Raw genomic sequence first — 42,582 nt, forward strand, 5'->3', positions numbered from 1 at the left:
CGGCTGCTGCCTGGCGACGGCGCTGGTGCCGGGGGTGCGCACCGTGCGCTGAGGCGTTGTCAGTGGCGGGTCCTACCGTGGTCGGCATGGTGGGGATCACGGGCCCGGCGAAGGCCATGGGCGAGGCGGTGGGGCGGGCGACGGCCGAAGGGCCGGGCGCGCTGCGGGCGTTGCTGGACGGACTGGAGGGGGCGGAGCTGCGGGAGGCCGCGCTCGCCCTGCACCTGCGCGCCTGCCGCGGGAAGGGCGGGCAGACGGTGGCGGCCGCGCTCGCCGGGCTGGCCCGCCGGGACCTCGGCTGGTCGGCCGACGAGGCGGACCTCCTGCTGTCCCGGATCCTGGGCGGCGAGGCGGGCGTGGCCCCGCACGAACTCCGCGCGGACTTCACCGCCCTGGTGCCGCTCGCGGTGGCGGCCTGCGAGCAGGCGGGGGACTTCTCGCGGTCCCACGTCCGGACCCTGCGCCGGATCGCCGAGGGCCTGCGCGGCTTCTCCCAGGACGGGTTCAGCCTGCTGCGCGACCGGCTGGACGCCCTGCTCGCGCGCGAGACGCGGGTGGACCCCGGCCTGCTGCCCCGTCACGTCCTGGACGGCTTCGACGAGTACGGCCCGAGGATGCGGGCCGCGCACGCGGAGCCGCTCGCGGGGCCCGGGGTCGCCGCGTTCCTGGCGCACTGCGCGCTGCTCGACAAGCCGCGCGCCACCCGGGTCTGGCGCAGGCGCGCGGCGGAGCTGCTGGCCGGTGCCGAGCGGGGCGCGGAGGTGGTGCGGCTGCTCCTGGAGGGGGTCACCGACCAGGCCGCGCACCGGGTGAACGACCCGGACCCGGTCGGGATGGGGATCCCGACGCTGGCGAGCGCCGCCAACACCTCGCTGGTCCGGGGCCTGTCGTGGGCCGCGCTGGAGGTCCGGGAGGAGTGGGTGGTGCCGCTCCTCGGGGCGGTGGCGCTGCACGCGGGGACGGGGCTCGGCGGGTCCGGGGGGATGTGCCGGAGCCAGCCGATCGCCACGGCGGCCGTCGCCGCGCTCGGCGAGTGCCCGGCCGACCGCGCCGAGGCGGCCGTGGCGGAGCTGGCGCGGCTGCCGAAGCGGGTGGTCAACCGGACGGTGGTCAAGGGGATCGCGCGCGCCACGGAGGCGGTCGCCGCGCGGGCCGGGATGACCGCGTCGATGCTGCGGGAGCGGGCCGTGCCGGCGCTCAAGCTCGACGGGCGCGGGGTCCGCGAGGCGGCGCTGGGGGCGTACGCGGCGGAGCTGGCGGTGCGGGAGCCGGGCACGGCGCTGCTCTCCTTCAGGGGCCCGGAGGGGAGGCTCCTGAAGACCGCGCCGAAGGAGGTGCGGGAGGCGTGCGCCGAGGAGCTGAAGGAGCTCCGGGCGGGGCTGCGGAAGCTGTCGGCGCTGCTCGCGGAGGAGCGGGGCCGGCTCGAAGGGCACCTCGCGGCGGGCACGACCTGGCCGGCGGAGGACTGGCAGCGGTACTACGCGGACCATCCGGTGACGGGGGCCGTGGCCCGGGCGCTGGTGTGGGAGGCCGGGGACGGCTCCGGGGGCTGGACGGCGGGGCTGCCGGAGCGGTCCGGCGGCGGCTGGGCGCTGGCGGGGGCGGACGGCACCGCGCGGCCGGTCGGGGCGGGCGACCGGCTGCGGCTGTGGCACCCGCTGCGGGCCGGGGACGAGGAGGTCGCCGAGTGGCGGGCGGCGCTGCTCGACCGGGAGGAGCGGCAGCCGTTCAAGCAGGTGTTCCGGGAGGTGTACCCGCTGACGCCGGCCGAGCGGGAGACCGCCTCGTACTCGAACCGCTTCGCGGGGCACGTGCTGCGGTACGGGCAGGCGCGGGCGCTGATGACGGGCCGGGGCTGGGCGGGGAACCACCTGGGGCACTTCTCCGACGGGTACTCCTCCGAGATGGTGAAGGAGCTGCCCGCACCGGGCGAGCTGCCGGCGGCGGAGGGGACGCGGTGGCGGGCCCGGTTCTTCGTGGACCTGGCCGACGAGGGGGGCGCCTCCGGTGACGGGGCCGCCGTGCTCTGCGCGACCGACCAGGTGCGGTTCGAGCGGCGGGCGGCCGCGGCGGGGCCGCGCGGGCCGTGGGAGCAGGCGCCGCTGGAGGAGGTTCCGGCGCTGGTGCTGTCGGAGGCGCTGCGGGACGTGGACCTGTTCGTGGGGGTGGCGTCGGTCGGGGCCGACCCGGACTGGCGGGACCGGGGCGAGGACCGGGCCTACGGCGACTACTGGATGCGCTGGGGCTTCGGCGAGCTGGGCGAGGGGGCGCGGGTGCGGCGGGAGACGCTGGCCCGGCTGCTGCCGCGGACCCGGATCGCGGACCGGGTGGAGCTGACGGACCGGTTCCTGCGGGTGCGGGGGGAGCTGGGCGCGTACCGGATCCACCTGGGCTCGGGGAACGTGCTGAGGGAGCCCTCGGACGCGTACCTGTGCGTGGTGGTGGACCGGAGCCGGGAGGCCGGGCGGGCGGCGGGGAAGGTCTTCCTGCCGTTCGAGGAGGACGGCGGGATGCTGTCGGTGATCCTGTCGAAGGCGTTCCTGCTGGCCGCCGACGACCGGATCACCGACCCGACGATCACCGCCCAGCTGCGGCGGGGGCGCTGAGCCCGGACAGGAAGCCCGTCAGCAGGTCCAGGGTCTCCTCGGGGCGCTCCAGGGCCGGCAGGTGACCGGCCCAGTCGAGCTCGACGCGGCGGGCGGCCGGGAGGAGGGCGGCGGTCTTCTCGCCGATGGCGCGGAAGTCGGGGACGTCGTGGGCGCCGGTGACGACGAGGGCGGGCACGCCGATCGTCCTCAGGTCGTCCTCGGTGACGCCGGTGGGGAGGGGGCCGTGCTCCTCGGGGGCGGCGAGCTGGAGCTCGAAGGCGCGGCGCTGCATGGCGTGGACGAGGGCGCGGGCCCCGGCGCCGGCGTCGGGGCCGAGCCACAGGCCGACGTTGAGGGCGGTGGCGGCCTCGACGTCACCGGCTTCGAGGAGGGCGTCCTCCTGCCCGAAGAAGGCGCGCAGTTCGGGTCCGGCCCGGTGCTCGACGGGGGCGGCGGCGCACAGCAGGGCGAGCGCGGCCGTCCGGCCGGGGTGGCGGACGGCGAACTCCAGGGCGACCTCGCCGCCGAAGGAGGAGCCGACGAGCACGACCCGCTCGACGCCGAGCCGGTCGAGGAGGTCCCGGACGTCGTCGGCGTGGACGTGCGGGGCGTCGACGGGAGTCTCGCCGAAGCCGCGGAGGTCGCAGCGGACGACGTGGTGGCCCGCCTCGGCGAGGCCCTGGAACTGCCCGTCCCACATCCGGCGGTCGCAGACCCCGGAGTGCAGCAGGACGACGGTCAGCGGGCCGGTTCCGGCGGTGTCATGGGAGAGCGTCACCCGCGTGACTCTAGACGCCCCCGACAGGGCGGGCCACACCTTTCCCCGCGGACTTGAACGCGTTCAAGAGGAGGTCTACAGTCATGCCCGCCAGCATTTGAACGCGTTCAAGGGAGCGTGGGGCATGGACCTCACTGTCGTCGCGTACATCGCCTACCTGCTGATCAGCGTGGCCCTCACCATCTGGGTCGCCCGCACCCTCAGCCGCAACGGCAGGATCTTCCTCGCCGACGTGCTGCACGGGAACGAGAAGCTCGCGGACGCCGTCAACCACCTCCTGGTGGTCGGCTTCTACCTCGTCAACTTCGGTTTCGTCGCCCTCTACCTGCGCCAGGACGAGACCGTCCTCGACGCCCGGGAGCTCTTCGAGGCCCTCTCCGTCAAGCTCGGCGTCGTCCTGCTCGTCCTCGGCGTGATGCACCTCGGCAACGTCTACGTCCTCAACAAGATCCGCCGCCGCGGCGCCATGGAGCGCGAACAGGTCCCGCCCGTCGCCCCGCAGGGCTGGACCACCGCCCCCAAGGACGGCCCGTGGGCCCCGCCCGCGCCGCAGGTCTGACCCGGCCATGACGACCCCCGCCGCCACCGCCGCCGCCCCGGCCGCCGGCACGCCCGAGGCCGCCCGCCGGGGCACCCCCGTCGGACGCCTGACCGTGCTGTACGACGCCGACTGCCCGCTCTGCGTGCACCTGCGGCACTGGCTGCTGCGCCAGCGGCAGCTGGTCCCGCTCGACCTCGTCCCGGCCGGCTCGCAGCGGGCCCGGCAGCTCTTCCCGGACCTCGACCACGCCGCCACCCTGCGGGAGATCACCGTGGTCGGGGACCGGGGCCAGGTCTACCGGGCCTCCGCCGCCTGGATCGTCTGCCTCTGGGCGCTGGCCGAGCACCGGCCCAGGGCCCACTGGCTCGCCACCCCCGCCGGACAGCCCTTCGCCCGCGCCGCCGTCCTCGCCGCCGCGAAGTGGCGCGAGGCGCTGAGGAGTTCCCCCGCCGGGGACGGGACCTGCGCGGACGGGCACTGCGGGGTGCCCGGTCCGCCCGACTAGGCTCGGCCCCGTGAAGGACGCGAAGAAGGAAGAGAAGAAGGCCCCGGGCGCCCCGAAGACGCCGGACGCTCCGAAGGCCGCGGACGCCCCGAAGGCCCCGAAGAGCGAGCAGACCCGGACGCTCATCCTGGAGACCGCGCTGCGGCTCTTCCGGGAGCGGGGCTACGACAGGACCACGATGCGGGCGATCGCCCAGGAGGCCGGGGTCTCGGTCGGGAACGCCTACTACTACTTCGCGTCCAAGGAGCACCTGGTCCAGGGCTTCTACGACCGGATCGCCGAGGAGCACCAGGCGGCGGTCGAGCCGGTCCTGACCGGCGGCGAGAAGGAGCTGGTCGCCCGGATCCGGGGCGTCCTGCTCGCCTGGCTCGACATCGCGGAGCCGTACCACGAGTTCGCCGCCCAGTTCTTCAAGAACGCCGCCGACCCCGACAGCCCGCTCTCGCCCTTCTCGCCCGAGTCGGAGGGACCGCGCGAGGCGGCCATCGAGGTCCACCGGCGGGTGATCTCCGGCGCCTCCGTGAAGGTCGACCCCGAGCTCTCCGAGGCGCTGCCGCAGCTGCTGTGGCTCCAGCAGATGGGGCTCGTGCTGTTCTGGGTGTACGACCGCTCGGAGGGCGCCGCCAACAGCCGGCGCCTGGTGGAGCGGCTCGCGCCGGTGACCGCGCGGGCCATCTCGCTCTCCCGCTTCCGGATCCTGCGCCCGCTGGTCAAGGAGACCCACGAGCTCCTCGCCGACTTCATGCCGACGGCGGCCGGAATGGCGGCCTCGGGACGGCCCCGCAGGACCGCCCCGTCGAAGGGCTCACCGGGGCCCTCGGCGAACTAGATCCAGGTGAGTTCCCACAGCCGCCAGATGCCGGTGCCGTCGGAGAGGTTCTGCGAGCCGCCGACGGCCTCGGTGGCGAGGACGTAGTCCTTCTTCTGCCAGATCGGGATCAGCGGGACGTCCTCGGCGACCTCGTCCTGGATCGCCTTGAAGTCACGGGTGGTCCGGGAGCGGTCGCTGTACTGCTGGGTGTCGGCGATCAGCTTGTCGACGGTCTTGCTGGAGTAGCCGTTGTCGAGGGTGTTGCCGGTGCCGACGAGCGGGGCGGTGAAGCTGTCCGAGTCGGGGAAGTCGGGGAGCCAGCCGACGGTGTAGGCGTCGTACGCGCCGCTGGTGTAGCCCTTCTGGAAGGCCTGCCAGTCGGCCTCCACCACCTTCACCTTGAAGAGGCCGGTCTCCTCCAGCTGCTTCTTGATCTCGGCGGTCTCGGCCCTGTACGTGGCGTCCTGGCGGTAGCCGAAGGTGAACTCGACCGGCGTCCGCACGCCGGCGTCCTTCAGCAGCTTCTCCGCCTTCTTCGCGTCGGGCTCCGGGTAGCGGTCGTAGAAGGCCGTGCCGTGGCCGACGAAGCCCTGCGGGATCAGCGAGTACAGCGGCTCGACCGTGCCCTTGTAGGCGCCGGTGGTGATGGCCGGCCGGTCGAGGACGGCCGCGACCGCCCGGCGCACCGCCTTCTCCCCCATCGGCGAATCGGGCCGGGTGTTGAAGTTGATGTTGCGGATCTCGGCGCTCTCCGCCTCGGTGAGCCGGGTGCCGTCGTCGGTTTCGAGGTTCTCCACGAAGGCCGGCGGGAGCTGCCGGTGCGTCACCTGGACCGCGCCGGACTTCCAGGCGTTCGCCAGGTCCTCGGACTGCTTGAAGTACTTCACGAGGACCGGGCGGCCGGTGTTCGGCAGCGCGCCCCGGTACTTCGGGTTGGGCTCCAGGAGGGCGCTCTCGCCGGGCTTGTACTCCTTGAGGAGGTACGGGCCGGTGCCGTCGACGGTGTTGTCCTGGCGGAGGGCGTCGGCCGGGTAGCGCTCGCGGTCGACGATCGAGCCGGCGCCGGTGGCCAGCTTCAGCGGGAAGGTGGCGTCCCGGCCGCTGAGGTTGAAGGTGACGGTGCGGCCGTTCGCCGACACGTCCTTCAGGGTGGGGAAGAGCGGGGCGGGACCGACGTCCGCCTTGATCTTCAGCATGCGGTCGAAGGAGTACTTGACGTCCTCGGCCGTCACCTTGCGCCCGCTGGAGAAGGCGAGGTCGTCGCGGAGCGTGCACTGGTACGCGGTGAGCCGGGAGTTCACGAACTTGCAGCTCTCGGCGGCGTCCGGGGTCGGGGAGGTGAAGCCCGGCTTGAAGGTCAGCAGCGACTGGAAGACGTTGCTGTAGATGGCCCAGGAGCCGGCGTCGTAGGCGCCGGCCGGGTCGAGCGAGGTGATCTCGTCGGTGGTGCCGACGGGGATCGGGTCGGAACGGACCTCGTCGGAGGGCAGGAGTTGCCAGCCCCCCACCCCCGCGGCCACCAGTACTCCACAAGTGATGAGGATCCGGAGTCGGACCGTCGACCGCATTGCCGTGCTTCCTTTTTGTCGTGCAAGTACCCCAAGAGCGACGGCCCCCGAAATCGCCGCGACGGCGTCAGCCAACCACACGGCTTTCACATGGGGAAGAGGAAATCTTCACACGGCGTGCATATGTCCGGGAAATGCGAATTTAAGTCGATGAGCAGCACGTATCGACCTCGGCGCAGCGAGTGACAGTCCCCGATTAGGCCTGTTTCGAGGCGAGTTGGACGAGGGTGATGTCAGAGGGCGCGCCGACCCGGACCGGGGGTCCCCAGGCGCCCGCGCCCCGGGAGACGTACAGCTGGGTGTCGCCGTACCGCTCCAGTCCGGCGACGGTCGGGTTGGCGAGGTCGGCGAGGAGGTTGCCGGGCCAGAGCTGGCCGCCGTGGGTGTGGCCGGAGAGCTGGAGGTCGACGCCGTGGGCGACGGCGTCGTCGATGACGACCGGCTGGTGGGCGAGGAGGACGGCGGCGCGGGACCGGTCGCGGTCGCCGAGCGCGCGGCCGAAGTCGGGCCCCTGCCCCTCCCTCTCCCCGGCCACGTCGTCCACGCCGGCGAGGTCGAAGCCGGCGGCGATCTCCAGGCGCTCGTTGCGCAGCGGGCGCATCCCGAGCTCGCGGACGTGGTCGACCCAGGCGTCGGCGCCGGAGAAGTACTCGTGGTTGCCGGTGACGAAGAAGGAGCCGTGCCGGGCGCGCAGCCCCGCGAGGGGTTCGGCGGCGGGCCCGAGGTCCTCCACGCTGCCGTCGACGAGGTCGCCGACGACGGCGATCAGGTCGGGCTGGGTGGCGTTGATCGCGTCGACGATCCGCTGCGAGTGGGCGCGGCCGAGGATCGGCCCCAGGTGGATGTCGGAGACGACGGCGATCCGGTAACCGTGGGCGGCCCGGGGCAGCTTGGCGAGCGGCACGGTGATCCGCTTCACCTTCGGCCCGCGCAGCACGCCGTACGCCCCGTTCGCGACCGTCCCCACCGCGACGGCCGCCGCGGCCCCGCCGACGACCCGCGAGACGAACAGCCGCCGCGAGACCCCGGCGGCGTCCGCCTTCGCCCCGGACGCGGCCCCGGCCCCCGCCCCGGCCTCCGGCGCGGGCTCCGGCGCGGGCGCGGGCTCCGGCTCCGGCATCCGCTCCGGTACGGGAACGGGCGCGGGCGCCGGTACGGCCACCGGCGCGGCGACGGGAGCGGCGGCCGCCCGCCGCGTGAGCCACCGCAGCAGCAGCGGCCGCACGGCCTCGCCCACGGCGAGCGCGAGCACCACGTACAGCAGCAGCGCCAGCCACAGGAACCCCGGCCAGGCCACCGCCTGCTGGAGCGCGAACGGCACCCCGGCCCGCCCGGAGGCCAGCGCGGCGACCGAGAGCAGCGGCAGCACGATCACCGCGACCGTGCCGAGGCGCCGCCCCGGGCCGCCGGGCGCGGTGACGTCCCGGACCAGGCGGCGCCACACGTACCAGTGGACCGCGCCCAACAGCGCGAGCACCACGACCAGGAAGGGCAGGAAGGCCATCACGCCCGGAACCTCTCTCGTATCGGCAGGAGGAACGACGGGAGGCACGCGCAGAGCCCCGGCCGCCGGACCAGGAGGAACGGGACGGATACTGGCAGAGTCGACCCGCTTACCCTTGTGGAAGGGCATCCGTGAAACTCAACCGACCCACGTCCTGGTTCCTGCTCGCGTTCGGCGTCTGGTCCTGGGTGATCTGGATCACCTTCGCCCGCAACCTCTTCAAGGACGCGAGCGGACTCGCCTTCGACGACGCCGGCGACCCGACGGCCTACCTGTGGGTCCACCTCGCCCTGGCGATCACCTCCTTCCTGCTGGGGACGGCGGTCGGCGTGATCGGCCTGAAGGGCGTCCGGGCCGGCACGGCCAAGTAGAGGCCCCCGCGCACGCGGGGGTGACGGCCGGGCAGGCCCGCGTCCGGGTGGAGGAGTGGGGGTGAAACGCCCCGCGGGGTTCGGCTCGGCGGTACGGGGATGTACGTTCTCGATCGTGTCTGCTTCGAACAGGACCGCTGGTGCGGTCGCCGCCGCACTGTTGCTTCCGCTCGCGATCGCCGCCGGGCCCGCTCACGCGGACGAACCGGTCAAGCCGGGGGCCACCACGAAGGCGCCTGCGAAGAAGAAGGACGAGCAGCCGAAGCCGCCGCCGAACATGTCGTCGGTGGGCGGGGTGCTGCTGGGGCAGCCGGGGACCCAGGTGAAGCTGGGGGCCGGGGCGCCGGTGCTGCCGAAGGACCTGTCGGCGCGGTCGTGGATCGTGGCGGACGCGGAGAGCGGCGCGGTGCTGGCCTCGCACAACGCGCACTGGCGGCTCGCGCCCGCCTCGACGCTGAAGATGCTCTTCGCGGACACCCTGCTGCCGAAGTTCCCGGACAAGACGCGGACCCACCTGGTGACCGCGGGGGACCTCGCCGGGGTCGGCGTGGGCTCCAGCCTCGTGGGGATAAAGGAGAAGCAGAGCTACACGGTCCGGGACCTGTGGCTGGGGGTCTTCCTGCGGTCGGGGAACGACGCCGTGCACGTCCTGACCCGGATGAACCAGGGCCTCAACAAGACCGTGACCGAGATGAACGCGCGCGCGGTCGAGCTCCAGGCGCTCGACACGCACGTCAAGTCGCCGGACGGCTACGACGCCCCGGGGCAGGTCTCGTCGGCGTACGACCTGACGCTGATCGCCCGCAGCGGCATGCAGAAGCCGGACTTCCGGGAGTACGCGGCCACCCCGCGCGCGGCCTTCCCCGGCGAGGCGAAGCCCGGCAAGAAGCGCGAGACCTTCGAGATCCAGAACACCAACCGGCTGCTGACCGGCGACTTCGGCATCGCCCCGTACCAGGGCATCGCCGGGGTGAAGAACGGCAACACCACGCACGCGGGCGCCACCTTCACCGGGGTCGCCGAGCGCAACGGGCGGGTGCTGCTCGTCACCGTGATGAACCCCTCGTCGAAGGAGCAGCACGCGGTCTACAAGGAGGCCGCGCGGCTGCTCGACTGGGGGTTCGCGGCGTCCGGGAAGGTGACGCCGGTGGGCGAGCTGGTGCCGCCGAAGAGCGCGCGGCCGGTGGCGCGGCCGTCGGGCGGTACGGAGACGGGCGCGGCGGCGCCGGGCAAGAAGCCGGAGACGGGCAGGCCGGCGGTCGCGGCCGCCGCCGAGAGGAGTTCGGGCGGGATCGGGATCGCGCTCGCCGTCGCGGGCGGGGTGATGGTGCTGCTGGCGGGGGCGGTCTTCCTCGTCAACCGCCGCTGGCCCGCGGTGGGCGGTGCGGGCCTCCGCCGGCGTTCCCGGACGGCCGCCCCGGACCCGGACGTGAATCCGTAGCGGCCGGGCGGGAGGTGTCCTCCGGAGCACCGTCGGCGGAGTCGTCGGCGGACTTGCCGGCGGCCCCGTCGGCGGAGTCGTCGGCGGAGTCCACGGCCGTCCACGCGGAGCAGAACAGCAGGAGTTTCGCGGTGAAGTTGATCCACAGCAGCAGGGCCACCGGCACGCCGAAGGCCCCGTACATCGACTTCGCCGCGACCTCCCGCATGTAGCCGCCGAGCAGCAGCTTCAGGAGTTCGAAGCCGACCGCGCCGATCAGCGCGGCCACCACCAGGCGGCGGCGCGGCGGGTCGACGCCGGGCAGCGGCTTGAGGACGTAGAGCAGGATCAGGAAGTCGGCGGCGACGGCGACGAGCACGGCGGCGGTCTGGAGCAGTACGCCGCCCGCGCCGTCGCGCGGGAGCCCGATCCGGTCGGCGGTCCAGCCGACGGCGGTGGAGCCGAGCCAGGAGGCGGCGAGCGAGCAGAGGGCGACGCCGCCGAGGCCGACCAGGACGACCGCGTCCTTGCCCTTGCGGACCACGGGGTTGCCCTCGTCGGCGTCGTCGTTGCGCCAGACCGCCCGCAGGCAGTCCCGCATCGAGCCGATCCAGCCGATGCCGGTGAAGAGCAGCAGGGCGCCGGCGACGAGGCCGACGGTTCCGGCGTTGTCGACGAGGCCGCCGATGTCGAGCTGGTCGGAGATGCCGGGGACCTGGTCGGAGAGCTTCCGCTCGATCCGGTCGAGCTGGTCGTCGGTGAGCAGCGCGGCGCCGATCGCGGCGGCGACCGTGATGAGCGGGAAGAGGGCGAGGAAGGAGAGGAAGGTGATGGCGGCGGCGAGCCGGCTCCAGTGCACCTCGTCGAGCCGTTCGTAGGAGCGCCAGGCGTGCGTTCTCATCAGCCGGGCGATCCAGGGGCCGATGACGGGGAGCTTGGTCAGCCAGTCCATGTCGTCGAGGATCCCCCGGTCGGGCGCGGGGAGCGGGGACCGACACCGCACGACAGGCCCCACAATGCCGACATAAGGGGCATACGCGGCTATACCTTCGCCCCATGGCTGTCGAACCCCTCCTCCTGGACGACGACGTCGTGTCCCTCACGGGCGCCGGGCGCACCGCGCCCTCGCTCGCGCTGCTCGCCCGGCCCCGCTCGGCCGCCGAGGCCGCCGGGGCGGTCCTCGGCCGGGGACCGCGCGGCGCCGTCGCCCGCGGGCGCGGCCGGTCCTGTGGGGACGCGGCGCAGAACGCGGGCGGGACGGTCCTGGACCTGACCGGTCTCGACCGGATCCGCGGGCTCGACGGGGCGGCCGGCACGGTGGTGTGCGAGGCCGGGGCGGAACTGGGCGCGCTCGCCCGGGTCTTGCTGCCGCTCGGCCTCCGGCCGCGGGCGGGGGCGGGCGGCTGGACGGCCGGCGGGGCGGTCGCCACGGGGTACGGGAACGGCGTCGAGGCGCTCGAACTCCTCGGCGCCGACGGGGAGTCCAGGACCGTCCGGCGCGGCGAACCGCTCTTCGACGCGACCGTCGGCGGGCTCGGCCTCACCGGGGTGGTGCTCTCGGTGACGCTGGCCCTGCGGCCCGTCGAGACGGCGTTCCTGCGGGAGCGGACCGCCCGTTTCCGCGACGCCGACGCGCTGCTCGCCCACTGGACCGGCGGCGGCGCGCCCCCGGAGCCGTACGCGCGGGCCCGGGTCGAGCTGACCGGCCGGGGCCGCGCCGTCCTCACGACCGCCGCCCCGGTCCCGTACGCCGGTCTCCCCCGCGGCCACCGGGCCCGCCGCGCGCCGCTGGCCCTGCCGCCCGCCTTCCCGGCGCCGCTGGGGAGGGGCGGCGGGCTGCGGCCGCTGCCGGGGCTCGTACGCGCGCGCGTGGCGCCCTCGTACGGCTTCGGGCGCGCTCCCTTCGTGCGGTACCGGTGCGCCGTGCCGGAGGGGCGCGAGGAGGCGCTGCGGGGGCTTCTGGCACTGCTCGCGGACCGGCGCTCCCCCGTCCGGGCCGCCCGGCACGCGCGCGTGGAGCGGGTCGGGGCGGCGGGGGCCGGTCCGCTGGCGTTCCCGGTGCGCGGCTGGTGCCTCGGGTTCGACGTGCCGGCGGGCGCGCGGGGGCTGGGACGGTTCCTCGACGTCCTCGACGAGCGGGTGGCGGCGGCCGGCGGGCGGGTCTGCCTCGCCGAGGACGCCCGGCTGCGGCCCGCACTGCTGCCCGTCATGTATCCGCGGCTCGACGCCTTCCGCGCGCTGCGGTCCTCGCTCGATCCCCGGTCCGTGTTCCGCTCGGACCTCTCCCGCCGTCTCGGCCTCTAGGAGTGTTGTCGTGAAGGACGCTTTCGGTGCCCCGCAGTCCCTGCTGCTGCTCGGCGGCACGTCCGCGATCGGGCTGGCCGCCGCGCGCCGGCTGATCGCCCGCCGGACCCGGACGGTGTGGCTGGCCGGCCGGCCCTCCCCCGGGCTGGCGGAGGCGGCCGCGTCGCTGCGCGGGCTCGGGGCCGAGGTGCGGGTGGTGCCGTTCGACGCGCTCGACACCGGCGCGCATCCGGAGCGGCTCGGGGCGGTGTTCGCCGAGGGGGACGTCGACCTGGTGCTGCTGGCCTTCGGGGTCCTCGGCGACCAGGCGCGCGACGAGGCCGATCCGGCCGCCGCGGTGCGGGTCGCGCAGACCAACTACACGGGGGCGGTCTCGGCGGGGCTGGTGTGCGCGGGGGCGCTCCAGGCGCAGGGGCACGGTTCGCTGGTGGTGCTGTCGTCGGTGGCGGGCGAGCGGGGGCGGCGCGCCGACTTCATCTACGGCTCGTCGAAGGCGGGGCTCGACGTGTTCGCGCAGGGGCTGGGGGACGCGCTGCACGGGACGGGGGTGCACGTGATGGTGGTGCGGTCCTGCTCCGTGCGCGCGCCGGGGCGGCCGGAGGCGCCGGCGGCGACCACCCCGGAGGCGGTCGCGGGCGCGATCGAGCTGGGGCTGCGGCGCCGCTCGGAGACGGTGTGGGTGCCGGGGTCGCTGCGGCTCGTGGCGTCGGCGCTGCGGCACGTGCCGCGGCCGCTGCACCGGCGGCTGCCGGTGTGAGCCGTACGGGCTCCGCTCAGGAGGTCGAGCGGACCGGGCTGCCGCCCTGGGCCGGGACGGCGGAGACCGGGCGGCCGCTGCCGAACTCGTAGTCGTACAGCTTGCGCCAGACGCCGTCCGCGCCCTGCTCGTACAGGGCGAAGGAGGAGCAGGTCCAGGCGGCCTCGTAGCCGGCCAGTTCCTCGTAGGCCCGGTCCATGGCGTCCTCGGCGATGCCGTGGGCGACGGTGACGTGCGGGTGGTAGGGGAACTGGAGCTCGCGGACGAGCGGTCCCCCCTCCTCCCGGAGGCGGGCCTGGAGCCGGTCGCAGCCGGTCGCGCCCTCGGCGAGGGTGACGAAGACCACGGGCGAGAGCGGGCGGAAGGTGCCGGTGCCGCTCAGCCGGATCCCGAAGGGGAGCCAGTCGGCGGCGACGCCGGCGAGGTGCGCCTCGATCTCCGGCAGCCGGTCCTGGTCGACCTCGGTCGGCGGGACGAGGGTGACGTGGGTGGGGATGGCGTGCGCGGCGGGGTCGCCGAAGCCCGCGCGCCGCTCCTGGAGCAGGCTGCCGTGAGGCTCCGGGACCGCGATCGAAACGCCGAGCGTTACGGTCCCCACGTCGTTCTCCTCCGTCGTCCGGGTCGGGTCGGTGTGCGGTGGTGCAGCCGCCAGTGTGCGGCCTGCACCACCCTGATGGCCAGGGTCCTCGGACCCCCGTGCCGCGTCAGTGCTTCGCGGGCAGGAAGCCGATCCTGTCGTACGTCTGCGCCAGGGTCTCGGCGGCGACGGCGCGGGCCTTCTCCGCGCCCTTGGCCAGGACCGAGTCCAGCGTCTCCGGGTCGTCCAGGTATTCCTGGGTACGGGCCCGGAAGGGGGTGACGAAGTCCACCATGACCTCGGCGAGGTCGGTCTTGAGGGCGCCGTACATCTTGCCCTCGTAGCTCTTCTCCAGGTCCTCGATGCTGGTGTCCGTGAGGGTGGACATGATCACGAGGAGGTTGGAGACGCCCGCCTTGTTCTCCGGGTCGAAGCGGATCACCGTGTCGGTGTCGGTGACGGCGCTCTTGACCTTCTTGGCGGTGACCTTGGGGTCGTCCAGGAGGTTGATCAGGCCCTTCGGCGTGGACGCCGACTTGCTCATCTTGATCGTCGGGTCCTGGAGGTCGTAGATCTTGCCGGTCTCCTTGACGATGTACGGCGCCGGGACCGTGAAGGTGTCGCCGAAGCGGCCGTTGAAGCGCTCCGCGAGGTCGCGGGTGAGCTCGATGTGCTGGCGCTGGTCCTCGCCGACCGGCACGTGGGCGGCCTGGTAGAGGAGGATGTCCGCGACCTGGAGGATCGGGTAGGTGAAGAGGCCGACCGTGGCGCGGTCGGCGCCCTGCTTGGCGGACTTGTCCTTGAACTGGGTCATGCGGGAGGCCTCGCCGAAGCCGGTGAGGCAGTTCATGACCCAGCCGAGCTGCGCGTGCTCGGGGACGTGGCTCTGGACGAAGAGGGTGCAGCGCTCCGGGTCGAGGCCGGCCGCGAGGAGCTGGGCGGCGGCGAACCGGGTGTTGGCGCGGAGCTCGGCCGGGTCCTGCGGGACCGTGATGGCGTGCAGGTCGACGACCATGTAGAAGGCGTCGTGCGACTCCTGCAGCGCGACGTACTGCCTGATCGCACCGAGGTAGTTGCCGAGGTGGAACGAGCCCGCGGTGGGCTGGATCCCGGAGAGCGCACGAGGACGAGGATCAGAGGCCATGCACATCATTCTCTCAGGTGTGGGAACCGATCCCGGACTGCCGGTGTACCAAGAGTGTGAGGACACGGGAGGGGGGCTCGGCCGTCGTCGACGAGAGCGCCGTGATCGCCCGGGTGCGCGCCGGAGAGCCGGAGGCGTACGCGGAGCTGGTCCGCGCGCACACGGCGGTGGCGCTGCGGGCGGCGGTGGTGTGCGGAGCGGGCGCGGAGGCCGAGGACGTGGTGCAGGCGGCGTTCTTCAAGGCGTACCGCTCGCTGGGGAGTTTCCGGGAGGGGGCGTCCTTCCGGCCGTGGCTGCTGAGCATCGTGGCCAATGAGACGAGGAACACACTGCGTTCGGCGGGCCGGCAGCGGGCGGTGGCGGGGCGGGAGGCGGAGCTGCTCGCGGGCGAGCCGCTGATACCGGAGTCGGCGGACCCGGCGGTGGCGGCGGTGGACGGCGAGCGGCGCCGGCGGTTGTGGGCGGCGCTGGAGGGGCTGCCGGAGGAGCACCGGCGGGTGGTGGTGCACCGCTATCTGCTGGAGCTGGACGAGGCGGAGACGGCCGAGGCGCTGGGGGTGCCCCGGGGGACGGTGAAGTCGCGGCTGAGCCGGGCGCTGAAGCGGCTCGGGGCGGCCCTGGGGACGGCGGAGGGAGCGGAGGGAGGTGAGGGGCGTGCGTGAGGACGAGGGGTCCGGGGGGCTGCCGGAGGAGCTGCGGGAGCTCGGGCGGTCGCTGCGGGTGCCGGACGTGGACGGGGAGTCGATGGCGGAGCGGGTGCTGGCCCAGCTCCTCGCCGAGCACGTGCCGGTGCCGGTGGTGGAGCGGGAGCCGGAGCCGGAGCGGTGGGGGTGGCTGCGGCGGCGGTGGCGGGCGCTGCTCGCGGCGCTGTCCGGGGTGCTGGTGGTGGCGGTGCTGACGCCGCCGGTGCGGGCGGCGGTGGTGGAGTGGCTGGGCGTCGGCGGGGTGACGGTGGAGTACGTGCCGGGGGCGCCGCCGGTGGCTCCGGCGGGGGTTCCGGGGTGTCCGGAGCCGGTGGCGGGGGCGGAGGCGGCCCGGGAGGCCGGGTTCGCGCCGCTGCTACCGGAGGGGGTGGCCGGGGCGGTCACGTCGGTGACGGGGCGGGCGCCGAGGGCGGTGGTGGGCGTCTGCTGGCGGTCGGCGGAGGGGGCGGTGGTCCGGCTGGACGAGTTCCCGGGCGAGCTGGACCCCGGCTTCGTCAAGGAGACACGGGTGCAGCCGGAGCCGGTGGTGCTCGCGGACGGGACGGCGGCGTACTGGTTCGCGGAGCCGCACCGGCTGACGTTCCCGCTCGTCTCGGCCGACGGCCGGTGGAGCCATGAGGCGCGGGCGGCGGGGCCGACGCTGCTGTGGGTGCGGCCGTCGTCCGGTCTGACGCTCCGGCTGGAGGGGATACCGGACCGGACGGAGGCGCTGCGGGTCGCGTCCTCCGTCCGGTAGGCGGTACCGGGGCGGTGCCCGGGGCGGGTGCTAGGCGGGCAGGCCCGGGGCCGGGTGGGCGGCCATCAGGTCGGCGACCTCGGCGCGGACGGTGGCGAGGGCCTCCTCGTCCCCGGCCGCGGCGGCGGTGACGGCGCGGTCGATCCACGCGGCGACCTGGTCCATGTGGTCCGTGGTGAGGCCGCGGGAGGTGAGGGAGGGGGTGCCGATGCGGAGGCCGGAGGGGTCGAAGGGCTTCCGCGGGTCGAAGGGGACGGTGTTGTAGTTGGTGACGATGCCGGCCCGGTCGAGGGCCCGGGCGGCGGTCTTGCCGGGGACCTGCCGGGAGGTGAGGTCCATCAGGATCAGGTGGTTGTCGGTGCCGCCGGAGACCAGGTCGAAGCCGCGGGCGAGGAGGGCGTCGGCGAGGGCCTTGGCGTTGGCGACGACGGCGTGGGCGTAGGTGCGGAAGGAGGGCTGGGCGGCCTCGCGCAGGGCGACGGCGATGGCGGCGGTGGTCTGGTTGTGCGGGCCGCCCTGGAGGCCGGGGAAGACGGCCTTGTCGAGGGCCTTGGCGTGCTCCTCGGTGGACATCAGCATGGCGCCGCGCGGGCCCCGGAGGGTCTTGTGGGTGGTCGTGGAGATCACGTCGACGTGGCCCACCGGGGAGGGGTGGGCGCCGCCGGCCACCAGGCCGGCGATGTGGGCGATGTCGGCGACGAGGACGGCGCCGGCCTCGCGGGCGATCTCGCCGAAGGCGGCGAAGTCGATGGTGCGGGGCAGGGCGGTGCCACCACAGAAGATGATCTTGGGTCGTTCGGCGAGGGCGAGGTCGCGGACCTGGTCGTAGTCGACGCGGCCGGTCTCCGGGCGGACGCCGTACTGGACGCCGCGGAACCAGGAGCCGGTGGCGGAGACGCCCCAGCCGTGGGTGAGGTGACCGCCCATCGGCAGGGCCATGCCCATGACGGTGTCGCCGGGCTTCGCGAAGGCGAGGTAGACGGCGAGGTTGGCCGGGGAGCCGGAGTAGGGCTGGACGTTGGCGTGGTCGACGCCGAAGAGGGCCTTGGCGCGCTCGACCGCGAGGGTCTCGACCTGGTCGACGACCTGCTGGCCCTCGTAGTAGCGGCGGCCGGGGTAGCCCTCGCTGTACTTGTTCTGGAGGACGGTGCCGGAGGCTTCGAGGACGGCGGCGGAGACGTAGTTCTCGCTGGGGATGAGGCGCAGGGTGTCGGCCTGGAGCCGTTCCTCGGCGCCGACGAGGGCGGCGAGCTCGGGATCGGCGGCGGTGAGGGCGGGGTGGCCGGTGGCGCGGGCGGGGTGGCCGGTGGCCTGCTGGAGCGTGGTCACGTCTTCCTCCGGGAGTACGTCGGTACGTCCCGGGGCGGGTGCCGCACGGGACGCGGGGCGGTCCCGTGATGCCCAGGCGAGCGGCACCTCGTGTGGTGGGGCGCGCGCGGCTCCCCCGGGGTCGCTTCCCCGTACGCCAGTCGCCGTGCGTGTTCACAGACTAGCGGGCGCGCCGTCGCCCGAGGTTTCTTCGTCCGGGATGCGAGCGACGATAAGAAGGGGCCACCACACACCCCGGCCGCAGGACGATCGGAGATCCCGTGTCGAGAACGCAAGACGAGATCGCTGCCGCGGACGCGCACAGCGCCCACAACTACCACCCCCTGCCCGTCGTCGTCGCCTCCGCCGAGGGGGCCTGGATGACCGATGTCGAGGGGCGCCGCTTCCTGGACATGCTCGCCGGTTACTCGGCGCTGAACTTCGGGCACGGCAACCGCCGTCTGATCGAGGCGGCGAAGGCCCAGCTGGACCGGGTGACGCTCACCTCGCGGGCCTTCCAGCACGACCGGTTCGCCGAGTTCTGCGCGCGGCTGGCGGAGCTGTGCGGCAAGGAGATGGTGCTGCCGATGAACACCGGGGCGGAGGCGGTCGAGACGGCCGTGAAGACGGCCCGGAAGTGGGGGTACGAGGTGAAGGGCGTGCCGGACGGGCACGCGAAGATCGTGGTGGCGGGGAACAACTTCCACGGCCGGACGACGACGATCGTCTCGTTCTCCACCGACCACGAGGCCCGGGACCACTTCGGGCCGTACACGCCGGGCTTCGAGATCGTGCCGTACGGCGACCTGACGGCCCTCGACGCGGCGGTCACCGAGAACACGGTGGCGGTGCTGCTCGAACCGATCCAGGGCGAGGCCGGGGTGCTGGTCCCGCCGGCCGGATACCTGCGCGGGGTGCGGGAGCTGACGGCCCGGCGGAACGTGCTGTTCATGGCGGACGAGATCCAGTCGGGCCTGGGCCGCACCGGGAGGACCTTCGCCTGCGAGCACGACGGGGTGGTCCCGGACGTGTACATCCTGGGCAAGGCGCTGGGCGGCGGCGTGGTGCCGGTGTCGGCGGTGGTCGCGGACGCGGACGTGCTGGGCGTCTTCCGGCCGGGCGAGCACGGTTCGACCTTCGGCGGGAACCCGCTGGCGTGCGCGGTGGCCCTGGAGGTGATCGCGATGCTGCGGACCGGGGAGTACCAGCAGCGGGCGACGGAGCTCGGCGAGCACCTGCACGCGGAGCTGGGGCTGCTCGTGGGCGGCGGAGCGGTGGAGGCGGTGCGGGGCCGGGGCCTGTGGGCGGGCGTGGACATCGCGCCGGGACGGGGGACGGGGCGGGAGGTCTCGGAGCGGCTGATGGAGCGGGGGGTGCTGGTGAAGGACACCCATGGGGCGACGATCCGGATCGCGCCGCCGCTGGTGATCTCGAAGGAGGACCTCGACTGGGGCCTGAACCACCTCCGAACCGTCCTCACCCCCTGACCCCACCCCCGTCACGGGCTGCGCCCGGCCGCTCCGTCGCGAGCTGCGCCCGCGCCGCTCCGCTGTGGGCTGCGCCCGGCGGGGTTGGTTGCGGTGCCGCCGCGCCGTTTCGTTGTGGGCAGGCGTTCCGCTGGGGCGGAACGGGTGGGCACAACGGAACGGCACCCTTGCGGGTGCCTCCGCGACCGGGCCTGAACCCGCACCACAAGTGCGCCGCGCACCGGGTGCGGGCCCAGGCCCGGAAAGCCTTGGCCCGGCACGGGGCGCCGTCCCTGTGCCCACCCGTCCCGCCCTGCGGGACGCCTGCCCACAGGGACGGGGGTGCAGCCCACACGGGGCGACGGGGCGCGGCCCACGTGGGGAAGCGGGCGCAGCCCGCAGGGGCGGCGGGTGCGGGCTCGCACGGGACGGCCGGGTGCGGGCCCGCGCAGGCGGCGGCGGGTGGGAGCTCGCAGGGCTTGCAGGGGGAAGGCGGGGCGTTGACAGGGGGGTTGGTCTAGGCCAATGTGGCGGGCATGCCGAGACTCCGTCCGCGTCCCGCCGCACGCGCCGCACTCGCCGCCCTCCTCCCCCTCGCCCTCCTCGGGGCCACCGCCCCGCAGGCGGCGGCCGCCTGGCCGGAGCCCGTGCCCGTGGTCTCCCGGGTCGAGACGACGGACCCGGTCGTCTTCGTGACCATCGACGACGGCTGGTTCCACGACCCCGCCGCCGCGCGGCTGCTGCTCGACCGCCGGGTGCCGGCCTCGCTCTTCCTGCTCCCGGGGGCGTACGCGTACGACTCCGGTTACTTCCACCGGCTGCTCGACCAGGGGCCGGCGCGGGTCGAGAACCACACGGTCGGCCACCCGGACCTCACCGCGCTCGACGCGGACGGTCAGAGGGCGGAAGTCTGCGGGGCGCGGGACGCGCACCTCGCCGAGTTCGGCGACGGGCCGCGGCTGCTGCGCCCGCCGTACGGGGCGTACGACGCGGCCACCCGGACCACCGCCCGCGCCTGCGGGGCGAAGGCCGTGGTGACGTGGACGCACGACCTCACCACCTGGGGCGGGTGGACGCCGCCGGCACCGGAGCTGAAGGCCGGCGACATCGTCCTGCTGCACTTCAACGAGACGCTGGAGCAGGACCTGGAGCGGGTGCTGGCCCTCGCCGACGCGGCCGGCCTGAGGCCCGCGCCGCTGCGGGAGTACGTGCCGGAGTGAGCGTCAGAGGATGACGTGCGGGAGGAAGCGGGCGTACTCGTCGGTGATCGGGCCCTCCGACTCCCGGATGCCGAGCCCCGCGGCCTCGTCCCCGACGACCCAGGCGCCGAGCAGCGTGCGGTTGCCGTCGAAGTCGGGCAGCGGGGCCAGGGCCTGGTAGCAGCAGGGCTCGTCGCGGACGACGGGCTCGGCGCCGGCCTCGTGCAGGGTGACGCCGGCGCCCTCCCGGCCGAGCAGCGGCTTGGCCGCCCAGCCGGTGGTGGCGGCCAGTTCGCGCGGTCCGTCGAGGTAGGCGGGCAGCAGGTTCGGGTGGTCCGGGTACAGCTCCCAGAGGATCGCGAGGAGCGCCTTGTTGGAGAGCAGCATCTTCCAGGCGGGCTCGATCCAGCAGGTGGTGCCGGAGCCGCCGCCGTTGTCCAGGGTGGACAGGACGTGCTTGCCGAAGGGGTCGGTGACCAGCCACTCCCACGGGTAGAGCTTGAAGCAGCTGCGGATGAACCGCAGTTTGTCGTCGACGAAGCGGCGGGAGAGCCGGTCCCAGCCGATCCGCTGGACGGAGAGCGCCTCGGTGGCGAGCCCGGCCTGGGCGGCGGTCTCGCGCAGGTACGCGACCGTCATCAGGTCCTCGCCGAGCTCGTCGGCCTCCGAGTGGGCGAAGTGGACGGGGCCGGGCGGCAGCAGCGGCGCCTGCCGCTTCCAGGCGTCGACGAGCCGCTCGTGGAGCGAGTTCCACTGGTCGGCGCCGGGGAACCGCTCCTCCATCCAGAACCACTGCGGGCTCGCCGCCTCCACCAGGGAGGTCGGCGTGTCCGCGTTGTACTCCAGCATCCTCGCCGGGCCCGTGCCGTCGTAGACGAGGTCGAACCGGGCGTAGAGGGAGGGGAGTTCGGCGCGGCGGTGCCAGGACTCGGCCACCCGTTCCGCGACGCGGGGATCGGTGATCCCGAGGTCGGCGAAACGATCCCGCTCGACGATGTGCGCGGCCGCCGCGAGGCACATGGCGTGCAGCTCCTCGACGACCTCCTCCAGCGCCTCCACCTCGGGCAGCGTGAAGGAGTAGTACGCGCTCTCGTCCCAGTAGGGGCGCAGCGAGCCGTCCGGGTAGCGGGTCAGGGGGTAGACGAGCCCCTGCTCCTCGACGGTCTCCTGCCAGCCCGGACGGGGCTCGATGGTGTGCCGTTCCATGGCGCCCGCGCCTCAGCCGCCGGACCGGGAGGACCCGGAGGACGAGCAGCCGAAGCCGCCGGTGTCGACGGCCTTCCGGTCGAAGCTGCCGCCGGTGACGCGCGCGTCGCGGACCTTGCCGCCGTAGTAGTAGGCGCCGCGGGTGGTCGAGCCGTCGTCGTCATCGTCGTCGCCGGTCTCGCACCGGTAGCCCGGAAGTTCCTCCAGCGTCACCGGGTCCGCGCACCGGCGGTCGGGTTCGGCGCCGCAGGCGGTGATCGTCGCCGCGAGCACGCCCATACCGCCGAGCACCACCGTGCTCGACCTGAGCCTCCGCATGTCCCTCGCCCTCCCCTTCGCGCGACCGCGCGCACCTCGTGTGCGCGGGGCACCTCCGCGCGGCCGTTCGTATGACCGCGCGCCTCGCGACCGCACAGTGTAGGCCGCTCGTTTCCGGCCCTCGCACCTAGAGTCGCTTTGTGCTCTTGGGTATGGTTTGCGCGCTCGGTTCGTCCCTGTGCTTCGGTGCGGCCACCGTCTTCCAGGCCGCCGCGGCCCGTTCGGCCGCGCCGGGGACGGGCAGCGGGGTGGACCTCGGGCTGCTGTGGCGGGCGGTGCGGCGGTGGCGGTACGTCACCGGCCTCGCCCTCGACGGCCTCGGCTTCCTCCTGGAGGTCGTGGCCCTGCGGAGGCTCCCCCTGTACGCGGTCGGCGCGGCGCTCGCCGCGAGCCTCGCGGTCACGGCGGCGCTGGCCTCCCGGATGCTCGCGGTCCGGCCGAGCCGGGCCGAGTGGGGCGCGGTCGCGGCGGTCTGCGCGGGGCTCGGCATGCTGGCGCTCGCCTCGGGCCCCGAGGGCCACCGGGCCGGTCCCGCGGCGCTGCCGTGGGCGCTGCTCGGCATCGCGGCCGGGGTGCTGCTGCTCGGCGCGGCGGCCGGGCGGCTCCCGGACCGGCCCCGGGCCCTGGTCCTGGGCCTCGGCTCCGGGATCGGCTTCGGGGTGGTGGAGGTGGCGGTCCGGCTCCTGGACGGGGTGGCGTGGACGGATCCGGCGCTGTGGGCGCTGCTGCTCGGCGGCGGGGCGGCGTTCCTGCTGCTGACCTCGGCGTTCCAGCGCGGCTCGGTGACGGCGGCGACGGCGGGGATGGTCCTGGGCGAGACGCTCGGCCCGGCGGTCGCGGGGGTCGTCTGGCTCGGCGACCGGACCCGCGAGGGCCTCGCCTGGCTCGCCGTCACCGGCTTCGCCGTGGCGGTGGCCGCCGCCCTGGCCCTGGCCCGCTTCGGCGAGGCCCCGGCGGCGGCCCCGGCCGAGGAGGGGGCGGCGGCCGGCCCGCGGTGACGCACCGCGTTCCTCAGCGGTGCCGCTCCCTCAGGTACTGCGCGAAGGTGACCCGGCCGGTGGCGCGGTCCGGGGCCAGGTGGCCGCCGGCCCGGAAGGCGCGGTAGGTCCGGCCGGCCAGCGGGAGCGGCAGCGGACGGCGGGCGCGTCCCGTGGCGGCCAGGTAGGCGCGGGCGAGTTCCGTGAAGGAGAGGACCTCGGGGCCGCCCAGGTCGGGGACGCGGCCGGCCGGGTCGCTGGCGGCGAGTTCGGCGAGCCGTCCGGCGACCTCGGTCACCTCCACCGGCTGGTCGGCGACGCCCGCCGGGACGGGCAGGACCAGCGGGACCTTCGCCGCCCCCGCCAGGATCCCCTCCACCAGGTCGTGGAACTGGGTGGCCCGCAGCACGGTCCAGCCGAGACCGGACTCCTCGACCAGCCGCTCCACCGCGAACTTGGCGCGGTAGTAGCCGAGCGGCACCCGGTCGACGCCGACGATCGAGATGTACACGAGGTGGCCGACCCCGGCCCGGCGGGCCGCCGCGATCAGGTGGCGGGCCGCCTCCTCGTCGCCGCCGCGCGGGCTGGACGCGCAGTGCACGACGGTGTCGACGCCCGCCAGGGCCGCGTCGAGGCCGGTCCCCCGCCGCAGGTCGACGGGGTGTTCCCGGGAGTTCCGGCTCAGCTCGCGCACCTCGTGCCCGTCGGCGGCGAGCCGCGCGCACAGCGGCCTGCCGAGGGTGCCGGTGGCTCCCGTGACCAGGATCGTCTTCCTCGCCGTCGTCATCCCCGGTCTCCTTCCGGACGCGGGCGCTCCCCCGTGGAGCACCCCTCACCCGCTCCGAACCGACGGGACCCGGCGGATGTGACGGCTTCAGCCGCCGGCTTCCGGGTACGCGGCGAACTGGCGGGCCGCGTACCCGAGCTTGTCCGGGTTCATCACCATCCGCACGTCGGTGATCCGGCCGTCCGCGCCCGCCTGGACGGAGGCGACGCCGATGATCCGGCCGCCGACGTGCATCACGACGCCCGGCTCCCCGTTGACCTCGGCGACCGTGAGCCGGGCGCCCTCCTCGGTCCGGCGGGCGACGCCCACGAGGAAGCGGAGGACGTTGTCGCGGCCGGTGACGGGGCGGAGGGCCGACCTGACCTTGCCGCCGCCGTCGCTCCACCAGACGACGTCCGCGGCGAGGACCTTCTCCAGGCCCGCGAGGTCGCCCTCGCGGGCGGCCGCGACGAAGGACTCGACGAGTTCCCGCCGCCGTTCGGGCGGGGGCGGGTCGAAGCGGTGGGCGCGGTCGTCGCCGGGTGCGGCGACCCGCCGGGCGGCCCGGCCGTACAGCTGGCGGCAGTTGGCCTCGCCGAGGTCGAGGACGCCGGCGATCTCCCGGTGCGGGTAGCCGAACGCCTCGCGGAGCACGTACACCGCCCGCTCGGCCGGGGTGAGCCGTTCCAGGAGGAGCAGCAGGGCCGTGGAGACGTCGTCGCGCCGCTCGGCGGCCTCCAGCGGTCCCGCCCCGGTGCCGGCGGGCGGACCGCCGTCGGTGAGCACCGGCTCGGGCAGCCAGGTCCCGACGTACCGCTCGCGCCGGACCCGGGCGGAGGTGAGCCGGTTGAGGCACAGGTGGGTGACGACCTTGGCGAGCCAGGCACCCGGGAGCGCGATCGCGGCCCGGTCGGCGCCGCTCCAGCGCAGATAGGCGTCCTGGACGGTGTCCTCGGCCTCCTCGGCGGAGCCGAGCATCCGGTAGGCGAGCCCGAAGAGCCGGGATCGGTACGCGGTGAACTCCCGCGCGGACGCGTCCGCGTCGGGGCGGGCGTCCGGGACGGGGCGGGCGTCCGTGCCGAGGGGCGCGTCCGGGGCGGGGCTCTCGTCCGGGGCGGGGTGCGACGTCACGGTCCCACCTTCTCAGAGCCCCCGAACGGCCCGCCGCCCGTCCCTCCCGTCCCACCCGCCCCGCCGTCCCCGGCCGCCCTGTCCGCCCCGCCCGTCCCGTCCGTCTCCTCCTCGCCGATCCCCTCCAGGACCCGGCACAGCGCCCCCAGCGCGCCCTGCCAGCCGCTGTCCGGCGGGGTGCCGTAGCCGACGACCAGGCCCTCCAGGGAGCGGGCCGCCTCCGGGTGGCGGAACTGGTCGAGGCCCTGGACCGCGAGGCCGTGCCAGGCGGCGGAGCGGAGGGCCGCCCGCTCGGTGCCGGGCGGCAGCGACAGCACCGCGTGCAGGCCCGCCGCGATGCCGCCGACCCGGATGCCCGGCGCGTGCGCGGCGAGCGCGGCGACGAGCTGGTCGCGGCGGTTCCGGTAGCGCAGCCGCATGGCCCGTACGTGCCGGTTGTACGCCCCCGAGGCCAGGAACTCCGCGAAGGCGAGCTGGTCCGGGCTGCCGCACATCCAGTCCACCACCGCCCCCTTCCCGGCGGCGACCTCGTCCACCAGGCCCTCCGGCAGCACCATCCAGGCGAGCCGCAGGCCGGGCGCGAGGGACTTGCTCGCGGTGCCGAGGTAGACCACCCGCTCCGGGTCGAGGCCCTGGAGGGCGCCGACGGGCTGCCGGTCGTAGCGGAACTCCCCGTCGTAGTCGTCCTCCAGGACGAGGCCGCCGGTCGTCCGCGCCCAGTCGACGACCGCCGCCCGCCGGTCCGGGGGCAGCGCCCCGCCGAGCGGGAACTGGTGGGCGGCGGTCAGCAGCACCGCGTCCGGCGCGGTCCGCGCCAGCTCCTCGACGCGGGTGCCGCGGTCGTCGAAGGGCAGGGCGGGGGTGGCGAGGCCCTCCTTCCGCAACAGCCCGGCGTACAGGCCGAGTCCGTACGACTCCACCGCCACCGCCTCCGCCCCGCGCGCCCGCAGGACCCGGCCGAGGAGCATCAGGCCGTGGGCGAACCCGGCGCAGACCACGATCCGTTCGGGCCGCGCGTGCACGCCGCGGGCGCGGGCCAGGTACTCGGCGAGGACGGTGCGCAGTTCGATCCGGCCGCGCGGATCGCCGTACCCGAGGGCCTCGTTGGGCGCGGCGGTCAGCGCCCGCCGGTACGCCTTGAGCCAGGCGGCGCGCGGGAAGGAGGCGAGGTCGGGGCTGCCGGTCCGCAGGTCGTACGCGGGGACGGGGGCGCGCCGGCGGGCGGGGGGCCGCCACGGGGTGCCGCCCGGGGCGAGGCCCGCCGGGGAGGTCCGGGCGGCGGGCGGCTCCGGGGCCGGCCGGGGCTCGGCGCGGCGGGCGACCCGGGTGCCGGAACCCTGGCGGGCGGTGAGCCACCCCTCGGCAATCAGTTCGGCGTAGGCGTCGGCGACGGTGTTCCGGGCCACCCCGAGGTCCGCCGCGAGCTGGCGCGAGGACGGCAGCCGGGTCCCCGGTGCCAGGCGTCCGACGCGCACGGCCTCGCGCAGGGCGTCCATGAGGCCGGCCCGCAGCCGGGTGCCGCGCAGTTCCAGGTGGAGGTCGGCGCCGAAAGTGGCCCAGTCGTTCCGCATGGGAATGGACCATAGCGGCACGCCATCCGCTCCTAGGCTGGCCGCATGACCACCATCACAGCGCACTCCCCCGCCCAGCCCCTCGCCCACGAGCACCCGGCCCGCATGAACTTCGCCGAGCGGGTGCCCGAGTACTACCGGGCGATGCTCCGGCTGGAGCAGGAGGCCGCCAGGGGCGTGGACCCGGTCCTGTACCACCTGATCAAGATCCGGGCCTCGCAGATCAACCACTGCGCCTTCTGCCTGGACATGCACACCAAGGACGCCCTCGCCGAGGGCGAGACCGTCGAGCGGGTCGTCCAGCTCGGCGCCTGGCGGGAGTCCCGGCACTTCTACACGGAGCGGGAGCTGGCCGCCCTCGCCCTCACCGAGGCGGTCACCGTCCTCACCGACGGCTTCGTCCCGGACGAGGTGTACGCGGCGGCGGCCGAGCACTTCGACGAGGAGGAGCTGGCCCGGGTGATCGGCGCGGTCGTCGTCATCAACGCGTGGAACCGCATCGCCGTCACCACCCGCATGACCCCGGGCCACTACACGCCGCGCTCCGCTCAGTAGGCGCCCGGCCGGAAGAAGTCCAGGGCCACCCGCAGGTGCTCGCGCTGGAGCGGCCAGTCGGCCTCCGGCCCGGCGGCCAGGACGGCGTAGTGGTTGCCGTCCTCGGCGGTGAAGGCCCGGTCGACCACCTTGCGGCGGCCGCCCTCGCGGTCGTACGCGTACACCAGCTCGGCCGCGTCGGCGGGCGCCCCGGGCTCTCCGGTGACCGGGCCGAGGCTCAGCTCCTCGTATCCCGGCTTGTCGGCCCTGCCCTGCGCGGAGGCCCCGCGCAGGGCCTCGTACGGGGTCATGCCGGCGTCCTCGATCACGAAGATCTGGAGGAGGCTGTTCCCGTCGGGCGCGTTGTAGAAGACGCCCTGCGCGTTCTCGGTGCGGTTCCAGCCCTCCGGCACGGCGACCGTGAAGCCCTCGGGGTCCGCCACCGCCCGGTAGCCGGGCGGCGGCACGTCGTCCGCCGGGAGCTCGGAGGCGGTGTCGGAGGGCGTGGGGGCCTCGCTCCCGGTCGGCGTGTCCGTGCCGGTCGGCGTGTCGGTCGGCGAGACGCCGGCGGCCGGGCCGCCCGCCACCGGGTCCGGCGCGTCGCGGCCGTCACCCGACCGGAGCAGCCAGCCGCCGACCACCGCGGCCGCGACGAGGGCCGCGGCGAGACCGGCCGCGACGGGGCCGCGGAACCGGAACCGGCCCGGCACGGCCCCGCCGACCTCGCCGAGGACGTGGCCGGGCCCGCTCCCGTACCCCTGCCCGTGGCCGTACCCGTACCCGTGCTCGTACCCGTGCCCGGGGTCGTGTTCCGGCGCGTACGCGGGCGGCGGCGGTGCCACCGGGGCGACGCCGGGCAGGGGCGGGAGCCCCGGCGCCGGCGCGGGCGCGCCGGCGTCCCGCGGTTCCCGCTCCCAGCTCTGCGTCTCGGCGTTCCAGCGGACCCCGCCGTCTCCCCCGGGCCTGCTCAACTCAGCCGCCGAGCAGGGAGTTGAGGACCTGCCCGACGGCGACGCCGGAGGCGAGGACACCCGCCACGTTGCCCGCGTCGGCCAGCGACTGGCGGAGGCGGGCGAGCCGGCCGGGGGCCGCCTCCCCGGTCCGCTCGATCTCGGCCTCGGCCTCGGCGAGTTCGGCGTCGAGCGCGGTCGTCGCCTCGGTCTCGACGACCGCCCGGAGGTCGGTGCGGAACCGGCGGACGGCCCGGAGCAGCTCCTCCTGGCGCGGGTCGCGTGCCGCGCCGCCGTACTGGACGGTGTTGGTGACGGTGTTGTCGTTGCCGATGGTGACGTTCCCACCGGTGTTGGTGATGTGCGTGCCGCCGCGCAGCCGCTCGCCGTTCGTGTCAGTCACGGTCGCCTCCGGTCGTGTTCCTGGACTTGTTCATGACGCTCGTGACGGTGTTGCGGTCACCGATCACGACATTGCCCCTGGTGTTCTCGATGAAGGTCGCCCCTTCGGCGACGTGCACGATCTTCTGCTCGAACTCGGCCGTCTCGTAGCCGGCTTCGCGCAGCGCGAGCACCACGCCGTTCGCCACCCGGTCCTGGATGCTCTTCAGGTAGCGGCTGACGTCCATCTCCTGGAAGAGGGAGGCGGTGTCGTCCGAGCCCAGCTCCCGGACCGAGACCGCCGGCCCCTCCGGCAGCGCCCGGGCGTGCCCGCCGACGGTCACCCGCCACAGGTGGCCGAGGGCGCGCGCGAGGATGCCGAACGCCCGGCCGGCCGAGCGCGGGACCCGGCCGAGCGCCCAGACGGCCTTGCCGAGGCGGTGGTTGTACCGGTAGCGGTGGGCGATGCGGTCGGCCTCGCGGTAGAGCGGCCGGACCGGGCGCAGGACGTGCGGGGCCACCTCCAGCATCAGCATCCCGCCCTGGGTGTGGACGCGGACGAAGACGGTGGTGACGATCTCCTCGCCCCAGCCGCCGACCCGGATGCGCAGGAAGTGCCTGCGGGTCTCGCCGCCCTCCTCGACGGCCGCCGAGCGGTGCGGTTCGAACTCCTCGGGGCCGTACGGGGCGGCGGCCCGGGTCGGCAGGCCGTCGACGGGCAGGAAGACGACCTCGTCGACCTCCAGCTCGCGCAGCCGGTCCCGGACCGCCGCCCGGGCCTGCGGGGAGCCGTGCGGGGACGGCACGCGCAGCGCCTCCACGAGGGGGACGACGCGCCGCAGGATCGCGCTGTTGTCGAGCGGTTCGGGGGCGGTGTCGCCGCCGAGGCCCTTGCGGGGGCGCAGCTCGACGGAGAGCGACCAGGGCTCGTGGGGCTCGCCCGCCCCGCAGAAGGGGTTGCCGGTGTCGTACATGACGAGCCGGGAGTGCTGCTCGATCCGGATCCGGTCGCGCAGCCGCCGGAAGCGGGCGCCCTCGGCGTTCTCGGCGGGGTCGGCCCGCAGGTCGGCGAAGCGGGCGCGGGACAGCTCCTGGGTGAGCGCGCGGGCGAACTGTCCGCGCTGGGCCGCCACCGCCCAGGCCACCAGCAGCGGGACGGCGATCGCGACCCACGCCTCCAGGGCTCCGCCTCCCGCGCCCTGGTCGATCAGCTGGAGGAACAGGAGGGGCAGGCTGCCCGGTTCGAACCCGGCGAGGAGTCCGGCCAGGCCCTCCTGCGTGTCGTGGCCGGTGGCGTAGCCGTCCCAGGAGTCGTGGCCGGAGCCGAAGTCGAGTTCGTACGCGTAGTCGCCGCCGAAGGCCAGCAGCAGCAGGAAGAGCACGGACCATCCGGCGAAGAAACGGCCGTACCAGCGCAGCAGGAAGGCGGGCAGGGCTCGGTGAACGGGCGGGCGGACCGCACGGCCCCGGATCCAGCGGGCCAGGCTGAGGACGAGGAAGGGCACGACGAGGAGGGCGATCAGGCCCTTGGTCAGCGGGAAGGCGACGAACCAGAGGAAGAGGACCGCGCCGGCCCAGCCGAGCTCGGTGCGGCGGGCCCGCAGCGCGTGCGCGAGGACCCGGCCGGCGTCGTGGCCGAGGGCGGGCGCCGCGAGCCGCTCCTCGTGGACGTACAGCTCGTCGATGACGGCGTCGCGGAAGGCGTCGTCCAGGTAGGTGCCGGCGCAGAGCAGCCGGGTGGCCTCGCTGGTGTGCGGCGCGGGGCGGGGGGCGGCGGTGGCCGGGGCGGCGGATCCGGGCCGCTGTTCCGGCGAACCATCAGACTGATGGGGTAACGAAGGTGGCGTCAAGATTTCCCCTGTGGGCTGAACTGTGCCTGTTTCCGACCGTGTTGGGCGTGAACCGGGGAGCCAGCATAGGGGAGACGCGGAGCGCCCCCGACCCTTCGGCCGGGGGCGCTTCGCTCGTCCGTCAGGACGCGGGGGCTCAGATGAGGCCGAGCTCGCGGACCGCGTCGCGCTCCTCCGACAGCTCCTTGACGGAGGCGTCGATGCGGGCGCGGGAGAACTCGTTGATGTCCAGGCCCTGGACGATCTCGTACTTGCCGTCCTTGCAGGTGACGGGGAAGGAGGAGATCAGGCCCTCCGGGACGCCGTAGGAGCCGTCCGACGGGATGCCCATGGAGGTCCAGTCGCCCTCGCGGGTGCCGTTGACCCAGGTGTGGACGTGGTCGATGGCGGCGTTGGCGGCCGAGGCGGCGGAGGAGGCGCCACGGGCGTCGATGATCGCGGCGCCGCGCTTGGCGACGGTCGGGATGAAGGTGTCGGCCAGCCACGCCTGGTCGTCGACGACCTCGGCGGCGTTCTTGCCGGCGATCTCCGCGTGGAAGATGTCCGGGTACTGGGTGGCGGAGTGGTTGCCCCAGATGGTGAGGCGCTTGATGTCCTCGACGGAGGCGCCGGTCTTCTGGGCCAGCTGCGTCAGGGCGCGGTTGTGGTCCAGGCGGGTCATCGCGGTGAAGCGCTCGGCCGGGACGTCCGGGGCGGACTGCTGCGCGATGAGGGCGTTGGTGTTGGCCGGGTTGCCGACGACGAGGACCTTGATGTCGTCCGCGGCGTGGGCGTTGATGGCCTGGCCCTGCGGCTTGAAGATGCCGCCGTTGGCGGCGAGCAGGTCGCCGCGCTCCATGCCGGCGGTGCGCGGGCGGGCGCCCACGAGCAGCGCGACGTTGGCGCCCTCGAAGCCCTTGTTCGGGTCGTCGAAGATGTCGATGCCCTTGAGCAGCGGGAACGCGCAGTCGTCGAGCTCCATGGCGGTGCCCTCGGCGGCCTTGACGCCCTGCGGGATCTCGAGGAGGCGCAGCTTGACCGGCACGTCCGCGCCGAGCAGGTGGCCGGAGGCGATGCGGAAGAGCAGCGCGTAGCCGATCTGGCCGGCCGCGCCGGTCACGGTGACATTCACGGGAGTGCGGGTCATGGCGATCTCCGTAAGACAGCTGGCGGTGGGGTTCCCTGCCCCTGAGGCTGGATATCGCTCCCTGATCGATCGATGTCTCGATGTGAAGAGATATCCGGCGGTCAGGCTATCGGACCCGGGCCGCTGCGCACCCCCACCCCCTTGTGGTCCGGCTCACCTCTCCCGTCTTTCACTCTCCCGTGCAGCCGTCCTCGCCGCCGGTGAGGGCCGCGCAGGCGCGCGCGGCGCCCCCGGAGCCGACCGGGATCATCGCGGTGTACGCGTCGGTGTCGCCGCCCGCCGGGACGTTCGCGACCCGGACGGCGGTACCGGCCTGGACGCTGACCTCGTCCCCCGCGGCCGCCCCGGTGATCCGGGCCCAGGCGGCGGCGCAGACCTCGCTGTACCGGACCTCGACGAGGGCGGCGCCCACGCGGGTGAGGGCGACGGTGGTGGCGAGCGGCCCGCCGCAGCCCATCGCCTCCGGGTCCCGCCCGCCGCAGTCGGCCCCCGTGCAGCGGACCCCGTCGGGGAGGCTGGGGGCGGGCGCGGGGGCGCTGGTGGTGGCGGGCGCCGTCGGGGCGGCGGCGGGCGGCGGCGCGGACCCGCCGAGGTCGGCGAGGAGGACGGCGGCGATGACGACGAGCACGGCGCCGACGATCCCGGCGACGTAGAGCAGCGGGGACGCGCGGCGGGGCTTGCGGGGGGCCGGGGCGGGCCCGGGGGCGGGCTCCGGCCCGGGACCGGGCGGTACGGCCTTCCGGATGCGCATGGTCCGCTCGGCGGGCGCGTCCTCGGGGGCGCGGCGCCCGTCCGGTACGGCGTCCTGGATCCCGCCCCGTACGGCGCCCGGGCCCCCGTCCCGTACGGCGTCCTGGATCCCGTCCCGTACGGCGTCCCCGACCCCGTCCCGTACGGCCGGCTCCGGGCTTTCCGGCGGCGGGGCGGCCGGGGCGGCGTGGCCGGGGCGCCTCCAGGCGCGGTCCGCGTGCTCCCACTGGGCGGTGAGGGGGCCGAGGTCGGCGCCGGTGACGTCGGAGAGGGCGACGACGGCGCTCCTGGGCACGGGACGGCAGGCGTTCAGGTACGCCTCCCAGGCGTCCGGCCCGTGTCCGGTGCGCTCGGCGACGGCGGCGACGCCGAGTCCGCTGCGGTCGATGACCAGCCGCAGCCGTTCCGTGAACGTCCGCACGTCCGGATCGAGTTCGTCGGACAGCGACTTCCACGCCGGCATGTTCCTCCCCTTGTCCCCAGCCGTCCCTGACCCCCTCGAAGGATGGCAGCTCCGGCGGCCGGACGGGACCCCGATCGGAGGGTCCGGATGTACCGGAATGGTCACCTCCGTGCCACAGCCCCTGGCCCGAACTTGCCCTTCCTTGGCGCGTACATGACCCTTGATCACGACGGCGCCCGCCCTCCCACGGGGGAGAGGGCGGGCGTCGTCGTACGAGCGGGACGGATCGGACCGGGTCAGGTCGGGTCAGGTCGGGTCAGGTCACCGTCAGGTGGAGGATGTCCTCCAGGAACGGGATCCTGAGCCAGGGCTTCGGCTGCACCATGAGCGCGAGCAGCACGATCAGCGAGCCCATCACCCCGTACGTGATCAGGTCGGTGAAGCGCGAGCGGACCGCGAGCATGCCCACCGAGGGCAGCAGCCGGCGGAGCACCGCGCCGAGCAGCAGCGCCGCCCCGACCGTCATCGTCCCGATCCGGAAGGACTGCGGGAACGGGTCCGTCCCCACCACCAGCAGGCCCAGCGCCGCCGTCCCCAGGACGAGGAGCAGCGGCCACTGGCGGGCGGGCGCCGGGGCGTCGCCGCCCGCCGCCCGGCCGCCGCCCTCGGGCCGGGCGGTGTCGGTGGTGACCGTCGGCGGCCGGCGCGAGCCCCGCACCCGGCGGACCTTCGACACCCGCCCGCGCGGCAGCTCCCTCGGTCCGTCCGGGGTCCCGGGGGAAGCCGGGCTCCCCGAGGTCATCTCAGAGCGCCGCGGCCGCGCGCTCCGCGGCCTCGACGACGTTGACGAGCAGCTGCGCGCGGGTCATCGGGCCCACGCCGCCGGGGTTCGGGGAGATCCAGCCGGCCACCTCGGCCACGCCGGGGTGCACGTCGCCCATGATCTTGCCCTCGGCGTTGCGCGAGACGCCGACGTCGAGGACGGCCGCGCCCGGCTTCACGTCCTCCGGCTTGATCAGGTGCGGCACGCCGGCGGCGGCCACGATGATGTCGGCGTTCCGCAGGTGCGCCGAGAGGTCGCGGGTGCCGGTGTGGCACTGCGTCACGGTGGCGTTCTCGGAGCGGCGGGTCAGGATCAGCGGCATCGGGCGCCCGATGGTGACGCCGCGGCCGACGACGACGACCTCGGCGCCGTTGATCTCCACGCCGTGGGCGCGGAGCAGGGTGACGATGCCGTTCGGCGTGCAGGGCAGCGGGGCGGGCTCGTTGAGGACGAGCCGGCCGAGGTTGGTCGGGTGCAGGCCGTCGGCGTCCTTCGCCGGGTCCATCAGCTCCAGGATGCGGTTCTCGTCGATGCCCTTCGGCAGCGGCAGCTGGACGATGTAACCGGTGCAGGACGGGTCCTCGTTGAGCTCCCGGACGACCGCCTCGATCTCCTCCTGCGTGGCGGTCGCGGGGAGTTCGCGCTGGATGGAGGCGATGCCGACCTGCGCGCAGTCGCGGTGCTTGCCCGCCACGTACTTCTGGCTGGCCGGGTCGTCGCCGACCAGGACGGTGCCGAGACCGGGCGTGACGCCCTTCTCCTTGAGGGCCGCCACGCGGGCGGTCAGGTCGGACTTGATCGCGGCGGCGGTGGCCTTGCCATCGAGAATCTGGGCGCTCATGGGGGACATCCTCCCGGATGACCCCCGCCAAGTTCCAATTCGGTCCCGCCCGGCTCCCGGCGGGGGTTCCGGGGGGAGCCGGGCGGGCCGGAGGGAAGGGTTGCACTTGCACAACTCCGGTGCGTATCGACTGGACAACACCTCGGAGCTACGGCGACGATGACCAGCGCAGTGCCGCGGAAAGTGCCGGGGGGAGTCCGCTCACGTGCCGTGAAAGTTCCTCCGCGCGGGCCGCGTCGTCCCCGCACGAGAACATTCACGGAGGAATGCCCCGATGAGCTTCGGCGAACCGAACAACCCCTACGGCCAGCCGCCGCAGGGCCAGCAGCCGGGCTACGGCTACCCGCAGGCCCCCCAGGGCGTCCCGCAGCAGGGCGGCTACGGCTACCCGGCCGCCCCGCCGGTCTCGCCGTACGGCGCGTACCCGGGCGGCCCGAACCAGATCCCGCAGTCGATGCCGGGGCTGCTGACGACGGCGCGGGTGTTCCTGTACCTGATCTCGGCGGTGCAGATCGTGCTCGGCCTCGCCTACGTCTACGTGGCGAGCATCGCCAGCGACGCCTCGGACATCGCGTCCGACTACGGCAGCGACAACCCGTTCGAGGACATCGGCGACTTCGCCGCCGGCGCCGCCATCGCCCTCGCCCTCGTCTTCCTGGGCCTCGCCGCCCTCTCGATCACGCTCGCGGTCAAGTTCGGCAGCGGCGGCCAGGGCGTGCGGATCACCACGGTGATCTACGGCGCGCTCGGCACCATCGTGGGCGCCATCGGCCTCTTCATCGGCATCGACTCGGGCCTGGCCACGGCCGTGATCTTCCCGCTGATCTGGGTCACCTTCGGCGTGATCATCACGCTCGCCCCGGTGGTCCCCAGCGGCACCGCCTGGTTCTCCCGCCCGCGCTACTGATCCGCACGGCACGCCGAAGGGGGCCCGGTTCCGACCAGGAACCGGGCCCCCTTCGCGTACCCGCTACTTCTTCCTCAGCACCGCGAAGCCCTCCGAGCGGTGGACCACCTCGTACGCCGCCTCCGGGTGCAACTGCGAAGCCGTCACGGCCGGGTCCGAGGTCTGTCCCGACCAGCCGCGCAGGTCGAGGGCGAGGTAGTCGGGGGTGGCGCCCTTCGAGGTGCCCACCCAGTAGACCGTGTGGTCGGCGGTGAGGTGGGCGAGGAGCGGTACGTCGGCCTCGACGGAGGCGCCCGCCGGGACCGCGGCGACGGCCGCGCGGGCCTGCTCGGCGCGGGCGTCGGCGGCGTACGTCTCCGGCTTCAGCAGCTCGCGCAGCGGCAGGTGCGCGGCGAGGGCGAGCGCGACGGCCGTGGCGACGGCGACGGCGACCTTCCCGTACGCGGCGAGCCAGGGGCGCGGCGAGGTGCGCACCGCGCGGACGGCGTCGACCAGGGCCAGGAGGATGACCGGCATCAGGACGGCGCTGTAGTGCCAGTGCATGCCCCAGTGGTTGGCGTCCTGGGAGACGAAGCGCCAGCCGAGGGTGGGCAGGACGAGCAGGACCAGCGGGGAGCGCAGCGCGAGGAAGCCGGTGATCGCGAGCAGGTACAGGACCATCTCCCAGCGCTCCCCGGAGGTGAGCGCGGAGCCGATGACCTGGCCGAGGGAGGTCTCGGTGCCGGTGCCGGTCTTCTCGATCTTGGCCCAGTAGTCGTACCGGCCGAGCGTGCTGGCGGCCGGGATGAGGACGAGGACGGTGAGCGCGAAGAACGCGACGCCGAAGCCGGCGAGGGCGGCGCCGAGCTTCTTCTGGCCCTTGAGGGCGAGGACGACGCCGACCATGGCGACGGTGAGCCCCATGTCCTCCTTGACGAGGACGAGCGGCGCCGACCAGGCGACGGCGGCGGTCCAGCGGCCGAGGAGGAGGGCCCGGCAGGTGAGGGCGAGCAGCGGGACGGCGAAGGCGATCTCGTGGAAGTCGGACTTCACGGCCTCCTGGAGGCCCCAGGAGAGCCCGTAGGCGACCGTGAGGGCGATGCCGGTGGCGCGGCTGCCGAGGACCTGCTGGGCGGTGCGGCCGACGATCACGGCCGAGCCGGCGAAGAGCGCGGCCTGCGCGAAGAGGAGGGAGACCGGCGAGGGCCAGAGCCAGTAGAGCGGGGCGAGGAGCGCCGTCACCGGGCTGAAGTGGTCGCCGAGTATCGGGAAGCCGGGTCCCTTGATGTCGGAGACGGGCAGCCGGAACTCGGCGTAGGAGCGGACGGCCTGCCCGAAGATGCCGAGGTCCCAGGAGGGGGTGCGGAAGTGGTCGTACTGCACCCAGGAGTAGAGGAAGTACAGGCCGGTGAGGACGGCCGCGATCAGCGCGTACGGGAGGTACGGGACGGGCGCGGCGGCGGGGTCCTCGGCGGGCCGTTCACCGGCGGGGTCCGCCGACGGTCGTCTCAGTACGTCCAACACCACGTCTCCACTACTGCCGGCCGGGCCAGGGCCCGTCCATTAGACCAGAGACGCCTGTGGGGCCCTCCTGAGGAGGAAGGCCCCACAGCCGCGTGCCGTCAGTGGAAGAAGTGGCGGGTGCCGGTGAAGTACATCGTCATGCCGGCCTTCTTCGCGGCCTCGACGACGAGCTCGTCGCGCATCGAGCCGCCGGGCTGGACGACCGCCTTCACGCCGGCCGCGGTGAGGATCTCCAGGCCGTCGGGGAAGGGGAAGAAGGCGTCGGAGGCCGCGTACGAGCCGCGGGCGCGCTCCTCGCCGGCGCGCTCGACGGCGAGCTTGGCGGAGTCGACGCGGTTGACCTGGCCCATGCCGACGCCGACGGAGGCGCCGTCCTTGGCGAGCAGGATCGCGTTGGACTTGACCGCGCGGCACGCCTTCCAGGCGAAGGCGAGCTCGGCGAGCTCCTCGGCGGACAGGGCCTCGCCGGTGGCGAGGGTCCAGTTCGCCGGGTCGTCGCCCTCGGCCTGGAGGCGGTCGGTGACCTGGAGCAGCGCGCCGCCGTCGACGGGCTTGACCTCGACCGGGTTGCTCGGGGCGCCCTCGGCCTTGAGCACGCGGATGTTCTTCTTCTTGGCGAGGATCTCCACGGCGCCGTCCTCGTAGCCGGGGGCGACGATGACCTCGGTGAAGATCTCGGCGACCTGCTCGGCCATCTCCACGGAGACCGGGCGGTTGACGGCGATGACGCCGCCGAAGGCGGAGAGCGGGTCGCAGGCGTGGGCCTTGCGGTGGGCCTCGGCGACGTCGGCGCCGATCGCGATGCCGCACGGGTTGGCGTGCTTGATGATCGCGACGCAGGGCTCGGCGTGGTCGTACGCGGCCCGGCGCGCGGCGTCGGTGTCCGTGTAGTTGTTGTACGACATCTCCTTGCCGTGCAGCTGCTCGGCCTCGGCGAGGCCGCCCGTGCCGTCGACGTAGAGCGCGGCGCCCTGGTGCGGGTTCTCGCCGTAGCGCAGGACGTTCTTGCGCGCGTAGGTGGCGCCCAGGAAGTCGGGGAAGCCGCTGTCGTCGGCGGCGGCGTAGTCGTCGGCGAACCAGGAGGCCACGGCCACGTCGTACGCGGCGGTGTGCTGGAACGCCTCGGCGGCGAGCCGCTTGCGGGCGGTCAGGTCGAAGCCGCCGGCCTGGACGGCGGCGAGCACGTCGGCGTACCGCTCGGGGCTGGTGACGATGGCGACCGACGGGTGGTTCTTGGCGGCGGCGCGGACCATCGACGGGCCGCCGATGTCGATCTGCTCGACGCACTCGTCCGGGGTGGCGCCGGAGGCGACCGTCTCGCGGAACGGGTAGAGGTTCACGACGACCAGATCGAAGGGCTCCACGCCCAGCTCGGCGAGCTGCTCGCGGTGCGACTCCAGGCGCAGGTCGGCGAGGATGCCGGCGTGCACGCGCGGGTGCAGGGTCTTGACGCGGCCGTCCAGGCACTCGGGGAAGCCGGTGAGCTCCTCGACCTTGGTGACCGGGACGCCGGCGGCGGCGATCTTCCCGGCGGTGGAGCCGGTGGAGACGAGCTCGACACCGGCCTCGTGCAGACCGCGGGCCAGCTCCTCCAGACCGGTCTTGTCGTAGACGCTGACCAGCGCGCGGCGGATGGGCTTAACGGTGTCCGTGTTCACCGATCTGAACCTTTCGTCCCTCAATGCGGTAGCCGTGCCGGGCGAGGCGCCCCACGACGTCGACGAGCAGCGAGCGCTCGACTTCCTTGATGCGCTCGTGCAGAGCGGCTTCATCGTCCGACTCCCGCACCTCGACCACGCCCTGGGCGATGATCGGGCCGGTGTCGACGCCGTCGTCGACGAAGTGGACGGTGCATCCGGTGACCTTCACGCCGTGGGCGAGGGCGTCGCGCACCCCGTGGGCACCGGGAAAACTGGGGAGGAGCGCCGGGTGGGTGTTGACGACCCGGCCGTCGAAGCGGGCCAGGAACTCCTTGCCGAGGATCTTCATGAACCCGGCCGAGACGACGAGGTCCGGCGCGTACGCGGCGGTGGCCTCGGTCAGGGCGCGGTCCCATTCCTCGCGGCTCGCGTGGTCCTTCACCCGGCAGACGAAGGTGGGGATCCCGGCGCGCTCGGCCCGCTCCAGTCCGGCGATGGAGTCGCGGTCGGCGCCGACGGCGACGATCTCCGCGCCGTATCCCCCAGGGTCGGCGGCGATGCCGTCGAGCAGTGCCTGGAGGTTGGTGCCGGAGCCGGAGACCAGGACGACAAGGCGGGCGGCAGCCACTGGGTCACTCTTTCCGTGGTTATTGTGCGGTCCTACGAACGAATCGTGCCCGTCGATACGGGGAACCCTACGAATGGCTCGACCGTCAGCAACGATACCGGCACACCGGACGGCCCCCACGGGACGGGGGCGGAGCAGGGGGGTAGCGTCAGGGTCCGACGCCGGTCACGCCGCCCGGTGCGACGCGGTCACGACGACAGAGGGAAGACGTCCAGCAGATGCCGGATCGCCAGTCCACGAACGACAACAACCCGTTCGCCCCGCCGCCCGAGGGCAGGCCCGACCAGCCGTGGCAGCCGCGCCGGCCGGACGGCTCGGACGGCTCGGACGACTCCGGCTCGGACGGCGGTTCCGCCGGACCGTCGTCGCCCGTGACGGGCTCGGCCGACGGCCGCTGGAGCCCGCGCCAGCCCGGCCGTTCCTCGGACGGCTTCGGGCGCGGCCCGGAGCGCCAGGGCGGTCAGGGCGGCGGCCCGGGCGGCCAGGGGCCGGAGCGGCCGGGGCTGCGCTGGGATCCGACGGACCCGGCCCAGCGGCGGGCGCGGTACGCGGTCCTCGGCGGCATGTGGGCCTTCTTCTTCGCGGTCTTCGACCTTCCGGAGCCGGCCCTGCTGCTCGGCGCGCTCTCGGTCTACTGGGCGGTCAGCTCGCTGCGCGCGAAGCCGAAGGCCCCGGCCGGGGTGTCGCCGGAATCACAGGCCGCGTCCCAGCCCTCGGGACGGCCGTCCCCCGCGCCGGGCGCCCCCGGCCCGGCCCGCTCGATGCGGACGGCGGCGATCAGCGGCCTGGTGGCGTCGGCCGTGGCCCTCTCGATCGTCGCCTTCGGCTTCACGATGCAGTTGGTCTACAAGGACTTCTACGAGTGCCGGGACGACGCCCTCACCCACGCGGGCGCGGTGGCCTGCAACGACCTGCTGCCCAAGCCGCTGCGCGACGGCTTCGGGGTGCGCGACTAGACCTCGCCGCCCCGGTCCTTCCGGTCTTCCCGGTCTTCCCGGTCTTCCCGGTCCGCCCCGGTCGTCCCTGACGGCCGGGGCGGTTCCGTCGGTAGGGGCGGCACGGCGGGTGCGATGGGCGCGGTGGGGGCGGGCGGTTCCGGGAGCAGGGGGGCCTCCCAGGAGGCGGGGAGGTAGTCGTACGGCTCGAAGCCGCCGTATCCGTCGTCGCCGTCCAGGTCGTCCGAGGCGCCCGGGGAGAAGCCGGGGCCCAGGGGGCCGGGGGAGGCCGGGGCGGCCGTCGCCAGGGCCGGCTCCGGCGCCTTCGACGCCTTCGACGCCTTCGGCGCCTTCGGAGGCTTCGGGGGCCGGGGCGTCTTCGGGCGGAGCGCCCGGCGGCCCCAGGCCCGTACCGCCAGCGCCGTCGGCAGGCCGACGGCCATGCCCCACAGCACCGCCGCCGCGCCCGCCTGCCACCACACCGGGCCGAAGGCGCGCAGCCGGTCCGAGCCCAGCGGGCCGCCGGCCGCGCCCGCCAGGAGCGCGATGGCCGCCCCGGTCGCCCAGGCCGCGCCCAGCGCCGCGAGCGCCGTCCCGCGGGCCCGGCCGCCGGCGGTCTCCCGGCCCGCCCGGTGGCCCAGGACCACCGCCGCGGCCAGCGGCACCGCCGCCGCGGCCCACTGCGGCCAGCCGCCGCGCCCCTCCGGCGGCAGCGCCGCGAGGAGCGGGAAGGGCGGCACGGCGGGGTCGCCGACGAGCCCGAGCGGGGTCGCGAGCGCGCCCGTGCCGAGGGCGAAGCCGGGCCCGAGGCCGTACGCCGCGCCCCAGACCGCCGCGTTCGGCAGCAGCGCGAGGAGGAGGAGCGCCAGCGCCACCCGACCGGACCATTCCCCCGCGAGGGACTCGTACGAGGTCCGGGCCGCGCCCGCGTGCCAGGCCAGCGAGACGCCGGCCGCCACCGCCCCGCCGGCCAGCAGCGCCACCAGGCCGGCGCCCGCGCCGCGCAGCGCGGCGGCGGCCTCCTCCCGGTCCGGCAGGGGCCGGCCCAGCGCGCTCCAGACGCCGGCCCCCGCCGCGCCGAGGACCACGCCCGGCAGCCACAGTCCGGCGGTCACCAGGTCGGCGGGGAGCGGGCCGCTCTCGCTGTAGACCACGATCACGGCCGCGACCAGCAGGTATCCCCCGGCGACCGCGCCGAGCGCGCCGGCGGGCGAGGGGCACGGCCGGGTCTCGTCGGCCGGGTCGAGGGTGGACCGGGCGGTCCGGTAGACCAGCCAGACCGGCAGCGCGGCCGTCAGCAGCGGCACGATCCCCAGCGGGGCGGGCAGTCCGCCGACCGTGTCGGTGCGGACGAGGTCCACGCCGTGGGCGAGCAGCCACAGCCCGGCGGCGAGGTGGAGGGCGCCGCCGGCGCCGCTGTCGGGGAACGGCGAGCTGATCCAGGCGACGATCACCAGGACCGCGAGCGCGCCGGCGCCGAGTCCGGCGGCGACCCCGCCGCGGACGCAGGCGGTGGCGAACGCGGCGGAACGCCCGCTCTGGGCCAGGGAGTGCTCGGTCAGGTGGGTCACGGGGCCATGCTGCCAACGACACGCTCTTTCGCGGCGTAACAGGCAAACATCCGTTGTGTCGCTCAAGATACGTTTATGTACTTTTCCGCCCATAGGTTCGCCGCGGGAGGTCGACGTCGATGAGCCAGACGAGCCGGGGCGGCGGCGCCGCGCCCCCCTCCACCGCCACCGCGCTGCCGACGCCGAAGGAGCGGCGCCGGCTGCGCGAGGCGCTCGCCCTGAGCGAGGAGCAGGTCGCCGAGGCCATGGGCGTCACGAAGGCCACGGTCAGGGCCTGGGAGACCGGCCGCTCCTCCCCCCGCGGCCGCAAGCGCGAGGCGTACGCGAAGCTGCTCGGCGGCGTGACGGAACCGCCGGCGACGGAACCACCGGCGACGGCTCCGGCCGGGGCGGAGCCGGGGGAACGGCGGCGGGCCGGGGCCCCGGCCGAGCCCGCCGCGCCGACCCCCGCCCCCACCGGCAACGTGCGGCCCAGGGCCGCCGCCAAGCGGGCCGCCAAGCCGCCCGGGACGCCCTCCCCGGCACCCGCCGACGCCGCCTCCGGCCCCGGCCGGCGCTCCCCGGACCGCTCCGGGGAGCGCCTGAAACCGGTGCCTGATCCGGTACCGGAACCGGAGCCCGCGCGGGAGGCGGAACAGCCGGCCGGGCTCACTCCCGAGGAGGCCTTCGACGCGCTCTACGCGCACGCGGCCCCCGGCCTCGTCCACCAGGCGTACCTGCTGACCGGACGCCGCCTGCTCTCCCGGGAGGCCGTCGAGCACGCCTTCCACCACGCCTGGGAGCACTGGCCCGAGGTGGCCGTGGACGCCGACCCGGTGGGCTGGGTGCGGGCGGCGGCGTACGAGTACGCCCTCTCGCCCTGGCACCGGCTGCGCCGCGCCCACAAGCACCCCGACGCGCCGCCGACCGAGGCGGGGCGGCGGGCGCTGCTCGGCGCGCTGCTCGACCTGCCGGCGCCGTACCGCCGCACCGTCCTGCTCTACGACGGGCTCGGGCTCGACCTGCCCGAGACGGCCGCCGAGACGGAGGCGAGCACCCCCGCCGCCGCCAACCGGCTGCTGTACGCGCACTCCGTCATCGGCGAGCGGGTGCCGGAGCTGGCCGATCCCGAGGCGCTCCGGCAGCGGCTGGGCACGCTGGTCGCGGAGGCGCCGACGGCGACGCTGCCGGCGGCGCGGGCGGTGCGCTCCGGCAGCGAGCGGCGGATCCGGCGGATGACCCGGGCGGTGCTCGGGGTGACGGCGGTGCTGATCGGCGTCACGGCCCTGACGGCGGCGACGGCCCCGACCCGCTACGTCCCGGAGGTCGCGCCCGGGCAGACCGTCAACGGCGTCCCGGTGCGCGGCGGGCCGCAGAAGCTCGGCGAGGAGGACGTGGAGCTGCGCGACAAGCTGCGCTCGGAGCCGCATCCGGGCCCGGAGCGGCTGGTCCCGACCGCCGGGTGAGCCGTAGACGAGTGGGCCCCGCCCTCCCGGTCTCCCGGGAGGGCG

General features: G+C 74.9%; 40 protein-coding genes, 1 pseudogene and 1 riboswitch (1 of these 42 running past the window's edge). Of the genes and pseudogenes, 18 read left to right on the forward strand and 23 right to left on the reverse strand.

From position 1 onward, the window contains the following. Together AB0E83_RS10765 and AB0E83_RS10770 are read left to right on the forward strand one after the other, a co-directional pair. Window positions 1-52: the end of an MFS transporter gene (locus AB0E83_RS10765; protein ID WP_362108801.1), read on the forward strand. 1,163 nt of this gene lie to the left of the window's left edge; only the last 52 of its 1,215 coding nucleotides appear in the window; the start codon falls outside the window, past its left edge; the stop codon is at window positions 50-52. A gap of 34 nt (window positions 53-86) precedes the next feature. Further along, window positions 87-2,606: a DUF4132 domain-containing protein gene (locus tag AB0E83_RS10770; RefSeq protein WP_362108803.1), complete on the forward strand. Its 2,520-nt coding sequence runs from the start codon at window positions 87-89 to the stop codon at window positions 2,604-2,606. Here the strand turns inward: AB0E83_RS10770 and AB0E83_RS10775 are convergent. After that, complete coding sequence (locus AB0E83_RS10775) at window positions 2,578-3,366, reverse strand: alpha/beta hydrolase (protein WP_362108805.1); 789 nt, start codon at window positions 3,364-3,366, stop codon at window positions 2,578-2,580. The two genes, AB0E83_RS10770 and AB0E83_RS10775, sit on opposite strands and share 29 nt — an antisense overlap. 124 nt (window positions 3,367-3,490) lie before the next feature. On the opposite strand from AB0E83_RS10775, the gene AB0E83_RS10780 reads away from it, so the two are divergent. Genes AB0E83_RS10780 through AB0E83_RS10790 form a run of 3 tightly spaced genes read left to right on the forward strand, consistent with a single transcriptional unit; the run spans window position 3,491 to window position 5,241 of the window. Next, on the forward strand, window positions 3,491-3,925 hold the full coding sequence (locus AB0E83_RS10780) for a hypothetical protein (protein ID WP_362108807.1): 435 nt from the start codon (window positions 3,491-3,493) through the stop codon (window positions 3,923-3,925). Between the two features lie 7 nt (window positions 3,926-3,932). Next, window positions 3,933-4,412, forward strand: a complete 480-nt coding sequence (locus AB0E83_RS10785) for a DCC1-like thiol-disulfide oxidoreductase family protein (protein ID WP_362108809.1) — start codon at window positions 3,933-3,935, stop codon at window positions 4,410-4,412. A gap of 10 nt (window positions 4,413-4,422) precedes the next feature. Continuing rightward, window positions 4,423-5,241 (forward strand): TetR family transcriptional regulator, encoded by an 819-nt coding sequence (locus AB0E83_RS10790; RefSeq protein WP_362108811.1) that lies wholly within the window; start codon window positions 4,423-4,425, stop codon window positions 5,239-5,241. Here the strand turns inward: AB0E83_RS10790 and AB0E83_RS10795 are convergent. Together AB0E83_RS10795 and AB0E83_RS10800 are read right to left on the reverse strand one after the other, a co-directional pair. After that, window positions 5,238-6,791 carry an ABC transporter substrate-binding protein gene (locus AB0E83_RS10795; RefSeq protein ID WP_362108813.1) on the reverse strand — a complete coding sequence of 518 codons (1,554 nt, stop codon included), beginning with the start codon at window positions 6,789-6,791 and terminating at the stop codon, window positions 5,238-5,240. The two genes, AB0E83_RS10790 and AB0E83_RS10795, sit on opposite strands and share 4 nt — an antisense overlap. 196 nt (window positions 6,792-6,987) lie before the next feature. Beyond that, a complete protein-coding gene (locus AB0E83_RS10800) occupies window positions 6,988-8,295 on the reverse strand; it encodes a metallophosphoesterase (RefSeq protein WP_362108815.1) in 1,308 nt (435 codons plus the stop codon). A gap of 131 nt (window positions 8,296-8,426) precedes the next feature. Between AB0E83_RS10800 and AB0E83_RS10805 the strand changes: the two genes are divergently transcribed. Both AB0E83_RS10805 and AB0E83_RS10810 read left to right on the forward strand, forming a co-directional pair. Beyond that, window positions 8,427-8,666: a hypothetical protein gene (locus AB0E83_RS10805; protein ID WP_362108817.1), complete on the forward strand. Its 240-nt coding sequence runs from the start codon at window positions 8,427-8,429 to the stop codon at window positions 8,664-8,666. 115 nt (window positions 8,667-8,781) lie between these two features. Next, the gene (locus tag AB0E83_RS10810) at window positions 8,782-10,107 is read left to right on the forward strand and encodes a D-alanyl-D-alanine carboxypeptidase (protein WP_362108819.1); all 1,326 of its coding nucleotides are present in this window, start codon (window positions 8,782-8,784) and stop codon (window positions 10,105-10,107) included. Here AB0E83_RS10810 and AB0E83_RS10815 read toward each other — a convergent pair. Then, entirely contained in the window at window positions 10,022-11,038 is a 1,017-nt protein-coding gene (locus tag AB0E83_RS10815) for a YihY/virulence factor BrkB family protein (RefSeq protein WP_362108821.1), read from the reverse strand. The genes AB0E83_RS10810 and AB0E83_RS10815 overlap by 86 nt on opposite strands. Window positions 11,039-11,163: 125 nt before the next feature. Between AB0E83_RS10815 and AB0E83_RS10820 the strand changes: the two genes are divergently transcribed. Next, the gene (locus AB0E83_RS10820; RefSeq protein WP_362108878.1) at window positions 11,164-12,390 is read left to right on the forward strand and encodes an FAD-binding protein; all 1,227 of its coding nucleotides are present in this window, start codon (window positions 11,164-11,166) and stop codon (window positions 12,388-12,390) included. 10 nt (window positions 12,391-12,400) lie between these two features. Continuing rightward, window positions 12,401-13,147: an SDR family NAD(P)-dependent oxidoreductase gene (locus AB0E83_RS10825; RefSeq protein WP_362108822.1), complete on the forward strand. Its 747-nt coding sequence runs from the start codon at window positions 12,401-12,403 to the stop codon at window positions 13,145-13,147. A gap of 16 nt (window positions 13,148-13,163) precedes the next feature. Here the strand turns inward: AB0E83_RS10825 and AB0E83_RS10830 are convergent, their stop codons facing one another. Together AB0E83_RS10830 and trpS are read right to left on the reverse strand one after the other, a co-directional pair. Beyond that, complete coding sequence (locus AB0E83_RS10830; protein ID WP_362108824.1) at window positions 13,164-13,745, reverse strand: 2'-5' RNA ligase family protein; 582 nt, start codon at window positions 13,743-13,745, stop codon at window positions 13,164-13,166. 106 nt (window positions 13,746-13,851) lie between these two features. Continuing rightward, complete coding sequence (gene trpS, locus AB0E83_RS10835; protein WP_362108826.1) at window positions 13,852-14,868, reverse strand: tryptophan--tRNA ligase; 1,017 nt, start codon at window positions 14,866-14,868, stop codon at window positions 13,852-13,854. Window positions 14,869-14,924: 56 nt separating this feature from the next. Between trpS and AB0E83_RS10840 the strand changes: the two genes are divergently transcribed. After that, the gene (locus AB0E83_RS10840) at window positions 14,925-15,530 is read left to right on the forward strand and encodes an RNA polymerase sigma factor (RefSeq protein ID WP_362108828.1); all 606 of its coding nucleotides are present in this window, start codon (window positions 14,925-14,927) and stop codon (window positions 15,528-15,530) included. After that, complete coding sequence (locus tag AB0E83_RS10845; RefSeq protein ID WP_362108830.1) at window positions 15,523-16,308, forward strand: hypothetical protein; 786 nt, start codon at window positions 15,523-15,525, stop codon at window positions 16,306-16,308. The genes AB0E83_RS10840 and AB0E83_RS10845 overlap by 8 nt, the downstream gene beginning before the upstream one ends. 30 nt (window positions 16,309-16,338) lie before the next feature. Here the strand turns inward: AB0E83_RS10845 and glyA are convergent, their stop codons facing one another. After that, a complete protein-coding gene (gene glyA / locus AB0E83_RS10850) occupies window positions 16,339-17,637 on the reverse strand; it encodes a serine hydroxymethyltransferase (protein WP_362108832.1) in 1,299 nt (432 codons plus the stop codon). A 63-nt stretch (window positions 17,638-17,700) separates the two neighbouring features. Beyond that, window positions 17,701-17,791, reverse strand: a riboswitch (ZMP/ZTP riboswitch). Between the two features lie 106 nt (window positions 17,792-17,897). On the opposite strand from glyA, the gene rocD reads away from it, so the two are divergent. Together rocD and AB0E83_RS10860 are read left to right on the forward strand one after the other, a co-directional pair. Continuing rightward, on the forward strand, window positions 17,898-19,103 hold the full coding sequence (gene rocD, locus AB0E83_RS10855) for an ornithine--oxo-acid transaminase (RefSeq protein WP_362108834.1): 1,206 nt from the start codon (window positions 17,898-17,900) through the stop codon (window positions 19,101-19,103). Between the two features lie 515 nt (window positions 19,104-19,618). Then, window positions 19,619-20,302 carry a polysaccharide deacetylase family protein gene (locus AB0E83_RS10860; RefSeq protein ID WP_362108836.1) on the forward strand — a complete coding sequence of 228 codons (684 nt, stop codon included), beginning with the start codon at window positions 19,619-19,621 and terminating at the stop codon, window positions 20,300-20,302. A gap of 3 nt (window positions 20,303-20,305) precedes the next feature. Here the strand turns inward: AB0E83_RS10860 and AB0E83_RS10865 are convergent, their stop codons facing one another. Both AB0E83_RS10865 and AB0E83_RS10870 read right to left on the reverse strand, forming a co-directional pair. Continuing rightward, window positions 20,306-21,487 (reverse strand): glutathionylspermidine synthase family protein, encoded by a 1,182-nt coding sequence (locus AB0E83_RS10865; RefSeq protein WP_362108838.1) that lies wholly within the window; start codon window positions 21,485-21,487, stop codon window positions 20,306-20,308. Window positions 21,488-21,499: 12 nt separating this feature from the next. Beyond that, window positions 21,500-21,805 carry a hypothetical protein gene (locus tag AB0E83_RS10870; protein ID WP_362108840.1) on the reverse strand — a complete coding sequence of 102 codons (306 nt, stop codon included), beginning with the start codon at window positions 21,803-21,805 and terminating at the stop codon, window positions 21,500-21,502. Window positions 21,806-21,957: 152 nt separating this feature from the next. Here AB0E83_RS10870 and AB0E83_RS10875 point away from each other — a divergent pair, with 152 nt between their 5' ends. Next, the gene (locus AB0E83_RS10875; protein ID WP_362108842.1) at window positions 21,958-22,803 is read left to right on the forward strand and encodes a hypothetical protein; all 846 of its coding nucleotides are present in this window, start codon (window positions 21,958-21,960) and stop codon (window positions 22,801-22,803) included. A 13-nt stretch (window positions 22,804-22,816) separates the two neighbouring features. On the opposite strand, the gene AB0E83_RS10880 is transcribed toward AB0E83_RS10875, so the two are convergent. From AB0E83_RS10880 to AB0E83_RS10890, 3 genes are all read right to left on the reverse strand, one after another. Next, on the reverse strand, window positions 22,817-23,569 hold the full coding sequence (locus tag AB0E83_RS10880; protein WP_362108844.1) for an NAD(P)H-binding protein: 753 nt from the start codon (window positions 23,567-23,569) through the stop codon (window positions 22,817-22,819). Between the two features lie 87 nt (window positions 23,570-23,656). Further along, window positions 23,657-24,679, reverse strand: a complete 1,023-nt coding sequence (locus tag AB0E83_RS10885; RefSeq protein ID WP_362108846.1) for an RNA polymerase sigma-70 factor — start codon at window positions 24,677-24,679, stop codon at window positions 23,657-23,659. Beyond that, window positions 24,676-26,250, reverse strand: coding sequence for a PLP-dependent aminotransferase family protein (locus AB0E83_RS10890; protein ID WP_362108848.1), 1,575 nt, complete (start codon window positions 26,248-26,250; stop codon window positions 24,676-24,678). The genes AB0E83_RS10885 and AB0E83_RS10890 overlap by 4 nt, the downstream gene beginning before the upstream one ends. A gap of 45 nt (window positions 26,251-26,295) precedes the next feature. Between AB0E83_RS10890 and AB0E83_RS10895 the strand changes: the two genes are divergently transcribed. Then, a complete protein-coding gene (locus AB0E83_RS10895) occupies window positions 26,296-26,805 on the forward strand; it encodes a carboxymuconolactone decarboxylase family protein (protein ID WP_362108850.1) in 510 nt (169 codons plus the stop codon). Here the strand turns inward: AB0E83_RS10895 and AB0E83_RS10900 are convergent. The 7 genes and pseudogenes from AB0E83_RS10900 to AB0E83_RS10930 form a co-directional block, all read right to left on the reverse strand. Beyond that, the gene (locus AB0E83_RS10900) at window positions 26,799-27,755 is read right to left on the reverse strand and encodes a serine/arginine repetitive matrix protein 2 (RefSeq protein WP_362108852.1); all 957 of its coding nucleotides are present in this window, start codon (window positions 27,753-27,755) and stop codon (window positions 26,799-26,801) included. The genes AB0E83_RS10895 and AB0E83_RS10900 overlap by 7 nt on opposite strands. Before the next feature lies 1 nt (window position 27,756). After that, window positions 27,757-28,137, reverse strand: coding sequence for a hypothetical protein (locus AB0E83_RS10905; protein WP_362108854.1), 381 nt, complete (start codon window positions 28,135-28,137; stop codon window positions 27,757-27,759). Further along, window positions 28,130-29,965 (reverse strand): hypothetical protein, encoded by a 1,836-nt coding sequence (locus AB0E83_RS10910; protein ID WP_362108856.1) that lies wholly within the window; start codon window positions 29,963-29,965, stop codon window positions 28,130-28,132. Before AB0E83_RS10910 ends, AB0E83_RS10905 begins: the two co-directional genes overlap by 8 nt. 136 nt (window positions 29,966-30,101) lie before the next feature. Beyond that, entirely contained in the window at window positions 30,102-31,091 is a 990-nt protein-coding gene (locus tag AB0E83_RS10915; RefSeq protein ID WP_362108858.1) for a malate dehydrogenase, read from the reverse strand. 169 nt (window positions 31,092-31,260) lie between these two features. Continuing rightward, complete coding sequence (locus AB0E83_RS10920) at window positions 31,261-32,304, reverse strand: DUF2690 domain-containing protein (protein ID WP_362108860.1); 1,044 nt, start codon at window positions 32,302-32,304, stop codon at window positions 31,261-31,263. A 256-nt stretch (window positions 32,305-32,560) separates the two neighbouring features. After that, a pseudogene (locus AB0E83_RS10925) lies at window positions 32,561-32,956 on the reverse strand (DUF3017 domain-containing protein); the annotation flags it as partial. Window positions 32,957-33,047: 91 nt separating this feature from the next. Then, a complete protein-coding gene (locus AB0E83_RS10930) occupies window positions 33,048-33,908 on the reverse strand; it encodes a bifunctional methylenetetrahydrofolate dehydrogenase/methenyltetrahydrofolate cyclohydrolase (RefSeq protein WP_362108862.1) in 861 nt (286 codons plus the stop codon). 274 nt (window positions 33,909-34,182) lie between these two features. On the opposite strand from AB0E83_RS10930, the gene AB0E83_RS10935 reads away from it, so the two are divergent. Beyond that, window positions 34,183-34,815, forward strand: a complete 633-nt coding sequence (locus AB0E83_RS10935; RefSeq protein WP_362108864.1) for a hypothetical protein — start codon at window positions 34,183-34,185, stop codon at window positions 34,813-34,815. A gap of 63 nt (window positions 34,816-34,878) precedes the next feature. Here the strand turns inward: AB0E83_RS10935 and AB0E83_RS10940 are convergent, their stop codons facing one another. The 3 genes from AB0E83_RS10940 to purN all read right to left on the reverse strand — a co-directional run bounded on the left by AB0E83_RS10940 (window position 34,879) and on the right by purN (window position 38,586). Then, window positions 34,879-36,315, reverse strand: a complete 1,437-nt coding sequence (locus tag AB0E83_RS10940; RefSeq protein WP_362108880.1) for a DUF2079 domain-containing protein — start codon at window positions 36,313-36,315, stop codon at window positions 34,879-34,881. Between the two features lie 101 nt (window positions 36,316-36,416). Next, window positions 36,417-37,976 (reverse strand): bifunctional phosphoribosylaminoimidazolecarboxamide formyltransferase/IMP cyclohydrolase, encoded by a 1,560-nt coding sequence (gene purH / locus AB0E83_RS10945; RefSeq protein ID WP_362108866.1) that lies wholly within the window; start codon window positions 37,974-37,976, stop codon window positions 36,417-36,419. After that, window positions 37,957-38,586 (reverse strand): phosphoribosylglycinamide formyltransferase, encoded by a 630-nt coding sequence (gene purN, locus AB0E83_RS10950; RefSeq protein ID WP_362108868.1) that lies wholly within the window; start codon window positions 38,584-38,586, stop codon window positions 37,957-37,959. The genes purH and purN overlap by 20 nt, the downstream gene beginning before the upstream one ends. A 218-nt stretch (window positions 38,587-38,804) precedes the next feature. On the opposite strand from purN, the gene AB0E83_RS10955 reads away from it, so the two are divergent. After that, window positions 38,805-39,542 carry a hypothetical protein gene (locus AB0E83_RS10955; RefSeq protein WP_362108870.1) on the forward strand — a complete coding sequence of 246 codons (738 nt, stop codon included), beginning with the start codon at window positions 38,805-38,807 and terminating at the stop codon, window positions 39,540-39,542. Here the strand turns inward: AB0E83_RS10955 and AB0E83_RS10960 are convergent. Then, the gene (locus AB0E83_RS10960) at window positions 39,539-41,092 is read right to left on the reverse strand and encodes a DUF6350 family protein (RefSeq protein WP_362108872.1); all 1,554 of its coding nucleotides are present in this window, start codon (window positions 41,090-41,092) and stop codon (window positions 39,539-39,541) included. The two genes, AB0E83_RS10955 and AB0E83_RS10960, sit on opposite strands and share 4 nt — an antisense overlap. 119 nt (window positions 41,093-41,211) lie before the next feature. On the opposite strand from AB0E83_RS10960, the gene AB0E83_RS10965 reads away from it, so the two are divergent. After that, window positions 41,212-42,537, forward strand: coding sequence for a helix-turn-helix domain-containing protein (locus AB0E83_RS10965; protein WP_362108874.1), 1,326 nt, complete (start codon window positions 41,212-41,214; stop codon window positions 42,535-42,537). The last annotated feature ends 45 nt before the right edge of the window (window positions 42,538-42,582 follow it).

Origin of the sequence: Streptomyces sp. NPDC035033 (genome assembly GCF_040636735.1) — a bacterium.
GTDB lineage: Bacteria > Actinomycetota > Actinomycetes > Streptomycetales > Streptomycetaceae > Streptomyces.

Coding starts and splice junctions, on each gene's coding strand:
- AB0E83_RS10770 (WP_362108803.1), top strand. CDS start 87: ATGGTGGGGATCACGGGCCCGGCGAAGGCCATGGGCGAGGCGGTGGGG.
- AB0E83_RS10780 (WP_362108807.1), top strand. CDS start 3,491: ATGGACCTCACTGTCGTCGCGTACATCGCCTACCTGCTGATCAGCGTG.
- AB0E83_RS10785 (WP_362108809.1), top strand. CDS start 3,933: ATGACGACCCCCGCCGCCACCGCCGCCGCCCCGGCCGCCGGCACGCCC.
- AB0E83_RS10795 (WP_362108813.1), bottom strand. CDS start 6,791: ATGCGGTCGACGGTCCGACTCCGGATCCTCATCACTTGTGGAGTACTG.
- AB0E83_RS10800 (WP_362108815.1), bottom strand. CDS start 8,295: ATGGCCTTCCTGCCCTTCCTGGTCGTGGTGCTCGCGCTGTTGGGCGCG.
- AB0E83_RS10815 (WP_362108821.1), bottom strand. CDS start 11,038: ATGGACTGGCTGACCAAGCTCCCCGTCATCGGCCCCTGGATCGCCCGG.
- trpS (WP_362108826.1), bottom strand. CDS start 14,868: ATGGCCTCTGATCCTCGTCCTCGTGCGCTCTCCGGGATCCAGCCCACC.
- AB0E83_RS10860 (WP_362108836.1), top strand. CDS start 19,619: ATGCCGAGACTCCGTCCGCGTCCCGCCGCACGCGCCGCACTCGCCGCC.
- AB0E83_RS10865 (WP_362108838.1), bottom strand. CDS start 21,487: ATGGAACGGCACACCATCGAGCCCCGTCCGGGCTGGCAGGAGACCGTC.
- AB0E83_RS10870 (WP_362108840.1), bottom strand. CDS start 21,805: ATGCGGAGGCTCAGGTCGAGCACGGTGGTGCTCGGCGGTATGGGCGTG.
- AB0E83_RS10875 (WP_362108842.1), top strand. CDS start 21,958: ATGGTTTGCGCGCTCGGTTCGTCCCTGTGCTTCGGTGCGGCCACCGTC.
- AB0E83_RS10880 (WP_362108844.1), bottom strand. CDS start 23,569: ATGACGACGGCGAGGAAGACGATCCTGGTCACGGGAGCCACCGGCACC.
- AB0E83_RS10890 (WP_362108848.1), bottom strand. CDS start 26,250: ATGCGGAACGACTGGGCCACTTTCGGCGCCGACCTCCACCTGGAACTG.
- AB0E83_RS10895 (WP_362108850.1), top strand. CDS start 26,296: ATGACCACCATCACAGCGCACTCCCCCGCCCAGCCCCTCGCCCACGAG.
- AB0E83_RS10915 (WP_362108858.1), bottom strand. CDS start 31,091: ATGACCCGCACTCCCGTGAATGTCACCGTGACCGGCGCGGCCGGCCAG.
- AB0E83_RS10920 (WP_362108860.1), bottom strand. CDS start 32,304: ATGCCGGCGTGGAAGTCGCTGTCCGACGAACTCGATCCGGACGTGCGG.
- AB0E83_RS10930 (WP_362108862.1), bottom strand. CDS start 33,908: ATGAGCGCCCAGATTCTCGATGGCAAGGCCACCGCCGCCGCGATCAAG.
- AB0E83_RS10935 (WP_362108864.1), top strand. CDS start 34,183: ATGAGCTTCGGCGAACCGAACAACCCCTACGGCCAGCCGCCGCAGGGC.
- AB0E83_RS10955 (WP_362108870.1), top strand. CDS start 38,805: ATGCCGGATCGCCAGTCCACGAACGACAACAACCCGTTCGCCCCGCCG.
- AB0E83_RS10965 (WP_362108874.1), top strand. CDS start 41,212: ATGAGCCAGACGAGCCGGGGCGGCGGCGCCGCGCCCCCCTCCACCGCC.